This is a genomic window from Pseudomonas sp. 32_A (assembly GCF_017490905.1).
Classification (GTDB): domain Bacteria; phylum Pseudomonadota; class Gammaproteobacteria; order Pseudomonadales; family Pseudomonadaceae; genus Aquipseudomonas; species Aquipseudomonas inefficax.
The window spans coordinates 230,687-286,202 of sequence record NZ_JAFGYI010000001.1 but is presented as its reverse complement, the minus strand read 5'-3'; the positions used below and the strand labels follow the sequence as shown (position 1 = coordinate 286,202).

General features: G+C 63.0%; 57 protein-coding genes and 2 tRNA genes (1 of these 59 only partly in view). 38 read left to right on the top strand and 21 right to left on the bottom strand.

Features of this window, described 5'->3' with window-relative positions; all coding sequences use genetic code 11:
- Positions 1–205: 205 nt before the first annotated feature.
- Both J5M58_RS01240 and J5M58_RS01235 read left to right on the top strand, forming a co-directional pair.
- Positions 206–625 (top strand): HIT domain-containing protein, encoded by a 420-nt coding sequence (locus tag J5M58_RS01240; protein ID WP_112254241.1) that lies wholly within the window; start codon positions 206–208, stop codon positions 623–625.
- Between the two features lies 1 nt (position 626).
- Positions 627–833, top strand: coding sequence for a SlyX family protein (locus J5M58_RS01235; protein WP_112254240.1), 207 nt, complete (start codon positions 627–629; stop codon positions 831–833).
- A 77-nt stretch (positions 834–910) separates the two neighbouring features.
- Here the strand turns inward: J5M58_RS01235 and J5M58_RS28275 are convergent, their stop codons facing one another.
- On the bottom strand, positions 911–1,504 hold the full coding sequence (locus J5M58_RS28275; RefSeq protein ID WP_112254239.1) for a cold-shock protein: 594 nt from the start codon (positions 1,502–1,504) through the stop codon (positions 911–913).
- 279 nt (positions 1,505–1,783) lie between these two features.
- Here J5M58_RS28275 and J5M58_RS01225 point away from each other — a divergent pair, with 279 nt between their 5' ends.
- From J5M58_RS01225 to J5M58_RS01140, 18 genes are all read left to right on the top strand, one after another.
- Complete coding sequence (locus tag J5M58_RS01225; RefSeq protein WP_084854477.1) at positions 1,784–2,257, top strand: Dps family protein; 474 nt, start codon at positions 1,784–1,786, stop codon at positions 2,255–2,257.
- Between the two features lie 256 nt (positions 2,258–2,513).
- Positions 2,514–2,843 (top strand): ribbon-helix-helix domain-containing protein, encoded by a 330-nt coding sequence (locus J5M58_RS01220; protein ID WP_112254238.1) that lies wholly within the window; start codon positions 2,514–2,516, stop codon positions 2,841–2,843.
- Between the two features lie 92 nt (positions 2,844–2,935).
- Positions 2,936–3,157, top strand: coding sequence for an FmdB family zinc ribbon protein (locus J5M58_RS01215; RefSeq protein ID WP_207876964.1), 222 nt, complete (start codon positions 2,936–2,938; stop codon positions 3,155–3,157).
- A gap of 95 nt (positions 3,158–3,252) precedes the next feature.
- A complete protein-coding gene (gene aspS / locus J5M58_RS01210; RefSeq protein ID WP_207876962.1) occupies positions 3,253–5,028 on the top strand; it encodes an aspartate--tRNA ligase in 1,776 nt (591 codons plus the stop codon).
- A 114-nt stretch (positions 5,029–5,142) separates the two neighbouring features.
- Positions 5,143–5,889 carry a YebC/PmpR family DNA-binding transcriptional regulator gene (locus J5M58_RS01205; protein ID WP_112254236.1) on the top strand — a complete coding sequence of 249 codons (747 nt, stop codon included), beginning with the start codon at positions 5,143–5,145 and terminating at the stop codon, positions 5,887–5,889.
- 184 nt (positions 5,890–6,073) lie between these two features.
- Positions 6,074–6,598 (top strand): crossover junction endodeoxyribonuclease RuvC, encoded by a 525-nt coding sequence (ruvC, locus tag J5M58_RS01200; protein ID WP_112254235.1) that lies wholly within the window; start codon positions 6,074–6,076, stop codon positions 6,596–6,598.
- 109 nt (positions 6,599–6,707) lie between these two features.
- On the top strand, positions 6,708–7,325 hold the full coding sequence (ruvA, locus tag J5M58_RS01195) for a Holliday junction branch migration protein RuvA (RefSeq protein WP_112254234.1): 618 nt from the start codon (positions 6,708–6,710) through the stop codon (positions 7,323–7,325).
- Positions 7,322–8,368, top strand: a complete 1,047-nt coding sequence (ruvB, locus tag J5M58_RS01190) for a Holliday junction branch migration DNA helicase RuvB (protein WP_112254233.1) — start codon at positions 7,322–7,324, stop codon at positions 8,366–8,368. Before ruvA ends, ruvB begins: the two co-directional genes overlap by 4 nt.
- A 125-nt stretch (positions 8,369–8,493) precedes the next feature.
- Positions 8,494–8,946, top strand: coding sequence for a tol-pal system-associated acyl-CoA thioesterase (ybgC, locus tag J5M58_RS01185; protein WP_015271472.1), 453 nt, complete (start codon positions 8,494–8,496; stop codon positions 8,944–8,946).
- A gap of 2 nt (positions 8,947–8,948) precedes the next feature.
- Positions 8,949–9,644 (top strand): protein TolQ, encoded by a 696-nt coding sequence (gene tolQ, locus J5M58_RS01180; protein ID WP_015271471.1) that lies wholly within the window; start codon positions 8,949–8,951, stop codon positions 9,642–9,644.
- A gap of 14 nt (positions 9,645–9,658) precedes the next feature.
- Entirely contained in the window at positions 9,659–10,111 is a 453-nt protein-coding gene (gene tolR / locus J5M58_RS01175; protein WP_003254760.1) for a protein TolR, read from the top strand.
- The gene (gene tolA, locus J5M58_RS01170) at positions 10,111–11,208 is read left to right on the top strand and encodes a cell envelope integrity protein TolA (RefSeq protein WP_112254232.1); all 1,098 of its coding nucleotides are present in this window, start codon (positions 10,111–10,113) and stop codon (positions 11,206–11,208) included. Before tolR ends, tolA begins: the two co-directional genes overlap by 1 nt.
- Positions 11,209–11,234: 26 nt before the next feature.
- Positions 11,235–12,506 carry a Tol-Pal system beta propeller repeat protein TolB gene (tolB, locus tag J5M58_RS01165; RefSeq protein WP_046617157.1) on the top strand — a complete coding sequence of 424 codons (1,272 nt, stop codon included), beginning with the start codon at positions 11,235–11,237 and terminating at the stop codon, positions 12,504–12,506.
- Positions 12,507–12,559: 53 nt separating this feature from the next.
- The gene (gene pal / locus J5M58_RS01160) at positions 12,560–13,060 is read left to right on the top strand and encodes a peptidoglycan-associated lipoprotein Pal (RefSeq protein WP_012273762.1); all 501 of its coding nucleotides are present in this window, start codon (positions 12,560–12,562) and stop codon (positions 13,058–13,060) included.
- 6 nt (positions 13,061–13,066) lie between these two features.
- Positions 13,067–13,873, top strand: coding sequence for a tol-pal system protein YbgF (ybgF, locus tag J5M58_RS01155; RefSeq protein ID WP_112254231.1), 807 nt, complete (start codon positions 13,067–13,069; stop codon positions 13,871–13,873).
- 160 nt (positions 13,874–14,033) lie between these two features.
- Complete coding sequence (queE, locus tag J5M58_RS01150; RefSeq protein WP_112254230.1) at positions 14,034–14,681, top strand: 7-carboxy-7-deazaguanine synthase QueE; 648 nt, start codon at positions 14,034–14,036, stop codon at positions 14,679–14,681.
- Positions 14,682–14,698: 17 nt separating this feature from the next.
- A complete protein-coding gene (queC, locus tag J5M58_RS01145; RefSeq protein WP_207876960.1) occupies positions 14,699–15,373 on the top strand; it encodes a 7-cyano-7-deazaguanine synthase QueC in 675 nt (224 codons plus the stop codon).
- A gap of 60 nt (positions 15,374–15,433) precedes the next feature.
- A tRNA-Lys gene (locus J5M58_RS01140) sits at positions 15,434–15,509 on the top strand.
- A 233-nt stretch (positions 15,510–15,742) separates the two neighbouring features.
- On the opposite strand, the gene J5M58_RS01135 is transcribed toward J5M58_RS01140, so the two are convergent.
- The 3 genes from J5M58_RS01135 to J5M58_RS01125 form a co-directional block, all read right to left on the bottom strand.
- Positions 15,743–16,702: a cation diffusion facilitator family transporter gene (locus J5M58_RS01135; protein WP_112254228.1), complete on the bottom strand. Its 960-nt coding sequence runs from the start codon at positions 16,700–16,702 to the stop codon at positions 15,743–15,745.
- A gap of 146 nt (positions 16,703–16,848) precedes the next feature.
- Positions 16,849–18,912 carry a methyl-accepting chemotaxis protein gene (locus J5M58_RS01130; protein WP_207876956.1) on the bottom strand — a complete coding sequence of 688 codons (2,064 nt, stop codon included), beginning with the start codon at positions 18,910–18,912 and terminating at the stop codon, positions 16,849–16,851.
- Positions 18,913–18,992: 80 nt separating this feature from the next.
- Entirely contained in the window at positions 18,993–20,345 is a 1,353-nt protein-coding gene (locus J5M58_RS01125; RefSeq protein WP_112254226.1) for an APC family permease, read from the bottom strand.
- 446 nt (positions 20,346–20,791) lie between these two features.
- On the opposite strand from J5M58_RS01125, the gene J5M58_RS01120 reads away from it, so the two are divergent.
- Positions 20,792–22,300, top strand: a complete 1,509-nt coding sequence (locus tag J5M58_RS01120) for a YdgA family protein (protein WP_207876954.1) — start codon at positions 20,792–20,794, stop codon at positions 22,298–22,300.
- A gap of 278 nt (positions 22,301–22,578) precedes the next feature.
- Positions 22,579–23,637: a quinolinate synthase NadA gene (gene nadA, locus J5M58_RS01115; protein ID WP_003254747.1), complete on the top strand. Its 1,059-nt coding sequence runs from the start codon at positions 22,579–22,581 to the stop codon at positions 23,635–23,637.
- A 109-nt stretch (positions 23,638–23,746) separates the two neighbouring features.
- Here the strand turns inward: nadA and J5M58_RS01110 are convergent, their stop codons facing one another.
- Complete coding sequence (locus J5M58_RS01110; RefSeq protein WP_112254223.1) at positions 23,747–25,183, bottom strand: M48 family metalloprotease; 1,437 nt, start codon at positions 25,181–25,183, stop codon at positions 23,747–23,749.
- A 123-nt stretch (positions 25,184–25,306) separates the two neighbouring features.
- On the opposite strand from J5M58_RS01110, the gene J5M58_RS01105 reads away from it, so the two are divergent.
- Together J5M58_RS01105 and J5M58_RS01100 are read left to right on the top strand one after the other, a co-directional pair.
- Complete coding sequence (locus tag J5M58_RS01105) at positions 25,307–25,546, top strand: sulfurtransferase TusA family protein (protein ID WP_008097503.1); 240 nt, start codon at positions 25,307–25,309, stop codon at positions 25,544–25,546.
- Positions 25,547–25,565: 19 nt separating this feature from the next.
- Positions 25,566–26,636 (top strand): AI-2E family transporter, encoded by a 1,071-nt coding sequence (locus tag J5M58_RS01100; RefSeq protein ID WP_112254222.1) that lies wholly within the window; start codon positions 25,566–25,568, stop codon positions 26,634–26,636.
- Positions 26,637–26,754: 118 nt separating this feature from the next.
- Here the strand turns inward: J5M58_RS01100 and J5M58_RS01095 are convergent, their stop codons facing one another.
- Both J5M58_RS01095 and J5M58_RS01090 read right to left on the bottom strand, forming a co-directional pair.
- The gene (locus J5M58_RS01095; RefSeq protein WP_013973794.1) at positions 26,755–27,228 is read right to left on the bottom strand and encodes a peroxiredoxin; all 474 of its coding nucleotides are present in this window, start codon (positions 27,226–27,228) and stop codon (positions 26,755–26,757) included.
- 11 nt (positions 27,229–27,239) lie between these two features.
- Positions 27,240–27,800 carry a glycine cleavage system protein R gene (locus J5M58_RS01090; protein ID WP_013973793.1) on the bottom strand — a complete coding sequence of 187 codons (561 nt, stop codon included), beginning with the start codon at positions 27,798–27,800 and terminating at the stop codon, positions 27,240–27,242.
- Positions 27,801–28,059: 259 nt separating this feature from the next.
- Here J5M58_RS01090 and dapA point away from each other — a divergent pair, with 259 nt between their 5' ends.
- The 5 genes from dapA to J5M58_RS01065 all read left to right on the top strand — a co-directional run bounded on the left by dapA (position 28,060) and on the right by J5M58_RS01065 (position 31,765).
- Positions 28,060–28,947, top strand: a complete 888-nt coding sequence (gene dapA, locus J5M58_RS01085; protein ID WP_207876952.1) for a 4-hydroxy-tetrahydrodipicolinate synthase — start codon at positions 28,060–28,062, stop codon at positions 28,945–28,947.
- Between the two features lie 15 nt (positions 28,948–28,962).
- Positions 28,963–30,084 (top strand): outer membrane protein assembly factor BamC, encoded by a 1,122-nt coding sequence (gene bamC / locus J5M58_RS01080; protein WP_112254220.1) that lies wholly within the window; start codon positions 28,963–28,965, stop codon positions 30,082–30,084.
- Positions 30,085–30,843: an MBL fold metallo-hydrolase gene (locus J5M58_RS01075; protein ID WP_112254219.1), complete on the top strand. Its 759-nt coding sequence runs from the start codon at positions 30,085–30,087 to the stop codon at positions 30,841–30,843. It begins immediately after the preceding gene.
- A 30-nt stretch (positions 30,844–30,873) separates the two neighbouring features.
- Complete coding sequence (gene purC / locus J5M58_RS01070; RefSeq protein ID WP_011535129.1) at positions 30,874–31,584, top strand: phosphoribosylaminoimidazolesuccinocarboxamide synthase; 711 nt, start codon at positions 30,874–30,876, stop codon at positions 31,582–31,584.
- Between the two features lie 91 nt (positions 31,585–31,675).
- Positions 31,676–31,765, top strand: a tRNA-Ser gene (locus tag J5M58_RS01065).
- 97 nt (positions 31,766–31,862) lie between these two features.
- Here J5M58_RS01065 and J5M58_RS01060 read toward each other — a convergent pair.
- The 3 genes from J5M58_RS01060 to J5M58_RS01050 form a co-directional block, all read right to left on the bottom strand.
- Positions 31,863–32,213: an addiction module antidote protein gene (locus J5M58_RS01060; protein ID WP_112254218.1), complete on the bottom strand. Its 351-nt coding sequence runs from the start codon at positions 32,211–32,213 to the stop codon at positions 31,863–31,865.
- Entirely contained in the window at positions 32,210–32,500 is a 291-nt protein-coding gene (locus J5M58_RS01055) for a type II toxin-antitoxin system RelE/ParE family toxin (RefSeq protein ID WP_112254253.1), read from the bottom strand. The genes J5M58_RS01060 and J5M58_RS01055 overlap by 4 nt, the downstream gene beginning before the upstream one ends.
- Positions 32,501–32,627: 127 nt before the next feature.
- Positions 32,628–32,900, bottom strand: coding sequence for a DUF3077 domain-containing protein (locus J5M58_RS01050; RefSeq protein ID WP_025340252.1), 273 nt, complete (start codon positions 32,898–32,900; stop codon positions 32,628–32,630).
- 705 nt (positions 32,901–33,605) lie between these two features.
- On the opposite strand from J5M58_RS01050, the gene J5M58_RS01045 reads away from it, so the two are divergent.
- From J5M58_RS01045 to J5M58_RS01030, 4 genes are all read left to right on the top strand, one after another.
- Positions 33,606–33,797, top strand: coding sequence for a YhfL family protein (locus tag J5M58_RS01045; RefSeq protein ID WP_046616491.1), 192 nt, complete (start codon positions 33,606–33,608; stop codon positions 33,795–33,797).
- 433 nt (positions 33,798–34,230) lie between these two features.
- Positions 34,231–35,868: a malate dehydrogenase (quinone) gene (mqo, locus tag J5M58_RS01040; protein WP_112254217.1), complete on the top strand. Its 1,638-nt coding sequence runs from the start codon at positions 34,231–34,233 to the stop codon at positions 35,866–35,868.
- A gap of 253 nt (positions 35,869–36,121) precedes the next feature.
- A complete protein-coding gene (locus tag J5M58_RS01035) occupies positions 36,122–36,766 on the top strand; it encodes a hypothetical protein (RefSeq protein ID WP_112254216.1) in 645 nt (214 codons plus the stop codon).
- Entirely contained in the window at positions 36,766–37,383 is a 618-nt protein-coding gene (locus tag J5M58_RS01030; RefSeq protein WP_112254215.1) for a metalloregulator ArsR/SmtB family transcription factor, read from the top strand. The genes J5M58_RS01035 and J5M58_RS01030 overlap by 1 nt, the downstream gene beginning before the upstream one ends.
- Before the next feature lie 120 nt (positions 37,384–37,503).
- On the opposite strand, the gene J5M58_RS01025 is transcribed toward J5M58_RS01030, so the two are convergent.
- The gene (locus tag J5M58_RS01025) at positions 37,504–37,839 is read right to left on the bottom strand and encodes a helix-turn-helix transcriptional regulator (RefSeq protein WP_085590625.1); all 336 of its coding nucleotides are present in this window, start codon (positions 37,837–37,839) and stop codon (positions 37,504–37,506) included.
- 50 nt (positions 37,840–37,889) lie between these two features.
- Here J5M58_RS01025 and xenA point away from each other — a divergent pair, with 50 nt between their 5' ends.
- Positions 37,890–38,981, top strand: coding sequence for a xenobiotic reductase XenA (gene xenA, locus J5M58_RS01020; protein WP_015271369.1), 1,092 nt, complete (start codon positions 37,890–37,892; stop codon positions 38,979–38,981).
- Positions 38,982–39,104: 123 nt separating this feature from the next.
- Here xenA and J5M58_RS01015 read toward each other — a convergent pair whose 3' ends face one another.
- The 5 genes from J5M58_RS01015 to J5M58_RS00995 all read right to left on the bottom strand — a co-directional run bounded on the left by J5M58_RS01015 (position 39,105) and on the right by J5M58_RS00995 (position 45,650).
- Complete coding sequence (locus J5M58_RS01015; protein WP_112254214.1) at positions 39,105–40,352, bottom strand: FAD-binding oxidoreductase; 1,248 nt, start codon at positions 40,350–40,352, stop codon at positions 39,105–39,107.
- A gap of 2 nt (positions 40,353–40,354) precedes the next feature.
- Positions 40,355–41,932: an aldehyde dehydrogenase (NADP(+)) gene (locus tag J5M58_RS01010; RefSeq protein WP_207876950.1), complete on the bottom strand. Its 1,578-nt coding sequence runs from the start codon at positions 41,930–41,932 to the stop codon at positions 40,355–40,357.
- A gap of 157 nt (positions 41,933–42,089) precedes the next feature.
- Positions 42,090–43,037 carry a dihydrodipicolinate synthase family protein gene (locus tag J5M58_RS01005; protein ID WP_207876948.1) on the bottom strand — a complete coding sequence of 316 codons (948 nt, stop codon included), beginning with the start codon at positions 43,035–43,037 and terminating at the stop codon, positions 42,090–42,092.
- 46 nt (positions 43,038–43,083) lie between these two features.
- A complete protein-coding gene (locus tag J5M58_RS01000; RefSeq protein ID WP_207876946.1) occupies positions 43,084–44,010 on the bottom strand; it encodes a 4-hydroxyproline epimerase in 927 nt (308 codons plus the stop codon).
- A gap of 23 nt (positions 44,011–44,033) precedes the next feature.
- Positions 44,034–45,650, bottom strand: coding sequence for an APC family permease (locus J5M58_RS00995; RefSeq protein WP_013973778.1), 1,617 nt, complete (start codon positions 45,648–45,650; stop codon positions 44,034–44,036).
- A gap of 379 nt (positions 45,651–46,029) precedes the next feature.
- Here J5M58_RS00995 and J5M58_RS00990 point away from each other — a divergent pair, with 379 nt between their 5' ends.
- Complete coding sequence (locus J5M58_RS00990) at positions 46,030–46,800, top strand: AraC family transcriptional regulator (RefSeq protein WP_207876944.1); 771 nt, start codon at positions 46,030–46,032, stop codon at positions 46,798–46,800.
- Here J5M58_RS00990 and J5M58_RS00985 read toward each other — a convergent pair.
- Positions 46,790–47,635, bottom strand: coding sequence for a DUF6216 family protein (locus tag J5M58_RS00985; RefSeq protein ID WP_207876942.1), 846 nt, complete (start codon positions 47,633–47,635; stop codon positions 46,790–46,792). The two genes, J5M58_RS00990 and J5M58_RS00985, sit on opposite strands and share 11 nt — an antisense overlap.
- A 151-nt stretch (positions 47,636–47,786) precedes the next feature.
- Entirely contained in the window at positions 47,787–48,674 is an 888-nt protein-coding gene (locus J5M58_RS00980; RefSeq protein ID WP_112254208.1) for a LysR family transcriptional regulator, read from the bottom strand.
- A 140-nt stretch (positions 48,675–48,814) separates the two neighbouring features.
- Between J5M58_RS00980 and moaB the strand changes: the two genes are divergently transcribed.
- Positions 48,815–49,354: a molybdenum cofactor biosynthesis protein B gene (moaB, locus tag J5M58_RS00975; RefSeq protein ID WP_112254207.1), complete on the top strand. Its 540-nt coding sequence runs from the start codon at positions 48,815–48,817 to the stop codon at positions 49,352–49,354.
- 119 nt (positions 49,355–49,473) lie between these two features.
- Here the strand turns inward: moaB and J5M58_RS00970 are convergent, their stop codons facing one another.
- Complete coding sequence (locus tag J5M58_RS00970; protein WP_112254206.1) at positions 49,474–50,373, bottom strand: bestrophin family protein; 900 nt, start codon at positions 50,371–50,373, stop codon at positions 49,474–49,476.
- Positions 50,374–50,393: 20 nt separating this feature from the next.
- Positions 50,394–51,398 carry a GTP 3',8-cyclase MoaA gene (gene moaA, locus J5M58_RS00965; RefSeq protein WP_075046042.1) on the bottom strand — a complete coding sequence of 335 codons (1,005 nt, stop codon included), beginning with the start codon at positions 51,396–51,398 and terminating at the stop codon, positions 50,394–50,396.
- Positions 51,399–51,747: 349 nt separating this feature from the next.
- Between moaA and J5M58_RS00960 the strand changes: the two genes are divergently transcribed.
- Positions 51,748–54,078 carry an FdhF/YdeP family oxidoreductase gene (locus J5M58_RS00960; RefSeq protein ID WP_207876939.1) on the top strand — a complete coding sequence of 777 codons (2,331 nt, stop codon included), beginning with the start codon at positions 51,748–51,750 and terminating at the stop codon, positions 54,076–54,078.
- A gap of 116 nt (positions 54,079–54,194) precedes the next feature.
- Here J5M58_RS00960 and J5M58_RS00955 read toward each other — a convergent pair whose 3' ends face one another.
- Positions 54,195–54,656: an Lrp/AsnC family transcriptional regulator gene (locus J5M58_RS00955; protein WP_039613985.1), complete on the bottom strand. Its 462-nt coding sequence runs from the start codon at positions 54,654–54,656 to the stop codon at positions 54,195–54,197.
- Between the two features lie 92 nt (positions 54,657–54,748).
- Between J5M58_RS00955 and J5M58_RS00950 the strand changes: the two genes are divergently transcribed.
- Positions 54,749–55,516: the 5' portion of a PLP-dependent aspartate aminotransferase family protein gene (locus J5M58_RS00950; RefSeq protein WP_207876976.1), read on the top strand. The gene runs 414 nt beyond the window's last position; the window shows 768 of its 1,182 coding nt (coding positions 1–768); its start codon is at positions 54,749–54,751; the stop codon falls past the right edge of the window.

Below are 55,516 nucleotides of genomic sequence, written 5' to 3'. Positions count from 1 at the left end.
ATTTGAAAAGCTGTCATGAAAGTCAATGTGTTACCGCAACTTGTTCATGCAGTGTCACCTGTGGGGTGGCAAGTGGGGTGCCAGGTGTATCGGCAGCCTCATTTTGGTGCGAAAAGTAGCGCTGTGTTACCGGGAACGTGCAGGGTATCCTTGCAGGCCTGTTTTCCGCGTGAAGCGGGTTGGTTCTGCCTGAAGGAGATTTGCCGTGTTCGTCCTCGATTCGCGTTTGCAGCAGGATTCGCTGGTGCTGGGGGAATTTGCGCTGTGCCAGTTGCTGCTGAGCAAGGATGCCAACTATCCATGGTTCATCCTGGTGCCCAAGCGCGCCGGCATCAGCGAACTGTTCGAGCTCGATGTCGCGGAGCAGCAGCAGTTGTGGCAGGAAACCACCCTGCTGGCCGAAGCGCTGAAGGCCAGCTACGGCGCCGACAAGATGAATGTGGCCACCCTGGGCAATGTGGTCAGCCAGTTGCACATGCATGTGATCGTGCGCCAGCGCGACGACGCCGCCTGGCCGGCACCAGTGTGGGGCAAGTGCCCGGCAGTGGCCTACACCGATGAGCAGGTCGAAGCCATTCGCCAACGCCTGCGTGAACTGAAACTCGATGGTTACACAGAGGCCTGATATGTCGTTGGAAATGCGAATGGTCGAGCTGGAAACCCGTCAGGCGTTCCAGGATGACACCATCCAGGCGCTGAATGACGTGGTGGTCGAGCAGGGGCGGGTGATCGAACGGCTGCAGTTGCAGATGGCCGAGCTGATCAAGCGTTACGAAGAGATGGTTGGCCAGTACGGCAGCGAAGGGGACGAGGCGCCGCCGCCTCATTATTAATACCTGAAACTACTGCACCCACGTTGAGCGCACACGAACCCTGTGGGAGCGGGCAAGCCCGCTCCCACAGGGGGGAGTCAGCGGCGGGTTACCGCAACCACATCCTCGGCCTGCAGGCCCTTGTCACGGTGCATAACGGAAAACTCCACGCGCTGGCCTTCCACAAGGATGCGGTGGCCTTCGCCGCGAATGGCGCGAAAGTGCACGAAGATATCATCGCCCGAGTCGCGGGAGATGAAGCCGAAGCCTTTGGATGTGTTGAACCACTTCACGGTACCGGTATCACGATTGCCGGCATCCTGCGCTGCGTGCTGGCTGGCGCGGACCTTGCGAGGGCTGCGGGCAAAGCCCACGGCCAGGTGCACGGCCACGGCCAGTGCTGCGCAGACCAGTGCGGCCAGGTTGCCCATTTCCGGGCGGGCCAGCAGTGTCAGGGTCTGCAGCACCACGGCCACTACCAGCAGGGCGCACGCCAGGTGCTGCAACTGCTGCCGCGCGCCGCGGTAGTACAGTGGCACGACCGGGGCCAGGACGAGGTTGAGCAGGCCGAGCAGGGCCAGGTAGACCGCGTCGGGTTGTTGCAGGAAGGGTGACGCATCGGTTTTCAGGCTGGGTATGAGCGATAGCAGCAAGGCTGCCACGCCCGTCACCAGATGGACGATCTTGAACATGGGGGTTGGCTCACAGTTATAAGGCCGATCACAGGAAGAGCTGGCTGCACGGTGCGCATGAGGTGTAGGGCGCGAAAACGTGACAGGCCAGCCTATGCACCCGGCAATGACAATCTGCACGGGTGGCACCGTGCCTATTTAACAGTAAAGCCGCAGGGTACTCAAACCGCAGGGCGCGCGGAGCGATGTGTTGCGCCATGTCACATGCGGCGGGCGCCAAGTGTTGCTACAGTGGTCGGCACCCGCTTGGGTCTCAAGCCTTATGGAAAGGGGAACTTCATGGCAATCGATATCGGTATCAGTGAAGAAGATCGCAAGTCCATCGTCGATGGGCTGTCCCGGCTGTTGTCGGATACCTACGTGCTGTATCTGAAAACCCATAACTTCCACTGGAACGTCACCGGTCCGTCGTTCCGCACCCTGCACCTGATGTTCGAAGAGCAGTACAACGAACTGGCGCTTGCGGTCGACTCGATCGCCGAGCGCATTCGTGCCCTGGGCTTCCCGGCACCCGGGTCCTATGCATTTTATGCACGGCACTCATCGATCAAGGAGGAGGAAGGAGTACCGCCTGCCGACGAGATGATCCGCCAGCTGGTGCAGGGCCAGGAAGCCGTGGTGCGGACCGCGCGCAGCATCTTCCCGGTGGTGGACAAGGTCAGTGACGAGCCGACCGCCGACCTGCTGACCCAGCGCATGCAGGTGCACGAGAAAACCGCCTGGATGCTGCGGGTGCTGCTCGACGGTAATTAAGTTCACAAATTCGTCCGGTCTGCACTGATCCTTGTGGGAGCGGCCTTGTGTCGCGATGGGCTGCGCAGCAGCCCCAAGATTGCAGCCTTAGCAAAGAATGCCGGGGCTGCTGCGCAGCCCATCGCGACACAAGGCCGCTCCCACAGGTCCTGTTAAGGCCTTATGTATTTTGTGCGGGAAGATTTTGCCGCTGCTTCAAGCTCGCCGATCAGCGCTTCATAGGCCACCTGGTACCTGTGACGAGGAAGTGTGGCGCATGATGCAAGCAAGCAAGCGTGTGGCTGGCCAGGGGCGTTGGCCGGATAAACAGTGCATCGACCCGTTCAAGGCGGATTTCGACATGCTGCAGACCCAGCCGGTGTCGCGCTCGGTGCGGCTCAACGGTTTTTCCACCTGCCTGCGGCTGGAAGCCGTCTACTGGGGTATCCTGGAGCGCATCGCCGCGGCAAACCGCTGCTCGGTCAGCGCGGTGCTGTCCTACGTGGACCGCGAGGTGCATCTGCGACAGGGTGGGGTGCGCAACTTCAGCGGGCTGATCCGTGTTATCTGCGTCGCCTGGCTGCTGGACCCGCCAAGTGCGCGCTGATCGCCTGGCGGGCTGCGCAGTGCTTGCTAACCATATATAATCCCGCTTTTTGCTGCCCCGGCAGCCAGCGTTGTGGTTGACGAGAGACACCCATGCCCCTTTATGACTATCAATGTGCATCCTGCGAGCACCGCATGGAAGTGCTGCAGAAGGTCAGCGCCGCGCCGCTGACCGATTGCCCGGCCTGCCAGGCGCCGGCGCTGAAGAAACTGCTGTCGGTGCCAGGCTTCCGCCTGAGCGGTAACGGTTGGTACGAAACCGACTTCAAGACCGGGGCAAAAAAGAATCTGGCAGGCGGCGACAAGGCCGACTGAGTTGAATGCTGTGACCGGGTCTTGCAGTATTAGCCCTCTGCGGGCGGCCAAGGCCTCCACCGAATACACGAATCACGAGAAGCGAAACCACCATCATGATGCGCAGCCATTATTGCGGCCAACTGAACGAGAGCCTGGACGGCCAGGAAGTCACCCTTTGCGGCTGGGTCCATCGTCGCCGCGACCACGGCGGGGTGATCTTCCTCGACATCCGTGACCGCGAAGGCATGGCCCAGGTCGTGTTCGACCCGGATCGCGCCGAAACCTTCGCCGCCGCCGACCGCGTGCGCAGCGAATACGTCGTGCAGATCACCGGCAAGGTTCGCAAGCGCCCTGAAGGTGCGGTGAATGCCAACATGGCTTCCGGCGCCATCGAGATCCTCGGCTACCAGCTGAACGTGCTCAACGAAGCGGAAACCCCGCCGTTCCCGCTGAACGAATACTCCGACGTCGGCGAGGAAACTCGCCTGCGCTACCGTTTCATCGACCTGCGTCGCCCGGAAATGGCCGACAAGCTGCGCCTGCGTTCGCGCATCACCAGCAGCATTCGTCGCTTCCTCGACGAAAACGGCTTCCTCGACGTCGAGACGCCGATCCTGACCCGTGCCACCCCGGAAGGCGCGCGTGACTACCTGGTGCCTAGCCGTACCCACGCCGGCAGCTTCTTCGCCCTGCCGCAGTCGCCGCAGCTGTTCAAGCAGCTGCTGATGGTCGCCGGCTTCGACCGCTACTACCAGATCGCCAAGTGCTTCCGTGACGAAGACCTGCGTGCCGACCGCCAGCCGGAATTCACCCAGATCGACATCGAGACCAGCTTCCTCGATGAAAGCGAGATCATGGGCCTGACCGAAAGCATGATCCGCAAGCTGTTCAAGGAAGTGCTGGACCTGGAATTCGGCGACTTCCCGCACATGACCTTCGAAGAGGCCATGCGCCGCTACGGCTCCGACAAGCCGGACCTGCGTATTCCGCTGGAACTGGTCGACGTTGCCGACCAGCTCAAGGACGTCGACTTCAAGGTGTTCGCCGGCCCGGCCAACGATCCGAAGTGCCGCGTTACCGCCCTGCGCCTGCCAGGCGGCGCCAGCATGCCGCGCAGCAAGATCGACGAGTACACCAAGTTCGTCGGCATCTACGGTGCCAAGGGCCTGGCCTACATCAAGGTCAACGAGCGCGCCAAGGGCGTCGAAGGCCTGCAGTCGCCGATCGTCAAGAACATCCCCGAGGCCAACCTCAACACCATCCTCGACCGCGTTGGCGCCGTTGACGGCGACATCGTGTTCTTCGGTGCCGACAAGTTCAAGGTGGTCAGCGAAGCCCTGGGCGCACTGCGTATCCGCCTGGGCCACGACTTCGAGCTGCTGACCTGCGAGTGGGCACCGATGTGGGTGGTCGACTTCCCGATGTTCGAAGAGAACGAGGACGGCAGCTTCACCGCGCTGCACCACCCGTTTACCGCGCCGAAGTGCACCCCGGAAGAGCTCGAGGCCAACCCGGCCACGGCCCTGTCCCGTGCCTACGACATGGTCCTGAACGGTACCGAGCTGGGTGGCGGTTCGATCCGTATTCACCGTAAAGAGATGCAACAGGCCGTGTTCCGCCTGCTGGGCATCGAAGCGGCAGAACAGGAAGAGAAGTTCGGCTTCCTGCTCGACGCCCTGAAGTTCGGTGCACCGCCGCACGGTGGCCTGGCCTTCGGCCTGGACCGCCTGGTCATGCTGATGACCGGCGCCCAGTCGATTCGTGAAGTGATCGCCTTCCCGAAAACCCAGAGCGCTGCGTGCGTCATGACCCAGGCCCCTGGCATGGTCGACGCCAAGGCCCTGCGCGAGCTGCACATTCGACTGCGCGAACAGACCAAGGTCGAGTAAGCAGTCCCCGGGCGCATCCACATGGATGCGCCTTTGCGTTTCGGCGCAGGCAATTTCCCGTCCCGCCCCGTACAGGGGCGGGGCTGTTTGTGATTCAAAGGATTCGGAGTCGTTATGGCTGGTCATTCCAAGTGGGCGAACATCAAGCACCGCAAAGAGCGCCAGGATGCCAAGAGAGGCAAGATCTTCACCAAGTGGATCCGCGAACTGACGGTCGCTGCCAAGCAGGGTGGTGCTGACCCGGCATCCAACCCGCGCCTGCGTCTGGCGCTGGACAAGGCCCTGGGCGCCAACATGAGTCGCGACATCATCGATCGTGCCGTGGCCCGTGGTGCCGGCACCAACGAAAGCGACAACGTCGAAGAGCTCAGTTACGAAGGTTACGGCCCGGGTGGCGTGGCGATCATGGTCGAGGCCATGACCGACAACCGCAACCGTACCGCCGCCGCCGTGCGTCATGCCTTCTCCAAGTGTGGTGGCAACCTGGGCACTGACGGCTCGGTGGCCTACCTGTTCGAGCGCAAGGGGCAGATCAGCTTTGCCCCGGGCGTGGAAGAAGACGCGCTGATGGAAGCGGCGATGGAAGCCGATGCAGACGACGTGGTGGCCAACGACGACGGCTCGTTCGACGTGTTCACCTCGTTCAACAGCTTCTACGCCGTGCGCAATGCCCTGGAAGAGGCTGGCTTCAAGGCTGCTGACGCGGAAATCATCATGCAGCCGACCACCAGCGCCGAACTCGACCAGGACGGTGCCGAGAAGGTGCTCAAGCTGATCGACATGCTCGAAGACCTGGATGACGTGCAGAACGTCTACTCCAATGCCCAGATTTCCGATGAGATCATGGAAAACCTCGGCTAAGGTGCCCTGGCGACCCCGGCAGGGGCTTTGAATATTTCAGTGCCTGTATCGGCCCTTTCGCGGGTAAACCCGCTCCCACAGGTAATGCACCGACCTCGAATGCGGTGCAGTCTCTGTGGGAGCGGGTTTACCCGCGAAAGGGCCGGTACAGTTTGCAAAGAAGCAATAATTTACGACAGGCACTATGACTCTGATTCTTGGTATCGACCCCGGCTCGCGCATCACCGGTTATGGCGTGGTACGCCAGACCGCCCGTGGTTGCGAGTATGTGGCGTCGGGCTGCATTCGTACCGGCAGCGGCGAGCTGCACGAGCGGCTGCAGATCGTTTTTCGTGGCGTGGGTGAAATCATCGCCCTGCACGGCCCGGTAACCATGGGCATCGAGCGGGTATTCATGGCCCGTAACGCCGACTCGGCGCTCAAGCTCGGCCAGGCCCGTGGCGCGGCTATCGTCGCCGCCGCCGAAGCCGGCCTGGAAATCGCCGAATACAGCGCCACCCAGGTCAAGCAGGCAGTAGCTGGTACCGGTGGGGCCAACAAGGAGCAGGTGATGATGATGGTCATGCACTTGCTGAAACTGACGCAGAAGCCGCAGATCGATGCTTCCGACGCCCTGGCCATCGCCCTGTGCCACGCCCATACCCGCTCCAGCCTGGTGCCGCATGGCCTGGCCACGGCGCGGCGACGCGGCGGGCGCTTGCGTCTTTAGGGGCTTCATGCGCTGATACACATTTTGTTCGGGTGATGCATTCACCCGCTGCATTTGCTGATAGGGTTGAGCGGTCTTTGACCGGCTCCCCGAGAGGAAGGATCGGAACGTGATTGGACGTTTGCGCGGCACCCTGGCGGAAAAACAGCCGCCGCACCTGATTATCGACGTCAACGGCGTGGGTTACGAACTGGAAGTTCCCATGACCACGCTGTACCGTCTGCCCAAGGTGGGCGAACCCGTAACCGTGCACACCCACCTGGTGGTGCGCGAGGATGCTCACCTGCTCTACGGTTTTGCCGAAAAGCGCGAGCGCGAGCTGTTTCGCGAGCTCATCCGCCTGAACGGCGTAGGGCCGAAGCTGGCCTTGGCGCTCATGTCCGGGCTGGAGGTGGACGAGCTGGTGCGCTGCGTGCAGGCCCAGGACACCTCGGCCCTGGTGCGCGTGCCCGGTGTCGGCAAGAAGACCGCCGAACGCCTGCTGGTCGAGCTCAAGGACCGCTTCAAGGCCTGGGAAACGTCCCCGGCCATGTTTACCCTGGTCTCCGACGGGCCGCTGCCGGCCGCCAGCGCATCCACAGCCGAAGCCGATGCCGTCAGCGCCCTGGTTTCGCTGGGCTACAAGCCGCAGGAAGCCAGCAAGGCAATCGCCGCGATCAAGGACAAGGCCGGCCTGAGCAGTGAGGAACTGATCCGCCGCAGCCTGAAAGGGATGATTACCAAGTGATCGAAGCCGACCGCCTGATCGCCGCCAGTGGCCGCGACCGTGAAGAAGTCCAGGACCGTGCGATCCGTCCGCTGCGGCTGGACGAGTACATCGGCCAGCCGGTGGTGCGCGAGCAGATGGCGCTGTTCATCCAGGCCGCCCGTGGTCGTAGCGAGTCGCTCGACCATACGCTGATCTTCGGTCCGCCGGGCCTGGGCAAGACCACCCTGGCCAACATCATCGCCCAGGAAATGGGCGTGTCGGTCAAGAGCACCTCGGGGCCCATCCTCGAGCGCCCTGGCGACTTGGCGGCCATGCTGACCAACCTCGAACCGCATGACGTGCTGTTCATCGACGAGATCCACCGCTTGTCCCCAGTTGTCGAAGAGGTGCTGTACCCGGCGATGGAGGACTTCCAGCTCGACATCATGATCGGCGAAGGGCCTGCGGCCCGTTCGATCAAGCTCGACCTGCCGCCGTTCACGCTGGTGGGTGCCACCACCCGTGCCGGCATGCTCACCAACCCGCTGCGGGACCGTTTCGGTATCGTCCAGCGCCTGGAGTTCTACAGCGACAAGGACCTGGCCACCATCGTCAGCCGTTCGGCCGGCATCCTCGGCCTGGCCATCGAGGACCAGGGGGCCTACGAGATCGCCCGCCGGGCACGTGGCACGCCACGTATCGCCAACCGCCTGCTGCGCCGCGTGCGCGACTACGCCGAGGTGCGCGGCAAGGGCCAGATCACCAAGGCCGTGGCCGACCTGGCGCTCAACTTGCTGGACGTCGACGAGCGCGGTTTCGACCACTCCGACCGCCGCCTGCTGCTGACCATGATCGAGAAGTTCGACGGTGGCCCGGTTGGCGTGGACAACCTGGCGGCAGCCATCAGTGAAGAGCGTCACACCATCGAGGATGTGCTCGAGCCGTACCTGATCCAGCAAGGCTACATCATGCGCACGCCGCGCGGCCGCGTGGTCACCCGGCATGCTTACCTGCACTTTGGCCTGAACGTGCCCGGGCGCCTGGGGGAGGGTGGGGATTTTTCCGAAACGGGCGATGAGTGACAGATCGAAAACGGCTTTTCGTGGTCCTACCGCTGGCATGCCGAGGGTGCGCTGGCAATAAGACATTAATGAAGAAAAAACAGTTGCCACAGCGGATTGGCAAGCTGAGGAGTAAGCACTAGAGTATGCGCGCGCAAAATGGCCTGGAACCTTTCGCACACCGTTGTCGCGTCTATTACGAGGATACCGATGCCGGTGGCGTGGTGTATTACGTCAATTACCTGAAATTCATGGAGCGCGCGCGTACCGAGCGGCTGCGGCACCTGGGTTTTTCCCAGGCGCAGCTGGCCGAAGACAACCTGCTGTTCGTGGTCCACTCCAGCGAAGCGCGCTATCACGCGCCGGCGCGGCTGGACGACGAACTGCGGGTCACCGCGCAAGTACTTGAACTCAATCGCGCCAGCCTGCGCTTCGTGCAGCAGGTCTGGCGGGAAAAGGATGAAACGCTGCTCTGCGAAGGGCAGTTCCTGGTGGCCGCCGTGCGCGCCGACACTTTCAAACCCCGAGCCATACCCCCGGAGCTGCGTGACGCCTTTGCGGCGGACGGCTCGGGTACTCAATCGAATGCAGGAGAATAAGCGTGGAAGCTAACGTCGTCGACCATACCTCCATGTGGAGTCTGGTCAGCAATGCCAGCGTGTTGGTACAGCTGGTAATGCTGACCCTGGTGGCCGCCTCGGTCACCTCATGGGTCATGATCTTCCAGCGCAGCACCATGCTGCGCGCCGGTCGTCGTGCGCTGGATGCCTTCGAGGAGCGCTTCTGGTCGGGCATCGACCTGTCCAAGCTGTACCGCCAGGCAGGCAGCAACCCAGACCCGGATTCCGGTGTCGAACAGGTTTTCCGTGCCGGCTTCAAGGAATTCTCGCGCCTGCGTCAGCAGCCGGGTGTTGACCCGGACGCGGTCATGGAGGGTGTTGCCCGTGCCATGCGCGTAGCCATCTCGCGCGAGGAAGAAAAGCTCGAGCAGAGCCTGCCGTTCCTGGCCACCGTCGGTTCGACCAGCCCGTATATCGGCCTGTTCGGTACCGTATGGGGCATCATGAACTCCTTCCGCGGCCTGGCCAGCGCCCAGCAGGCTACCCTGGCCACGGTTGCCCCGGGTATCGCCGAAGCGCTGATCGCCACCGCCATCGGCCTGTTCGCGGCAATCCCGGCGGTTATCGCCTACAACCGCTTCTCGGCCCGCAGCGAAGTGCTGATCGGCCGTTACTACACCTTCGCCGACGAGTTCCAGGCGATCCTGCACCGCAAAGTGCACACCAGCGAAGAGTAATCAGGTAGAAGCCCATGGCCCGAGTTCGCCACAAACGCAAGCCCGTCGCCGAGATGAACGTGGTGCCCTACATCGACGTGATGCTGGTACTGCTGGTCATCTTCATGGTGACGGCGCCCATGCTCAACCAGGGCGTGAAGGTAGACCTGCCCAAGGTTTCCAGTGAAGCCTTGCCGCAGGACAACAACGTCCAGATCCTCACCATCTCCATCAAGGCCGACAAGACCTACTACTGGAACCTCGGCAGCGAAGTCGATACCGACAAGCAGATGGACAAGGCCATGACCTTGCCTGCCATGACCGACGCGGTGACCAAGATCATCGCCGCCGGCCGTGACCAGGGCAAGCAGACCCAGGTGTTCATTCGTGGCGACAAGGCTGTCGACTATGGCGCGGTCATGGGTGCCATGGGCGGGTTGCAGAAGGCCGGTGTCGGTAACGTTGGCCTGATTACCGAGGCGCCCTGATGCAACAGCGAGAGCCATCCGCCTCGGAAAGCTACTTCTGGCCCAGTATCTGGGCCATCGGCCTGCATGTGCTGGTGTTCGCCCTGCTGTTCGTCAGTTTTGCCATGACGCCTGAGCTGCCGCCATCCAAGCCGATCGTCCAGGCTACCCTGTACCAGCTCAAGTCCAAGAGCCAGGCGACTACCCAGACCAATCAGAAGATTGCCGGGGAAGCCAAGAAAACCGCTTCGCGCCAGACCGAGGTCGAGCAGCTGGAACAGAAGAAGGTCGAGCAGGAGGCCGTGAAGGCCGCGGAACAAAAGAAAGCCGACGCCGCTCAAAAGGCCGAAGAGGCTCGCGAGGCCGCCGAAGCCAAAAAAGCCGAGGCAGCTGCCGAAGCCGCCGAGGCCAAGAAAGCCGCCGAAGCCAAGAAGGCCGAAGAGGCGAAGAAAGCTGCCGAGAAGCAACAGGCCGACATCGCCAAGAAGAAGGCTGAGGAAGAAAAGAAAAAAGCCGAAGAAGAGGCCAAGAAAGAAGCCGCTGAAGAGGCGAAGAAACAAGCCGCCGAGGACGCCAAGAAAAAGGCGGCCGAAGAGGCCAAGAAGAAAGCAGCCGAGGACGCCAAGAAGAAAGCGGCGGCCGAGGACGCTAAGAAGAAGGCAGCTGAAGAGGCCAAGAAGAAGGCCGCTGCAGACGCCCAGAAGAAAAAGGCACAGGAAGCGGCCCGCAAGGCGGCGGAAGACAAGAAAGCCCAGGCTTTGGCCGAGCTGTTGTCCGACACCACCGAACGGCAGCAGGCCCTGGCCGACGAGCAGGGTGACCAGGTGGCCGGCGACTTCGATGACCTGATCCGCATGCGCGCGGCCGAGGGCTGGGCACGTCCGCCTTCCGCGCGCAAGGGCATGACGGTGGTCCTGCAGATCAACATGCTGCCGGACGGTACCATCACCAGCGTCAGCGTGGCCCGGTCCAGTGGTGACGGCCCGTACGACAGCTCGGCGGTGGCAGCTGTGAAGAACATCGGTCGCTTGACCGAGATGCAGGGTATGAAGCCGAGCGATTTCAACCAATATCGTTCGTTCAAGATGACATTTACACCTGAGGATCTAGCGTTGTGATTAAACGTCTGAGAGGACTGCTGGTCATGCTGTGCTGCGTGGCAGGCATGGCCGTGGCAGAGGAAAAGAACATCCTGGTCACCAGCGGCAGCGACCGGGCCACGCCCATCGCGGTAGTGCCGTTCGGTCTGCAGGGCGGCAGCGTGTTGCCGGAAGACATGGCCGATATCATCGGCAATGACCTGCGCAACTCCGGCTACTACTCGCCGATTCCGCGACAGAACATGATCAGCCAGCCGTCGCAGGCCAGCGAAGTGATCTTCCGTGACTGGAAAGCGCTGGGCGCGCAGTACGTGATGGTCGGCAGCATCGTGCCGTCGGGCGGTCGCCTGCAGGTGCAGTACGCGCTGTTCAACGTCGCCACCGAGCAGCAGGTGCTGACCGGTAGCGTGGCCGGCAGCGTCGACCAGCTGCGCGACATGGCGCACTACATTGCCGACCAGTCGTTCGAGAAGCTCACCGGCATCAAGGGTGCGTTCTCCACCCGCATGCTGTACGTGACGGCCGAGCGCTTCTCCACCAACAACACCCGCTATACCCTGCAGCGTTCGGATTACGACGGTGCACGTGCGGTGACCCTGTTGCAATCGCGTGAACCGATCCTGTCGCCACGCTTTGCTCCGGATGGCAAGCGCATTGCCTATGTCTCGTTCGAGCAGAAGCGCCCGCGCATCTTCGTCCAGCACATCGATACCGGCCGCCGCGAGCAGGTCACCAACTTCGAAGGCCTGAACGGTGCGCCAGCCTGGTCGCCGGACGGCACGCGCCTGGCGTTCGTGCTGTCGAAGGACGGCAACCCGGACATCTACGTGATGAATGTGGCTTCGCGTCAGATCAGCCGTGTCACCGCCGGCCCGGGCATCAACACCGAGCCGTTCTGGGGCAAGGATGGCAACACCCTGTACTTCACCTCCGACCGTGGCGGCAAGCCGCAGATCTACAAGCAGTCGGTCAGTGGTGGTGGTGCCGAGCGGGTAACTTTCGTGGGTAACTACAACGCCAACCCGAAACTGTCGGCGGACGAAAAGACCCTGGTGATGATCCATCGCCAGCAGGGCTTCACCAACTTCAAAGTTGCGGCCCAGGATTTGCAGCGCGGAAGTGTAAAGATTCTCTCGGAAACGAGTCTTGATGAGTCTCCCACTGTTGCGCCAAACGGCACCATGCTAATCTACGCCACCCGCCAGCAGGGCCGGGGAGTCTTGATGCTCGTGTCGCTTAATGGCCGCGTGAGGCTCCCACTTCCTACCGCTCAAGGCGAAGTCAGAGAACCGTCCTGGTCCCCTTACCTGAACTGATTGCGGCGTAATACTTTTGCTTAACACACTGGGGTTTCATTAGGAGTTTCACGATGGAAATGCTGAAGTTTGGTAAATTTGCTGCGCTGGCTCTGGCCATGGCCGTAGCTGTAGGTTGCTCCTCGAAGGGCGGTGACAACGCAGGCGAAGGCGCTGCTGTAGACCCGAACGCTGGCTACGGTGCCAACACTGGTGCTGTTGACGGCTCCCTGAGCGAAGAAGCTGCCCTGCGCGCAATCACCACCTTCTACTTCGAATACGACAGCTCGGACCTGAAGCCAGAAGCCATGCGCGCTCTGGACGTTCACGCCAAGGACCTGAAGTCCAACGGCAACCGCGTTGTTCTGGAAGGCAACACCGACGAGCGCGGCACCCGCGAGTACAACATGGCTCTGGGTGAGCGTCGTGCGAAAGCCGTTCAGCGCTACCTGGTTCTGCAGGGCGTTTCCCCTGCTCAGCTGGAACTGGTTTCCTACGGCGAAGAGCGTCCAGTTGCCACCGGCAACGACGAGCAGTCCTGGGCTCAGAACCGTCGCGTAGAACTGCGTAAGTAAGTTCTCATGCGTATGTGCCGCCGTGTAGTAACCGTCCTCGCACTCAGCCTGCCGCTCGCGGCCTGGGCTGAGGTCCCTGTAGTAGATGACAACGCAGGCAGCTATCCGCCTGCGGGTTATGGCACGAGCGGCGCCTATGCCGGGTCAGGGGCTTCGGCCCCTGCCTCTGCACAGGGCCAGCTGTTCATGCAGCTGCAACAGATGCAGGATCAGCTTTCCCGCCAGCAAGGCATCATCGAAGAGCTGCAGAACGATGTGTCGCGCATGAAGCAGGAAAACCTGGAGCGTTACCAGGACCTGGACCGTCGCATCAACAGTGGCGCCGCGCCTGCCGCGACCCCTGACAATTCCTCCGGTGGTGGTGCATCCGGTACCGCCCCCGATGCAGCAGCAGGTGCTGCTGCGCAACAACCGGCCGCCAGTAGCGAGCCCGGTGATCCGGCGAAAGAAAAGCTCTACTACGATGCCGCTTTCGACCTGATCAAGCAGAAAGACTTCGACAAGGCCAGCCAGGCGTTCAACGCCTTCCTGCGCAAGTACCCCAACAGCCAGTACGCCGGCAATGCCCAGTACTGGCTGGGTGAAGTGAACCTGGCCAAGGGCGACCTGCCGGCCGCCAGCCAGGCCTTCGCCCAGGTCAGCCAGAAGTATCCGAAGCACAGCAAGGTGCCGGATTCGCTGTACAAGCTGGCCGACGTCGAGCGCCGCATGGGCCACACCGACAAGGTCAAGGGTATCCTGCAGCAGGTCATCACCCAGTATCCCGGCACCTCGGCCGCGCAACTGGCTCAGCGTGACCTGCAGAAGCTCTAAGTAGCACCGTTTGAAAGAAACCCGCGCCTGTCGCGGGTTTTTTCGTTAGAATCACTGCCCTTTTTTCGTAAACACGCTGCTGCGGATAACGCTATGTCGAGTCCGCGGCAGTGCCTGACGGAGGCGGGCAGCCTGTTTAGCTGTCACGCCCGTGGCGAGCATGCAAGACACATTACGCATTACCGAAGTCTTTTACTCCTTGCAGGGTGAAACGCGAACGGCTGGGTTGCCCACGGTATTCGTGCGCCTCACCGGTTGCCCCCTGCGCTGCCAGTACTGTGACAGTGCCTATGCCTTCAGTGGCGGTACCGTTCGCACCCTCGATTCGATCCTCGAGCAGGTCGCCGGCTTCAAGCCGCGCTACGTCTGCGTCACTGGTGGCGAGCCATTGGCCCAGCCCAACGCCTTGGCGCTGCTGCAGCGGCTGTGTGACGCCGGTTACGAGGTTTCGCTGGAGACCAGCGGCGCATTGGATATTGCCGGCACGGACACCCGCGTCAGCCGCGTGGTCGACCTGAAGACCCCAGGCTCCGAGGAATCGCACCGTAACCGCTACGAGAACATCGAGCAGCTGACCCGCAACGATCAGGTCAAGTTCGTCATCTGTTCCCGTGAGGACTACGACTGGGCGGTCTCCAAGCTGATCCAGTACAACCTGGCCGAGCGTGCTGGCGAGGTGTTGTTCTCGCCCAGCCACCACCAGGTGAACGCCAGCGACCTGGCGGACTGGATCGTCGCCGACAACCTGCCCGTGCGCTTCCAGCTGCAGTTGCACAAGCTGCTGTGGAACGACGAACCCGGACGTTGATTGAGGAGCAAGCACACATGACCGACAAACGCGCAGTAATCCTGTTGTCCGGCGGCCTGGACTCGGCCACCGTGGTTGCCATGGCCAAGGCCGAAGGCTACAGCTGCTACACCATGAGTTTCGATTACGGCCAGCGCCACCGCGCCGAACTGAACGCCGCTGCCCGGGTCGCCCGCGACCTGGGCGTGGTCGAGCACAAGGTGATTGGCCTGAACCTGGACGGCATCGGCGGTTCGGCGTTGACCGACAGCAGCATCGATGTGCCGGAAGCCCCAGGTGAAGGCATCCCGGTTACCTACGTGCCGGCGCGCAACACTGTGTTCCTGTCCCTGGCCCTGGGCTGGGCAGAGGTGCTGGAAGCTCGCGACATCTTCATTGGCGTCAATGCCGTTGATTACTCCGGCTACCCCGATTGCCGCCCGGAGTTCGTCGAAGCCTTCGAGCGCATGGCCAACCTGGCGACCAAGGCCGGCGTCGAAGGGCAGGGCTTCCGTATTCAGGCGCCGCTGCAGAACATGAGCAAGGCGCAGATCGTACAGGCTGGCATGGCTCGCGGCGTGGATTACAGCCTGACCGTTTCCTGCTACCAGGCCGACGATGACGGCCGCGCCTGCGGCAAATGCGACAGCTGCCGCCTGCGTGCCGACGGCTTCAAGGCAGCTGGTGTCGAAGACCCGACGCGATACTTTTGAAAAAAGTTTGATGGGGTGTTGATTTCCCGTTAGAAATCAGTATTATACGCGCCATCCAACGGGTCGTTAGCTCAGTTGGTAGAGCAGTTGGCTTTTAACCAATTGGTCGTAGGTTCGAATCCTACACGACCCACCATACTCAGTACGTCAAAGCCCGCTACCGGCAACGGTGGCGGGCTTTTTCGTTTTCCGTTGGCCGAGTTTTATTGCTCGGTTTGCGCGATCGCTTGTAGGAGCGGCCTTGCGTCGCGATCGGGCTGCGCAGCAGCCCCAGGGTTTCAGCAAAAATGCACAAATTGCTGGGGCTGCTGCGCAGCCCGATCGCGACGCAAGGCCGCTCCTACAGGGGCTGCGCAGACTCCAGATGGCTTATTCAGCCCACTCCGGATCCCCGGTAAACACCACCGTCAGCCAGCGGTCCGGCCCTTCACCCCCCACGGCATCACCGATCTCGTTGCGCCACGCATCCCATTCATCGATGGTTTTCGCGGCCATGGCCTTGGGTACGATGAAATACAGTTCGATCTCCCGCGAGCGCCCGACCTTGGCCACATAGGCGCGGTACGACTGCAATCCATGGCGTGCAACGAAGGCCTTGGCGACTTCATCCACGTGCAGCTTGAGGTCGCCGGGGGTCACCAGGAAGATTTCCGAAAGAGCCTGGCGCACCACCGACATCGGCAACGGCACTATCACCAGGCAGACCAGCGCCAGCACCGCTGGGTCGATGTACGGCGACACCCACTCCAGCGACGTGCCCTGCACCGCATATCCAAAGCAGAAGGCGATCAACAGCGCAGCGGTGATGCTGGCCGACATCACCCAGCCCTTGACGTCCATGCGCACGAAATCCGAGCCCAGCTTGCGGTTGGCACGGGCCTCGACAATGGCAATGGTCACGCAGGCGATCACGGTCAGCACCGCGTAGACCATGGCGATACCGAACTCCAGGTGGCGCCCGCCTTGCAGCAGGCTGCTGACGGCGTTAATCAGCGCATAGATGGCCACGCCGCTGAGCAGGATGCCGTTGAGGGCCAGCACCATCGGCTCCAGGTGCCAGAAGCCCATGGTGAAGCGCTCGCGCAGCTTGCGTGACATCTGCACGCTGGTGGTGTGCGCGGTAATCAGCCTGACCACCACCAGTGACAGCCCGCTCATGCTGGCATCGACCAGCGAATAGACGCCGTCGAACACGATGGAGAACGAGCCAGACGCCAGGCCGAAGGCGATGCCGATGACGGCGATGAACAGGGTGACAGCGATCGAGGTGCGTAGCAGGCCCTGTTCGCTGGTGATGTCAAAGAAGGAAGATCTGGTTGGGGTTTGCATGATTGTGCTCGGTAAATAGCCCTGCTGCTGTGTTGTATGTGCTGGCCTCTTCGCGGGTAAACCCGCTCCCACAGCTTTATGCTCTGACCTTGAAGGCGGCGCCGACCTTGTGGGAGCGGGTTTACCCGCGAAGAGGCCCTGACAGGCTAGACGCGGAACTGCTCCATCAACGCCTGCTGCTGGTTGGCCAGCCGGTTCAGGGCCTGGCTGATCCGCGCCGACTCGTCTGCCTGGCCGGCCAGCGATTCGGTCACATCGCGAATGCCGGCCACATTGCGGTTTACCTCCTCTGCCACGGCGCTCTGCTCTTCGGCTGCCGAGGCAATCTGCAGATTCATGTCGCTGATCACCGCCACTGCCTCGCCAATACGTTGCAAGGCTGGCACCGCCTGCTCCATCCGCGCGGCGCTGTCCTGGGCCTGACGCCGGCCTTCGTGCATTGCGCCCACCACATCCTGGGTGCCTTGCTGCAAACCTTCGATGACCTGGCGAATTTCCTCCACCGACACCTGGGTACGCTGGGCCAAGCCGCGCACTTCATCGGCCACTACGGCAAAACCACGCCCGGCTTCGCCTGCGCGGGCAGCTTCGATGGCGGCGTTGAGCGCCAGCAGGTTGGTTTGCTCGGCAATGGTGCGGATCACTTCCAGTACCGAACCGATCTGCCCGCTGCGGCCTTCCAGCGCGTGCGCCTCGTCCATGGCAGCGTTCATGCCGGCATTCAGGCGGTCGATGCCCTGCCGGGTGCTGTCGATCAGTTGCAGGCCCTCGCGGCTGGCCTGGTCGGCAGCGCGTGCGGCCTGGGCCGCCTGCGAGGCGTTGTGGGCGACATCCAGGGCGGTGGCACTCATCTCATTGGCGGCGGTGGCCACCTGTTCGATTTCGCGGTGCTGTTGCTGCATGCCGTTGCTGGTCTGGCTGGCGATGGCTGCCGACTGGTCGGCAGTGCTGCGTGCCTCCCGCAGCGAGCCTTTGACCTGGGCTATGACCGGCTGCAGCTTGTCGAGAAAGCGGTTGAACCAACCGGTAAGCTGGCCCAGTTCGTCCTGGCGGGCGTAGTCCAGGCGGCGGGTGAGGTCGCCTTCGCCGCTGGCGATGTCTTCCAGGCGCGCGGCCACGGCCAGGATTGGCCGGGTCACACCGCGCGCGGTCAGCCACACCAGCAGCAAGCCGACTACCGCAGCGCCCAGACCAACCAGCAGGCTGGTGAGGTTGGCGCTGTGGTTGTGCGTGTCCAGGCGCTGGTTGAGGGCTACGGCAGGCGCCTGCAGCACGCTTTCCGGCAGTTCCAGCAATACCTGCCAAGGGGCGGCGTCAGGGATTGGCGTGAACGGGTGGGCAACCCGCAGCAGGCCGCCGGCTACCGTCTTGTCCATCGGCTCGCCCAGCTTGCTGTCGTCGCGGCTATTGCCGGCCAGCAGGCCGGCCGCGCTGGCGATGCTGACCTGGCCCTGGCCGTCGAACAGCTCCCGGCGGCCGTCCAGGCTCAACTGCTGCAGGTTGGAAAGGCCGATGTCCAGGCCGACCACGCCGACCACCTTGCCGTGCTCCAGCAGCGGCAGCGCGATGCTGGTCATCAGCACCTGTCGGCCATTCACTTCGTCGAGGTATGGCTCGAGCATGCAGGTTCTGGCGGTGTCCTGCGGACAGGTCAGCCAACGGTTCTTCGCCGCGCCGTTGCTGCCGATGCTGGCGTCACCGAGCATCGATTCCGGCATGGCTTCAAGCTCCAGGGTGCCGGGGCTGGGTTGTGACCAGTACAGCGAGAAACGCCCGGCCTCGTTGCTGCCCATGGCATCCTGGCCGAGGTACTGGCTGTCCGGGTCCAGAGCGTTGGGCTGGAATACCAGGTACAGGCCGATCACATCCGGGTTGCCAGCCAGGCTGGCACGGGCCTGGCGCGTCAGCTCGGCGCGCAGGTCGTTGCCGCCACGGGCCTTGAGCACCTGCACCAGGCGGGCAAAGCCATTGCCGTACTGGTAGGCGTCCATGAAATAGCGCTGAATGCGCAGGGCCTGGGTTTTGGCATGGGCCTCCAGGCGCAGGCGTGCGCTGCTGTCGAGCATTTCGGTGTTGGCCTGGTTGACCAACGCCGCGCTGCGCCGCGCCTGGGCCAGCGATGTGGTTACCAGCAGGGCGACGATGGCCAGCAGGCAGAGGCCGGCGAGCAGGGTGATCTTCCATTGGATGGAGAGGCGACGCAGCGGCATGAGGGCTTTCCTTTTCGATCAAATGCAACGCCCGCGATCAGGCGCGGGCGTTGTCGGCAGCATGGGTCATTCAGCGACGGTCATTCAGCGACGTAGTTGGGCGGCGCGTTCCTGAAAGCCTTGGTCAGCCAGGCCAGGTAGAGCAAGCCGAGCACAGCCCAGACGCCACCGAACATCAGCGAGTGGGCATTCAGGTCCAGCCACAGCGAGACGATGATGCAGAAGCCGATGGTCGGCAGCACCAGGTACTTTAGCTGGTTGGCCAGGCCTTGCCGCTTGCCTTCGCGCAGGTAGCAGTGGTTGATGACCGACAGGTTGACGAAGCTGAACGCGACCAGCGCACCGAAGTTGATGATCGAGGTGGCGGTGACCAGGTCGAAGAAGATCGCCGACAGCGAAATCAGCCCCACCACCGCGATATTCAGCACTGGCGTCTTGTAGCGCGAGTGCAGGCGGGCGAACAGGCTGGCCGGCAGCACGTTGTCACGGCCCATCACGTACAGCAGGCGCGACACGCTGGTCTGCGAAGCCAGGCCCGAGGCGATGGTGTTGATCACGGTGCAGGCGATGAAGATCGACTGGAACAGCTTGCCGCCGACGTACAGGGCGATTTCGGGCAGTGCCGCTTCATGGTCATGGAAGCGCGCCATGGTCGGGAAGTAAGCCTGGATGAAATACGACACAGTGATGAACACCACGCCGCCGATCAGTGCGGTGAGGAAGATAGCCCGTGGGATGGTCTTGCTCGGGTTGTGGGTTTCTTCGGACAGGCAGGTGACAGCGTCGAAACCGAGGAACGAGAAGCACAGGATGGTCGCACCGGCGGCCAGGGCGCTGAACTGAGTCTGGTCGTCGGCGAACGGCAGCAGGCTCCAGGCGGTACCCAGCCCTTCACCTTGGTCCAGGCCGCGTACGCACAGGTAGATGAACACGGCGATGATCGCCACCTGCACGGCCACGAAAAGCAGGTTGAAGTGCGCCACCAGGTTCACACTGCGCATGTTGATCAGGCTGATCAAGGTGACGAAGCCGGCCACCCACATCCACTCCGGTACTTCTGGGAACATGGCCGAAAGGTACAGCTTGGCCAGCAGCGCGTTGACCATTGGCAGCAGCAGGTAGTCCAGCAGCGACGACCAGCCGACCAGGAAGCCCACGTGCGGGTTGATCGCCCGTTGGGTGTAGGTGTAGGCCGAGCCCGACTGCGGGAAGCGTCTTACCAGGGTGCCGTAGCTCACGGCGGTGAACAGGATCCCGGCCAGCGCCAGGATGTAGGCGCTGGGTACGTGGCCGGCAGTTATCCCGGAAACGATGCCGAAGGTGTCGAACACGGTCATGGGGGTCAGGTAGGCCAGGCCGATGATGATCACGTGCCACAGACGCAGGGTTTTACGGAGTTGGCCGTTGCCGGAGGCGCTGTGGTCAGGCTGCATGCTGGCATGGCTCCTGCGGCTGGGCGTAAACGGCGGGCACGGTGTACTGCGCATGCGGCAAGGGCGAGCGGGTGGGCTCCATGTTGTTCACCTTTTATTGTTGGAGCAGCGGGGACGCGGGGGAGCGCGCAAAGTGGTGAAAATAAAAAACGATGGGTAGCTTAGTGTCAAGTTAAACATGACAAGATGTTGCTGGATTGAAATATTTATCGATCAAAGTGGGGTTTTGTTCGGTTTTTGCGCGTTTTTTTGCGGTTTTGATCAATTTTGGTGTTCGCAAAAATTAACGAATGCCGGCCTGCCTTGGAAGGCATGTCAGGCGCTTCCCAAAAACGGGATTTCTTGAGCCTGGCCAGCGCCAGGGCTGGGCTGCGGTGGTACTCTTGGCGTCCTGTGTGGCCCTTGGCCGCCTACGAAGCCCTTATGGACAGCAATCGGTTCTATTCATGAAGAAATCAGTTGGCATCCTTTCCGGCCTGGCTATCGCCATCGCCGTCGCAACCACCGCTGGCGCCTGGTACACCGGCAAGCAGCTGCCAGCAGAGCTGGACAACGCCCTGGTCCGCAGCAACGCGGAACTCAAGAAGGCCCTGGTGAGCACCGGTGGCAGCATGAGCATCGAACGGGTGTCGCTGGAGCAGCATTTCTTCAGCAGTACCGCCCAGTACCGGCTCAAGGCCCGCGATATCAACCTGGGCGAAGGCGAAGTGGTGAATTTCGACGTGGGCGTGACCGACCAGATCGAGCACGGCCCGTTTCCCTGGTCACGGGTAAAGGCATTGAAGCTGATGCCGGTGCTGGCAGTCAGCAACAGCACGCTGCAGAAGGACGACACCACCGCACCGTGGTTCGCCGCAGCGGGCGAGCAAGCCCCGGTCAGCGCTCAGACCAGCCTGGGCTACGACGGTAATGTGGTCAGCCAGGTACGGCTGGCACCGGTCAAGCTCGACGAAGCGGATGGCAACAGCCTCGACTTCTCGGGCATGCAACTGCAGGTCAGCGGTGACCAGGAAGGCAAGGCCTCGAACTTCCAGGGCCAGGCCGACCGGTTCGTGATGAAACTGGTACGCGATGACCAGCCGCCTGCCACCTTCGAGCTCAACGGCCTGAAAGTCGGCGGCCAGTTGGCGGCCACCGCGCACGAGGCCATCTATGTGGGTAACGTCGACCTGGCGCTGGCCGAAACCAAGGTCACCCTTGGGCCCAAACAACAGGTGCTGGTAATCAAGGCATTGGAGCAGAACGCCCTGCAAACCCTTGACGGCCCGGATACCGTGGGTGGTCGCGTGGAGTACAAGGTCGGGGATATCACCTGGGATGGCCGTGCCGTGGGCAAGGCGCAGATGGCGGTGAGCATCACTTCGGTCAACGCGCCGGCGCTACAGGCGCTGTCCACCTGGTACCAGGCGCACCTGCCGGAATTCGAGGCCGCCGCTGCCGCTGGCCAGCCGGTGCCGGAAATCCAGATGGACGATGAGGAGAAGGCCAGGTTCCAGGGCGAGCTGCAGAAACTGCTGGCTGCCAAGCCCCGGGTGGCGGTGGAAAACCTTTCGTTCAGGACTGCCAATGGCGAAAGCCGCTTTGACCTGTCGATGGGCTTCGCCGCCCCGGCCAGCTTCGACCTGCCGCCAGACCAGTTGAGCAAGCAATTGATCACCGAGGTGAAGAGCAAGCTGTCGTTGTCCAAGCCGATGATCGGTGACCTGGCAACCTTGCAGGCACTGCTGGATGGCCAGACCGACGCCCAGGCCATTGCCATGCAATCGAGCCAGGCCGGGGAAATGGTCGGCATGATGGCGCTGCAGAGCGGCATGGCCACCGTGCAGGGCAATGATGTGGTGAGCAGCCTGCACTATGCCGATGGCATGGTCGACTTCAATGGCAAGAAGATGACCGTGGAAGAGTTCGCCATGCTCATCGCGGCGCACCTGGCGGCCCTCTCGCCGCAGGGCTGATCGTTTCTCCTGTACCGGCCTCTTCGCGGGTAAACCCGCTCCCACAGGGTCTGCCCAATTCCTGTGGGAGCGGGCGCGCCCGCGAAAGGGCCAGCACAGGCAACACAAAAACCACTTTAGAAATCGCCGGATTGTCTGTAGCCTTCGGCCTCCGATAATAATCCGCGCCCGCAGAGGGCCGTGGCGGCCTGCGAGCCGTCCGGCGCCCTTAGCCGATCTGTCAGGGCCGGGTGATACACTCGATTCGACGCGCGCACGCGCCTGCAGGTCCAGCGATCATGACCCAGATTTCCGAACGCCTGTTGGTTCAGGCCCACCTCGACGCCAAGCAGCCAAACCCGCTGACAGCCGAGCAGGAGGCCGAATACCGTGCGGCCATTGCTGCCGAGCTCAAGGCCCAGAACGCCGTGCTGGTCGCCCACTATTACTGCGACCCGGTCATCCAGGCGCTTGCCGAGGAGACTGGCGGCTGCGTGTCCGACTCGCTGGAAATGGCCCGCTTCGGCAAGAACCACCCGGCCGAAACCGTGATCGTTGCCGGTGTGCGTTTCATGGGCGAGACCGCAAAAATTCTCACCCCGGAAAAGCGCGTGCTGATGCCGACCCTGGAAGCCACCTGCTCGCTCGACCTGGGCTGCCCGGTGGAAGAGTTCTCGGCGTTCTGCGACCAGCATCCCGAGCGTACCGTGGTGGTCTACGCCAACACTTCCGCTGCCGTGAAAGCCCGTGCCGACTGGGTGGTGACCTCGAGCTGCGCGCTGGAAATCGTCGAGAGCCTGATGGACAACGGCGAAACCATCATCTGGGGCCCGGACCAGCATCTGGGCCGTTACATCCAGAAGCAAACCGGTGCCGACATGCTGCTGTGGGACGGTGCCTGCATCGTTCACGAAGAGTTCAAGTCGCGCCAGCTGGCCGACATGAAGGCGCTGTACCCGGATGCGGCGATTCTGGTGCACCCCGAGTCGCCAGAAGCGGTGATCGAGCTGGCCGACGCGGTGGGCTCCACCAGCCAGCTGATCAAGGCTGCCCAGACCCTGCCGAACAAGACCTTCATCGTCGCCACCGACCGCGGCATCTTCTACAAGATGCAGCAGCTGTGCCCGGACAAGGAGTTCGTCGAAGCCCCCACCGCCGGTAACGGCGCGGCATGCCGCAGCTGCGCGCACTGCCCTTGGATGGCGATGAACACCCTGGAACGTGTGCTGGATTGCCTGCGTAACGGCACGAACGAGATTTTTGTCGACCCGGCGCTGGTGCCCAAGGCGATCAAACCGTTGAACCGGATGCTGGACTTTACCCAGGCCGCGCGCCTGAAGTTGTCCGGGAACGCCTGACGATATACCGCGTCGCTTTCTTCGCGGGCACGCCCGCTCCCACAGGTACTGCATCGCCTTTGCAAGCGGTGCGGTCCCTGTGGGAGCGGGTTCACCCGCGAAGAGGTCCTCAACGCCCCATCATTTCCTGAACCATGCGCCGCTGCTCCATGATCTCGCGCTGGCGCTGGTCAATCTGTGCTGCCAGCGGGAAGTTGCCACCCGATCGGCGCTTGGCGTAATCCAGCTGCTGGATCGCCTGGTCGAAATCGCCCACCAGGGTGAAATACTCGGCCCGCGCCCGGTGCAAGCCAATGGTATTTCCCGAAAGGCCACGCACTTCGGCCATGTCGTACCACACGTCCGGGTCATCCGGCCGGCTCTTCACCAGTTCGTTCAGCACCTTTTCCGCCTCGGCGGGCTTGTTCTGCTTCACCAGCAGGTCGGCACGCACCTGCTTCAGCGGGTAATTGCCCGGGTACAACCCCTGCATGCGTTCGGCGCGCTGCTGCGCGTCGGCCAGGCGGTTGTTGGTGATGTCCAGGTCGATCTGCGCCAGGTTGTAGGTAATGTCGTTGGGCGCCTTGGCCAGTAGCGGCTTGAGCAGTTCACGTGCTTCGTTCAGTTGGCCGCCCTTGATCTGCGCCAGTGCCAGGCCGTAGCGTGCTGCGTCCAGCTTGGGGTCTTCGTCCAACTGGGCGCGGAAGCGCTTGGCCGCCAGCCCTGGGGTGCCTTCGTAGGTCAGTGCCACCCGGGCGCGGATCAGCTGGTAGCGCATGCTGTCCTCGACGCCGCCCTTGGGGGCCTGCTCGGCACGGTTGCGGGTGTCGGCGATACGCGACTCGGTCACCGGGTGAGTCAACAGGAACTCCGGCGGCTTGGCGTCGTAGCGGTATTGCCGGGCCAGGCGTTCGAACATGGTCGGCATGTTGCGCGGATCGTAGCCGGCCTTTTCCAGGTTCTGGATGCCGATGCGGTCGGCTTCCTGTTCGTTCTGCCGCGAGAAACGCCGCTGTTCCTGGATCGCCGCCGCCTGGGTACCGGCGATCACACCGATACCGGCATCACCGCCGCCACCGGCGGCCAGCACGATACCGGCCAGCAGCGCCGCCATCATCGGCAGCTGCATGCGCTGCTGGGCCTCGACGCCACGGGCGAAGTGGCGCTGCGACAAGTGCGCCAGTTCGTGGGCCAGTACCGAGGCGTACTCGCCTTCGGTCTGGGCGTTGAGGAACAGCCCGCCGTTGACCCCGACGATGCCGCCCGGGGCGGCAAAGGCGTTGAGCTCACGGCTGTCGATGAGGATGAATTCCAGGCGGCGGTCCTGCAGTTGGCTGGTTTCGGCCAGGCGGTACACGCTGGTTTCGACGTAGTCCTTGAGCTGCGGGTCGTTGAGCTGGTTGACCTGGCCACGCAGCAGGCTCAGCCAGGCACGGCCGAGCTGGTGCTCCTGTTGCGGCGAGACGATCGCGGAACTGGCATCACCCAGTGATGGCAGGTCGTCAGCGTGGCCTGGAAGGGCCAACAGGCAGGCCAGCGTCAGCAGGGTAGGGCGCAGTAGATTCATGCATGAAGCTCGCGTCGGTCAAAGATACCTACTGTAGCGGGCTCACACGTTGGCGACCAGTGGCGCTATCCTAGCCGGCCAAATCCAGATACAGCCTGGCAATGCCTTTTGGAGAGCCCCGCAATGAGTGACACCCTGACCTGTGACGCCGAACTGGACGCCAGCGGGCTGAATTGCCCTTTGCCGCTGCTGAAGGCAAAGATGGAGCTCAACCGCCTGGCCAGCGGCGCGGTGCTCAAGGTAATCGCCACCGACGCCGGTTCCCAGCGCGACTTCCGCACTTTCGCCCAGCTGGCAGGTCATACCCTGCTGCGGGAAACGGCCGAGGCCGGCACCTACACTTACTGGCTGCGCAAGGCCTGAGTCTTTCCAAGGATCGTCAATGTTCAAAGTGCTTCGCGACTGGATGCAGCGCTACTTCTCCGATGAGGAAGCGGTGGTGCTGGCGGTTCTGTTGTTCCTGGCTTTTACTGCGGTACTCACCCTGGGTGGCATGCTTGCGCCGGTGCTGGCGGGCATGGTGCTGGCGTTTCTGATGCAGGGGCTGGTCAACGCCCTGGAGCGTGTACGGGTGCCGACCCGGTTGGCGGTGCTGCTGGTGTTCGCCCTGTTCATGGGCGCGCTGGCGGTGTTCATGCTGGTACTGGTGCCGTTGCTGTGGCACCAGTTGATCACCCTGTTCAACGAACTGCCGGGCATGCTCGGCAAATGGCAGTCGTTGCTGTTGCTGTTGCCTGAGCGCTACCCGCACCTGGTGTCGGACGAGCAGGTGCTGCATGCCATCGAGTCGGTGCGCGGGGAAATCGGCAAGTTCGGCCAGTGGGCACTGACCTTTTCGTTATCGAGCCTGCCGCTGCTGGTCAACGCCATGATCTACCTGGTGCTGGTGCCGATCCTTGTGTTTTTCTTTCTCAAGGACCGCGAACTGATTGGCCGTTGGGTCAGCGGTTACCTGCCACGCCAGCGCACCCTGCTGAACCGGCTGGGCAGCGAGATGAACCGGCAGATCGCCAACTACATTCGCGGCAAGGGCATCGAGATCCTGATCTGCGGCATTGCCACCTACATAGCCTTCATCAGCCTGGGGCTCAACTACGCGGCACTGCTGGCGCTGCTGGTCGGGCTGTCGGTGGTGGTGCCTTACGTGGGCGCGGTTGTGGTCACGGTGCCGGTGACCTTGATAGCGCTGTTCCAGTGGGGCTGGGGCGACCAGTTCATCTACCTGATGACGGTGTACGCGATCATCCAGGCGCTGGACGGCAACGTGCTGGTGCCGCTGCTGTTCTCCGAGGCGGTCAGCTTGCACCCGGTGGCGATCATCTGCGCGGTGCTGCTGTTTGGCGGGTTGTGGGGGTTCTGGGGGATCTTCTTTGCGATCCCGCTGGCGACCTTGATCAAGGCCGTGCTGGATGCCTGGCCGCGGCAGGAGCCTAGCGTTTCACCGATGCTTTGATGTAACTGGGGCCGCTTTGCGGCCCATCGCGACGCAAGACCGTTCCTACAAGGGAACGCGATTCCCTGTAGGAGCGGCCTTGTGTCGCGAAAGGGGCGCAAAGCGCCCCCATACAATCTCAAGCCTTGTTCAGGGCCTGAGCAGCAGCCAATACGGCATCCACATGCCCGGGCACCTTCACCCCACGCCATTCCTGGCGCAGCACACCGTCCTTGTCGATCAGGAAGGTGCTGCGGTCAACGCCCATGTATTCCTTGCCATACAGCTTCTTCAGCTTGATCACGTCGAACAGTTGGCACAGGGCTTCGTCCTTGTCGCTGATCAGCTCGAACGGGAAGCCTTGCTTGGCCTTGAAGTTCTCGTGCGACTTGATGCCATCGCGCGACACGCCGAACACCACGGTGTTGGCCGCGGCAAAGGCGTCATGCTGGTCACGGAAGCCCTGGCCCTCGGTGGTGCAGCCCGGGGTACTGTCCTTCGGGTAGAAGTACACCACCACTTGCCGGCCCTTGAGCTCGGCCAGGCTGACGGTTTGCCCGCTGGTGGCCTGGGCCTGGAAGTCGGCAACGGGTTGGTCGAGTGCTACAGCCATGGTCGGTTTCCTTACATTGGGTTCTGTGGACGCCATGGCTCGATCAGCGCATCGAGGTTCAGGGCATCGGCAAAGTCCAGGAACTGGTCACGCAGCCAGCTGATCTGGGTGCCGGCCGGCAGAATCACGGTGAACTGTGCATTGAGCATGCTGCTGCCGGTCTGCGGCGCCAGGTAGGTATCGCAGGTCATGGCTTCCAGCTCGACGCGGTGGTCGAGGAAGAACTGGCACAGCTCGTTGATGATGTCCGGGCGGTAGGCGGCGCTGACGTAGGCCACGTAGGGCAGGGCCTGCGGGCGCACTTCCTGGTCGGCGCTGCGCACCACGTCCAGGGTCAGGCCGTGCTTCTTGCCCAGGCCCGGCAGCATGGCTTCGAGGCGCGCCAGGGCGTCCCAGCTGCCGCCTACCTGCAGTACCAGGGCGCTGGTCTCGCCGTGGCGGCTCAGGCGCGAGGTGACCACCGCGCAGCGGTTTTCGAAGGCAGCGCGGCTGAGGACGTTGGCCAGCTCCATGGGGTTGGGGCCCAGGGCACTGATGACAAGGAATTGTTCGCGGACGGTGGGGGTGGACATGCAGCATTCCTAAAGCGATGAGCGGTCGGCACAGGACGGGCGAAAGCCTCCTGTCGGCAGGGCCCGGGGCTCGCATGCGAGGTCGTGGACGCTGGCGGGGAGCAAGGTCGACGGCCCGGCGGGCCGCGCTGCACCGATCAAAGCATCAAGGGTAGCGAAATAAGCCGCCGAGGGGAATGCTCCGCCTGCCTGCTTCGCTTGTGCAAGGCCGATGCCCCCAGTACCATTACCGCTCTCTTTTTCCGGCAGGAGCAGTTACATGATTGCGGGCAGTATGGTGGCATTGGTCACACCCATGGATGCACAAGGGCGTGTGGACTGGGGCAGCCTCGACAAACTTGTAGACTTCCATCTGGAAAACGGCACTCATGCGATCGTCGCTGTCGGCACCACCGGTGAGTCGGCCACGCTGGATGTCGAAGAACACATCCTGGTCATCAAGCACGTGGTCGAGCGCGTCAAGCGCAGCAACAAGCCGATCCCGGTCATCGCCGGCACCGGTGCCAACTCCACTGCCGAAGCCGTGCACCTGACCCAGAACGCCAAGAATGCCGGCGCCGACGCCTGCCTGCTGGTGGTGCCGTACTACAACAAGCCGACGCAAGAAGGCCTGTACCAGCACTTCAAGCACATTGCCGAAGCCGTCGACATCCCGCAGATCCTCTATAACGTACCTGGCCGCACCTCCTGCGACATGCAGGCCGATACCGTGATCCGCCTGTCGAAGGTCAACAACATCATCGGTATCAAGGAAGCCACCGGCGACCTGGTACGCGCCAAGGCGATCCTCGATGGCGTCGACAGCGACTTCATCGTCCTGTCCGGCGACGACCCGACTGCCGTCGAACTGATCCTCATGGGCGGCAAGGGCAACATCTCCGTCACTGCCAACGTCGCCCCGCGCGAAATGGCCGACCTGTGCGAGGCCGCCCTTGCGGGCAATGCCGAGAAGGCCCGCGCAATCAACGAAAAACTCATGCCGCTGCACAAAGACCTGTTCTGCGAAGCCAACCCGATCCCGGTGAAATGGGCGCTCGTCGAAATGGGCCTGATGCAAAAGGGCATTCGCCTGCCGCTGACCTGGCTGAGCGAAGGCTGCCACGAAAAAGTCCGTACTGCCTTGCGCCAGTCCGGCGTACTGGTTTAAGAGGAAGTACACCGCATGAAGCGACTGGCTGGTCTTTCTGCCCTTGCCCTGATCATCTCCAGCACCAGTGGGTGTGGCTGGCTGTGGGGCGAGGATGGCTATTTCCGCGACCGCGGCAGCGATTACCTGCAGGCGCGCCCGACTGCGCCGATGCAGCTGCCGCCGGACGCCAGCAACGTCAAGCGCCTTGACCCGCTGCTGCCGATTCCGCGCAACGTCGCCGACGACAGCGCCACCGGTGAGTTCGAGGTGCCGCGCCCGCAACCGTTGACCGGTAGCGGCGCTCAGGTTACCGACTACAGCCTGCAGCGCAGCGGCAGCAGCCGTTGGGTACTGGCCCAGCATTCGCCGGCCGAAGTGTGGCCGGTGGCTCGCCAGTTCTTCGAGGACAACGGCTTCCGCATCGCCGAAGAGCGCCCGCAGACTGGCGAATTCAACACCACCTGGCAGCGTTTCGACGAACTGTCGGCATCGCTCGGCCAGCGCCTGGCCAGCACTGCCAGCAGCGCTGACAGCGAAGTGCGAGTGCGGGTACGCATGGAGCCTGGCGTGCAGCGCAACACCTCCGAGGTGTATGTGGTCAGCGTCGAGCGCCCGGCCGGCAGCACTGCCGAGCCTGATTTCCCGTCCACCTCCAGCAACACCGGCGCCGATGCCCTGCTGGTCGACGAAATGCTTGCCAGCATGAACCGCAGTGCCGAGAAGGGCGGTTCGGTTTCGCTGCTGGCCGCGCGCGATTTCGACGCGCCAAGCCGCGTCAGCCTGAGCGAAGACGGCAGCGGCAACCCGGTGCTGTACCTTGGCGCCGACCTGGACCGCGCCTGGTCCAGCGTGGGCCGTGCCCTGGAGCAGGGCGGCGAGTGGCGTGTCGAGGACATCAACCGCAGCCTGGGCCTGTACTACATCAACCTGTCTGAAAAGCCTGAAGACAAGCAGAACCAGCCTGGTTTCTTTGGCCGCATGTTCGGCAGCGAGCCGACCAAGGAAGAGCGTGAAGCCCGTGCCGAGCGTTATCAGGTTCGCCTGAGCAAGGTTGGCGAGAGCGTGCAGGTCACCGTCGAGAAAAACATCAACACCGTGGCCCCGGCCGATGTCGCCCGCCGCGTGCTGAGCGCCATTCAGGACCACCTGGGCTAAGTGCGCTTCGCGGTACTCGGAAGCGGCAGCCAGGGAAACGGCACGCTGATCGCCCGTGGTGACACGTTCATCCTGGTCGATTGCGGGTTTTCCCTGCGCGAGACCGAGCGGCGCCTGGCGCTGCTCGGCGTGTCGGCGGCCCAGCTCAGTGCGGTACTGGTCACCCACGAACATGCCGACCACGTGCATGGGGTCGGCTTGCTGTCACGGCGCTACAATGTACCGGTCTACCTCAGCCAGGGGACCTTGCGCGGCATGCGCAAGCCGGTGGAGGTGGCCGGTTTTCTCGCTTGTGGCGACAGCCTGCGTATCGGCAGCCTGGAAGTGACGGCGGCGCGGGTCGAGCACGACGCCTACGAGCCGCTGCAGTACGTGGTCAGCGATGGCCAGCGGCGCTTCGGCATGCTGACCGACCTGGGCTCGTACGACGCGCTGCTGCTGGAGCGTTACCAGGGCCTGGATGCACTGCTGATCGAGGCCAACCATTGCCGCGACCTGCTGGCACGCGGTCACTACCCGGCCTTCCTGAAACAGCGGGTGGGCGGCATGCAAGGGCATTTGAACAATCACCAGGCCGCGCGCCTGGTGCACGAGTTGGGCTGGAGCAACCTGCAACACCTGGTGCTGGCCCACCTCAGCAGCAAGAACAACCTGCCACACTTGGCCCGCCAGTGCTTCGTCGACACCCTTGGGTGCGACCCGGACTGGCTCCAGGTGGCGAATCAGGAACACGGGCTCGACTGGCGCGAAATCGCCTAGCCCAACACCTCAAGCAAGCGGAGCCCAATCATGGAAAAACGCGACGAACTCTACCGCGGCAAGGCCAAATCGGTTTACAAGACCGACGACGCCGACCGCTTGATCCTGCTGTTCCGTAACGACACTTCGGCGTTCGACGGCAAGCGCATCGAACAACTCGACCGCAAAGGCATGGTGAACAACAAGTTCAACGCCTTCATCATGCAGAAACTGGAAGAAGCCGGCGTGCCGACCCAGTTCGACAAGCTGCTGGGCGACAACGAGTGCCTGGTGAAGAAGCTGGACATGATCCCGGTCGAGTGCGTGGTGCGCAACTACGCCGCCGGCAGCCTGGTCAAGCGCCTGGGCGTGGAGGAGGGCATCAAGCTGGAGCCGTCCACCTTCGAGCTGTTCCTGAAGAACGACGAGAAGGGCGACCCCTTCATCAACGAATCCCACGTTGTCGCGTTCGGCTGGGGCACCGCCGAACAGCTGGTGGAAATGAAGAAGCTGTCGCTGAAGGTCAACGAAGTGCTGAGCAAGCTGTTCGATGACGCCGGCCTGCTGCTGGTCGACTTCAAGCTGGAATTCGGCGTATTCCACGGCCAGATCGTGCTGGGCGACGAGTTCAGCCCGGACGGCTGCCGCCTGTGGGACAAAGAGACCCGCAAGAAGATGGACAAGGACCGCTTCCGCCAGGGCCTGGGCGACGTGATCGAAGCCTACGAAGAAGTTGCCAAGCGCCTGGGCGTGCCGCTGTAAGCGCCACGTTCACGCAAGCGCCTGATACCACGCGATTTTTTTGAAAAAAAGATTTGCGTTTTAAAAGAACGCTGGTATGATGCGCGGCATTGGAGAGATGCCGGAGTGGTCGAACGGGACGGATTCGAAATCCGTTGTACTGGCAACAGTACCTAGGGTTCAAATCCCTATCTCTCCGCCATACAAGATGAAGCCCCTAGAAGCGAAAGTTTCCGGGGGCTTTTTCGTTGTTGGACCGGCAATCGATTTGGCGTTCTGCTTGCCTGTTGGGTGGCGTCCTATGAAGAAGCTGGTAGCTTCTGGAGTGGCCTCACTGTCAGCTCAACTCCCAAAGCCAGCATCAGCTTCTGAATAGTTGAGAAGCGTGTCTTATCGCCACCCCTCAAAGTCTTGTAAAGCGATTCACGATTTAAGCCCGCCTCTTGTGCAAATTGGTTCACGCCCTTGGCTTTCGCCACTTCGCCCAACGCATGCATCAGGATTTGAGCGTCGTTAGCTTTCATTGCTTCTGCCAGGAAAGCTGCGATGGTTTCGGGGCTGTCTAGAAACCGGGAAGCCTCGAACCGTTTGCTATTGCTCAAGTCCAGCTCAAGGATTGGCATGTCCTCGGAAGTGAATTTGTCGCTCATCGTTGTTTACCTCGTACAGCATCAAGAATTTCCTTGGCTCGCTTGATGCCTCTGGGTTGATCCGTTTTATCGCTGCCATACAGCATCAGGTAGCGGGTCGAGCCCGTTCGTACGAAGTAGATTCGATATCCGGGCCCGACAGACACGCGCATTTCACTGACACCGTCGCCTACCGATTCGATATCGCCGAAGCTGCCATTTTCTGCTCGGGCGATTCTTGAGGTTGTAGCACTTCTGCCGATCGGGTCTTTGATTGTCGATGAGTGAGCGACCGCGTGCTGCGCGATGAGGCTAAGGGGACGAGTGGAGCACAGCAATAGCCTGAGCAGGGTTTGGCTTAGGTTTGGGAAATGGACTACATGGCGTCGAATGGTGCCCCTGGATGGTTATGTCTCCAGAGGCTATCTCGTTGCCTTATTTTTTCATCATCCCCAATTCGGCATCATCCAGCAGCGCCTTGGCCATCGCGCTCAGGTAGTGCGATGCCCAGATCAGTTTCTGGTCGCCGTCCATCAGGCCGGTGATGATCAGGTCGCGGACGTAGCCCATCAGTTCGGAGGCCTGTTCGCGGGCGTCCTGGCAGGGGATGCCAGGTTCGATGCGGAACAGTGGGTGGGTGTTGTTTTCGCCTTGGTAGAAGCAGGTCTTGCCGACTGTGGTGGGTTGTTTTGTGTCGTCGGTGGGCATGGTGAATCTCCCTAGGATTTTGTATGTCTGTACCGGCCTCTTCGCGGGTGAACCCGCTCCCACAGGTACAGCGCAGTACTTGAGGGCAATGATTACCCCCTGTGGGTGGGTTTGAGTTGCACGGATTGGCGGGCCACGAACAGGGCGCAGAGTACGTACTCTGAGGACTGGACCAGGGTGTCTTGCAGAGCCTGGGTGGAATCGAGGGAGAGGGGTGGATCGGGGACCATCTTGCGCATAGTTAGCTCCAGAGTCAGTCGAGCTGCTACGGACTTGCTGTCAAACAAGAGGGTGGCAGCGGTACGCGGGTTGACAGACCGAGGACTCCGGAGACTCGGCGCACACGAGGTGCCCCACGTACTGCCGCCATAACGGGTGTACGTGCACGGAGAAGTTGTCGGCCTGTCAAAGCCGGTCGTTGATTTGCAACGACAAGCCGAGACTAGAGCGCGACCCAATCCGTCGCAACAGTTTGAGCGGTTTGGCAGTATGTTTGGGAAATTGCCTACATGGAAGGGGATTATTCTGAGCTTCAGGTGTAGGACAGGGGCCGCTTTGCGGCCCATCGCGACACAAGGCCGCTCCTACAACTGCATCCCTGCAACTAGCCAATGCACGTTGCTGCTTGGATCCAATGCTCATGTTCTGTATCATCCTGCCGCCATCAGAATGATGGCCGAAGATGATTCATTTAAAGGACTTAGTATGAAAAAGCTGTTCAAGGCTACCGTAGCCGTTGCTGTCGTTTCGGGTGTTGCCCTGCTGTCGGGCTGCACTGGCCAGGTTTACAACCAGCCGAAAAACTGCAGCTACGACTACCTGTTCCACCCTTCGGTTTCCATCTCCAAGATCATCGGTGGCTGCGGCCCGATCGATAAACTGCCTCAGCAGCAGTAATCTTGGCGGTACCCTGATCGCGACGCTTGCGGCGTGATCCAAGGCCCCCGGTCATGTACATGGCCGGGGGTTTTTGTTTGTGGGGCACTTCAGCCTGTGCCGGCCCTTTCGCGGGTGAACCCGCTCCCACAGGAATTTCACCGGACTTGAGTGCGGCATGGCACCTGTGGGAGCGGGTTCACCCGCGAAGAGGCCAATACAGGCGTGAGACAACCCGTCACCTTGACTCCCAGGCCGGCAATTTGTTTGTGCTGGCATTTAAGCTACAATCGGAAAAACGATTCAGCCTTGTCGGTCAATTCGACAAAAGGCCGAGTCGTTTTCTGGTTCTCTGGCTGCTGAACAATGATCAACAACAAGCCTGCGCTGCAGAACACGCTTTACCGGGGCCAGCCACAGGCCCACCCTCTGTTCTCCTGACTGGAATCGATCAATGTTCAAGAAAGCTGGCAAGACCTTGCTGGGTCTGGCTGTCGCTGCAAGCGTCATGCAAGCGCACGCCGCAGAAACCAAGAAAGTAGATGTGCTGCTCGTCGGTGGCGGCATCATGAGCTCCACCCTGGCCGTGTGGCTGCACGAGCTGGAGCCAAGCTGGTCGATGGAAATGGTCGAGCGCCTGGATGGCGTGGCCGAAGAAAGCTCCAACGGCTGGAACAACGCCGGTACCGGCCACTCCGCGCTGGCCGAGCTGAACTACACCCCGGAAGACAAGGACGGCAACGTCAACATCGCCAAGGCCATCGAAATCAACGAGGCCTTCCAGATCTCCCGCCAGTTCTGGTCGTGGCAGGTACGCCAGGGCGTGCTGAAGAACCCGCACTCGTTCATCAACACCACTCCGCACATGAGCTTCGTGTGGGGCGATGACAACATCAAGTTCCTTAAGAAGCGTTACGAGGCGCTGCAGGCCAGCCCGCTGTTCCGCCCGATGCAGTACTCCGAAGACCACGCGCAGATCGCCAAGTGGGTCCCGCTGATGATGGAAGGCCGCGACCCGAACCAGAAGCTGGCCGTGACCTGGACGCCAATCGGCACCGACGTCAACTTCGGCGAGATCACCCGCCAGTTCGTCGGCCACCTGAAAACCCAGGAAAACTTCGACCTGAAGCTGTCCAGCGAAGTGCAGGACATCACCCGCAACAAGGACGGCTCGTGGCACGTCGAGTACAAGAACCTGAAGGACGGTACCGAGTCGGCCACCGACGCCAAGTTCCTGTTCATCGGTGCCGGCGGCGGCGCACTGAAGCTGCTGCAGAAGTCGGGCATTCCTGAAGCCAAGGAATACGCAGGCTTCCCGGTGGGCGGCTCGTTCCTGGTGACCGAGAACCCGACCGTGGCCATGCAGCACATGGCCAAGGCCTACGGCATCGCCTCGACCGGCGCGCCACCCATGTCGGTTCCGCACCTGGACACCCGCGTGCTGGACGGCAAGCGCGTGATCCTGTTTGGCCCATTCGCCACCTTCTCGACCAAGTTCCTGAAGAACGGCTCGTACCTGGACCTGCTGAGCAGCACCACCACCCACAACGTGTGGCCGATGACCAAGGTCGGCATCGATCAGTACCCGCTGGTGGAGTACCTCGCTGGCCAGCTGATGCTGTCTGACGATGACCGCTTCGAAGCCCTGCGTACCTACTTCCCGAACGCCAAGAAGGAAGACTGGCGCCTGTGGCAGGCGGGCCAGCGCGTGCAGATCATCAAGCGTGATGCCGATAAGGGTGGCGTGCTGAAGCTGGGCACCGAAGTGGTCGCTTCCGAAGACCGCACCATTGCCGGCCTGCTGGGTGCATCGCCAGGTGCGTCGACTGCTGCACCGATCATGCTGAACGTGCTGGAAACCGTGTTCAAGGAGAAGGTCGCTACCCCTGAGTGGCAGGCCAAGATCAAGCAGATCGTGCCGAGCTACGGCACCAAGCTGAACGACTCGGCGGCGGCCACCCAGAAGGAGTGGAACTACACCGCTGAAGTGCTGCAGCTCGAGAAGCCACCGGTGATCGACGAGAGCGTCGGCACCACGGTTGCACCGAGCCAGCCGGTCGAGAGCAAGCCTGAGAATGACATGGCGCTGTAACTGGCGTGACAGAAGCCACGGGGGAGACCTCGTGGCTTTTTTGTTGCCTGTTCGGTCCCTTTCGCGGGTAAACCCGCTCCCACAGGGATAACAAAAAGCCTGAGGCAGCGCGTGTACTTGTGGGAGCGGGTTCACCCGCGAAGAGGCCAGAACAGCAAACCACTGATCTGAAAGCTCACGCAGTAGTCAATAAAAACATATTTTGATGCTTAAATTAATCTTGTCAGTCGATCCCCTCCAGGAGGGTGCTGTCATGAACATCAAGATCGCCGCCTTACTGCTGCTCGCCCTGTGCGCCCAGCCGGCATGGAGCCAAAGCTACTCCTACTCCAGCGAAACCCCCGCCGCCAAACCCGCCGAAGCTGCTGCAATGACCACGCGCATGGCCCTGCGTGACCTTTGGGTCGAGCACATCTTCTGGGTGCGCAACTATGCCGTCGCCAACCAGGCCGGCAATGCCAAGGAAGCCGAAGTCGCCGCCAAGGAAGTGGTCACCGATGCCACCAGGATCGCCAACAGCATTGCCCCGCTGTACGGCCAGCCCGCCGCCGATCAGTTGCTGAAACTGCTGGCCGGCCACTGGGGCGCCATCAAGCACTACAGCGACGCCACCGTGGCCAAGGACAAAAAGGGCCAGCAAGCCGCGGTCAATGAGCTGACCAGCAATGCCAAGGCCATCGCCGCGTTCCTGGCCAAGGCCAACCCGAACCTGCCCGAGGCGACCCTGCTGACGCTGCTCAGCGCCCACGGCGGGCACCACGTGGCCCAGATCGACCAGCTGGCGGCTGCTGACTACGTGGGCGAGGCGCGCACCTGGGCGATGATGCGCGAGCATATCCTGACCTTGTCCGATGCGCTGGCTGCGGCATTGGTCAAACAGTTCCCGGACAAATTCTGATGCTCGAAGGCCTGGGCCGTACCCAACAGGACCTGCTCCACGCGTTGTTGCGTCAGCCATCCGGCATGAGCATCGACGACCTGGCGCAGGCCCTGGCCATCACCCGCACTGCCGTGCGCCAGCACCTGGCAGCGCTGGAGCGCGACGGCCTGGTCAGGCGTGGCGCTACCCGGCCCACAGGGCGCCGCCCGGAGCAGCTGCACGAGCTGACCGAACATGCCCGCGAACTGTTCCCACGGCAGTACCCATTGCTGGCCAACTTGCTGATTGCGCAAGTGGCCGGCTTGCTGGGGCAGGAGGCGTTGCTGGCGCTGATGCGCCAGCTGGGGCGCAAGCTGGCGGCGGACCTTGAGCACCAGGTGGTGGATGAGTCGCGCATCGTCGAGCACATGAACTATGCCGGGTACGAGGCGCAGGTGTTCTTCCGCTCGGGGGGCGAGCCGCAGATCGTTGCGCACAATTGCGTGTTTCATCACCTGGCCAAGGCGCATCCGGTGGTGTGCGAGCTGGACCTGGCGCTGATCGGGGCCTTGGGTGGAGGCGAGGTCAGCCATGAGGAGTGCATGCTCAGGGGAGGGCAGGTGTGCCGGTTTGCCCTGGGCAAGAACGAAGATTGATGTTGCCTGTGCTGGCCTCTTCGCGGGTAAACCCGCTCCCACAGGAAAATCACTGCCTTCGAGACCTGTGCGCCCCCTGTGGGAGCGGGTTTACCCGCGAAGAGGCCGGGGCAGGAAAAATCAACTCTGTCGCAGAATGCAGTCCAGCAACCCGGGAAACCGCTCCCCCAGCATCTCGCTACGCAACGAGTTCATATGGGTCGTCCCCACATTGCGGGTATGCACCAACCCCGCATCACGCAACACGCGGAAATGGTGTGACATGCTCGACTTCGGCCGGCCGCCGTCCAGCTCGCCACAGCTGGCTTCGGCCACGCCCGCCAGGTGACGCACGATACCCAGGCGCACCGGGTCGCTCAGGGCATAGAGCAGGCGTTCCAGGGTGAGGTCTTCAGAATTGGGATGTTGATAGGCTCGCATGGTCGTCATGATAACGGGGCTATCATTAATTGCCATAGTTCGATTATGATCGAACTATCGTAATCAAACAGCCCGGGAGCTTGCCCATGTCCGCCTTGTTCGAACCCTATACCCTCAAGGATGTCACCCTGCGCAACCGCATTGCCATTCCGCCGATGTGCCAGTACATGGCCGAGGACGGCATGATCAACGACTGGCACCACGTGCACCTGGCCGGCCTGGCCCGTGGCGGTGCCGGCCTGCTGGTGGTCGAGGCCACGGCAGTGGCACCGGAAGGGCGCATCACCCCCGGTTGCGCCGGTATCTGGAGCGATGCCCACGCCCAGGCTTTCGTGCCGGTGGTGCAGGCAATCAAGGCCGCCGGTTCCGTACCGGGTATCCAGATTGCCCACGCCGGGCGCAAGGCCAGCGCCAACCGCCCTTGGGAAGGTGATGACCACATTGCCGCCGACGATGCCCGCGGCTGGGAAACCATCGCCCCGTCCGCCATCGCCTTCGGCGCGCACCTGCCACAAGTGCCGCGCGAGATGACCCTGGACGACATCGCCCGGGTCAAGCAGGACTTCGTCGATGCTGCCCGCCGTGCGCGCGATGCCGGTTTCGAGTGGATCGAGCTGCACTTTGCCCATGGTTACCTGGGCCAGAGCTTCTTCTCCGAGCACTCCAACAAGCGTACCGACGCCTACGGTGGCAGCTTCGACAACCGCAGCCGCTTCCTGCTGGAAACCCTGGCAGCGGTGCGTGAGGTATGGCCAGAGAACCTGCCACTGACCGCGCGGTTTGGTGTGCTGGAATACGATGGCCGTGATGAGCAGACCCTGGAGGAGTCGATCGAGCTGGCGCGCCGTTTCAAGGCTGGCGGCCTCGACCTGCTGAGCGTGAGTGTGGGCTTTACCATTCCCGACACCAATATTCCGTGGGGCCCGGCGTTCATGGGGCCGATTGCCGAGCGAGTGCGTCGTGAGGCGAAGCTGCCGGTGACTTCGGCGTGGGGTTTTGGTACGCCGCAACTGGCGGAAGCGGCGCTGCAGGCCAACCAGCTGGACCTGGTATCGGTAGGGCGTGCGCACCTGGCAGACCCGCACTGGGCTTACTTTGCGGCTAAAGAGTTGGGGGTGGAGAAAGCCTCATGGACCTTGCCCGCGCCTTATGCGCACTGGCTTGAGCGTTATCGCTGAGGTATGGAGGGGCTGCATTGCAGCCCATTCGCGGGTAAACCCGCTCCCACAGGATCACCGCAGGGTTCAGGCCCTGTGCAATAGCTGTGGGAGCGGGTTCACCCGCGAAGAGGCCAGCACTGGCTAAAACCGGTCCAACCGGTAAGCCCCCATCTCCGCGCCACCGGCCCGTTCAGCCAACCGCCCCACCCATTCCGCCGTCACCGCCGCCTGGGTCAACCCCAGGTGCTGATGCCCGAACGCCAACAGCACCCGCCCGTCACACACCCGGTCGATCACCGGCAACGAATCTGGCAACGAAGGCCGGAAGCCCATCCACGGCGTCGCTCCTTCAACACTCAGGTCCCGCCGGAACAACCCCTTGCTCAACCGGTGCAACTGCCACGCCCGCTGCATGCTCGGCGGCGCGTCCAGCCCGGCGAATTCCACCGTGCCGGCCAGGCGCAAGCCCTCGGCCATGGGCGTCATGATGAACTTGCGCTCCAGCGATGTGACTGCAAACGGCAAACGCTGATGCTCGCCAGGCAACATCAGGTGGTAGCCGCGCTCGGTGTCCAGTGGCACCTGCTTGCCGGTCAGCGCGCCGGTCAACCGCGCAGAATGCGCACCACAACTGATCAGCACCTGGCGGGCCTCCAGCGTGCCCTGGTCGCTGGCCAGGCTGATCCCGCCGCTGTGCAGCCGCCCGCCGTCGACCTGCGCCTGAACAAAACGCACGCCAGTGGCCTTGGCCGCTTCGAACAGTTCGCACACCACCCGGTACGGATCGATGAAATGCCCGGTACGCGGGAAGAACAGCCCTCCCAGCAATGACGGGCTCAGTTGCGGGGCCGCTTCGCGCACGGTGTCGGCCGACCAGACGTCCACCGCCACCGCCTGTTGCTGCATGCGCGCGCGCAAGGCCTCCAGGGCCTGGCGCGACTCCGGCCGCTCGAATACCAGCAGCGAGCCATCTTCCTGGAACAGCTCGCTGCGCCCGATCGAACCCAGCAGCCGCTGCCAGGCACCCAGGCTGCCTTCGTTCAACGTGCGGATGCCGGCCACGCTGCGCTGAAACGGGCCTGGGCGCAGGTTGAGCAGCAGGCGGGTGAACCACGGCATGGCCTTGGGCAGGTACTTCCAGTCCAGGCGCAGCGGGCCCATCGGGTCCAGCAGCATGCGCGGCAGGCGTTTGAGAATCGACAGGTCGGCAATCGGGAATACCTGCTCGGTGGCCAGGTGCCCGGCGTTGCCGTAGGACGCGCCATGGCCGGGTGCCTGGCGGTCGACCAGGGTCACCCGGCGACCCTGACGGGCCAGTTGCAGGGCACAGGCGACGCCGACAATGCCGGCGCCGATCACGGCGATATCGGTTTCAGCGGTTTCGACCATGCTCAGCCTTCCCGTTTACCGTCGAGCAGACGCCGCAGTTGCAGCGGGTTGCCGTGCTGCAGCGCCTGCGGCAGCAGGGCATCGGGGAAGTCCTGGTAGCACACCGGGCGCAGGAAGCGCAGGATCGCCGCCGTGCCCACCGAGGTGGTGCGGGCGTCGGAGGTGGCCGGGAACGGCCCGCCGTGCACCATCGCGTCGCATACTTCTACACCGGTCGGCCAGCCATTGACCAGGATGCGGCCAGCCTTGCGCTCGAGGGTCGGCAGCAGTGCGCGGGCGCTGGCGATGTCAGCGTCGTCCAGTTGCAGGGTGGCGGTCAGTTGGCCCTCCAGATGCTCGGCCACCTGACGGACTTGCTCATCGTTGGCGCAGGCCACCACCAGCGACGCCGCGCCAAAGACTTCGGCCTGCAGCGCCGGGTCGGCGAGGAACGCTTCGGCCTGGGTCACGAACAGCTGCGCCTGGCACTGGTTGGGGCCTTGCCCGACCAGGCCACTGGCGGCGGCCTGGGCATTGGCGTTTGCGGCCAGGGCGCCGACACCAGCCTGGTAGGCACTGAAAATGCCCGGGGTAAGCATGGTCTGCGCCGCAGCCTGGCGCACATGTTCGCTGGCGGCCTCGATGAAACGCTGCAACGCCGGCCCTTGGCGGGCAATCACCAGGCCGGGGTTGGTGCAGAACTGGCCGGCACCCTGGGTCAGCGAGGCGACGAAGCCTTGTGCCAGTGCCTCGGCGCGGGTCTGCAGGGCGGTGTCGAACAGGAACACAGGGTTGATCGAGCTCATTTCGGCGTACACCGGGATCGGTTCCGGGCGGGCCTGGGCCGCCTGGCACAGCGCAATGCCGCCGCTGCGCGAGCCGGTAAAGCCAACGGCCTTGATGCGCGGGTCGCTGACCAGCGCAATGCCCACTTCACGACCGGAGCCGTACAACAGCGAAAACACACCGGCCGGCAAGCCGCACTGCTTCACGGCCTTTGCCACTGCCTGGCCGACCAGCTCGCTGGTGCCCGGGTGGGCGCCATGGGCCTTGACCACCACCGGGCAACCGGCGGCCAGGGCCGAGGCGGTGTCGCCACCGGCCACCGAGAAGGCCAAAGGGAAATTGCTGGCGCCGAATACCGCCACCGGCCCCAGGGCCACCTGGCGTTGGCGCAGGTCGGCACGCGGCAGGGGCTGGCGCTCGGGCTGCGCGTTGTCGACCCGCACGTCCAGCCATTCGCCGGCCCGCACCACACGGGCAAAAGTGCGCAGCTGGGTGCAGGTGCGGCCACGCTCGCCCTGGATGCGCGCCTTGGGCAGGCCGGTTTCGGCCACGGCGCGGTCGATCAGGGCATCACCGAGGGCTTCGATTTGCGTGGCGATGCTTTCGAGAAATTGTGCCCGTTGTTCGAGCGAAGTTTCGCGGTAGGCATCGAACGCCGCCCAGGCCAGGGCGCAGGCCTGGGCAACGTGTTCGCCGGTGCCGCCGTGGTAGGCCGGCTCCAGCGCATGGCCGGTGGTCGGGTCGATGGCACGGATGGCTTCGCGGCTGCCGGTTACCGGCGTCTGGCCGATCAGCAGGTTGCCTGTGAGGGTCATGGAGCCTCCTTTGGAATCAATATCAAGGGAGAGCGCAGCCCTTGTGGGAGCGGGTTTACCCGCGAAGCAGGCAACTCGGTGCCTGGCACCGGCTTCGCCGGTGTTCGCGGGTGAACCCGCTCCCACAGGGGCTGCGGCTCGGCCTGGAATCAGACGATCAGGCCAGGTTCTGCTCAGCCGACCAGCTGGCATACCAGGTGCGGAACAGCGCGTACTGCTGCTCGGCATAGTTGCGCTGGGCGTCGGTCAGTGCATCGGTCTCGTTGAAGTGCAGGCTGTATTCGCTGTCGCCGTTCAGCACCATCAAGTGCTTGTAGTACAGCACCAGGTCGCAGCCTTCATCGAACGACGACAGCACCGCCAGCGCCGCTTCCAGTTCGCGCGCCAGGCGGCGGGCCTTGGCGTCACCCTTGGCCGCCTGCTTGCTCAGGCTCACCAGGTGCAGCACCTCACGCGGCAGGGCGTTGCCGATGCCGGTGATGGCGCCAGTGGCGTTGCAGTTGACGAAGCCATGCACCACCTGGGTGTCGACGCCGACCATCAAGGTCACGTCATTATCCTTGGAGGTGATGTGCTCGGCGGCGTAGCGCAGGTCGGCGCCACCGCCGAACTCCTTGAAACCGATCAGGTTGGGGAACTCGCGGCGCAGTTCGAAGAACAGGTCGGCGCGGGTGGCGAAGCCATAGTACGGGCTGTTGTAGATCACCGCCGGCAGCTTCGGTGCGGCTGCCAGGATGGCCGAGAAGTGGTGCTTCTGGGCAATCAGCGAGGCACCGCGGCTGAGCACGCGGGGGATGACCATCAGGCCGGCGGCGCCAACCTTGGCCGCGTGGGCAGCGTGGGCTACCGCCTCACGGGTGTTCACCGCGCCGGTACCGACGATGGTCGGAATACCGGCGGCCACCAGGCGCGCCACGCCTTCCTGGCGCTCGGCCTCGGTCAGCAGTGGCCAGTCACCCATCGAACCGCAGTACACCACGGCGCTCATGCCAGCCTCGATCAGCTCGCGGCCCTTGCGCACCAAGGCGTCGAAGTCCGGCTTGCGCTCGGCGGTGCAGGGGGTCATCAGGGCGGGCATGGTGCCGGTGAAGATGTTGTTGGTCATTGTTGTCACTCCTCGCGATATTCGATTTTTTTGGAAAAAGCCGGGGTCAGATGCCCCAGGCGAACGGGTCCTGTTCGTCGATCAGCAGGGTGCTGTCGGCGGTCATGTAGGCGCGGCCGGTGATGAACGGGCGAATGCGATCGCCGTCATGCTCGTAGCGGCCCTGGAACTGGCTGCCGGTAATGCTGGCCTGTACCCAGGTCTGGCCTTGGTCGAGCTTGCCGTCGGCGGCCAGGCAGGCCAGCTTGGCGCTGGTGCCCGTGCCGCAGGGCGAGCGGTCGTAGGCCTTGCCGGGGCACATCACGAAGTTGCGGCTGTCGGCGTTGGCGTCGTCGGCGAACAGTTCGACGTGGTCGATGGGCGCACCGTTTTCACCGGTGATGCCCTGGGCTTCGAGGGCCTTGAGCATCGCCCAGGTGTACTCGGTCAGCGCCTCGCGGTTGCCCAGCTCGATGCACTGGCCGTGTTCGGAAACAAGGAAAAACCAGTTGCCGCCCCAGGCGATGTCGCCGCGCACCGGGCCATGGCCGGGCACGTCCACCAGCACCTGCTGGCGGTAGCGGTAGGACGGCACGTTGCCGACGGTGACGGCGCCGTCTTCATGCAGGGTGGCGCTGACCTGGCCCACCGGGGTGTCGATCTTGTGCACGCCCGGTGCGATCAAGCCCAGGTGCTGCAGCGAGGCGACCAGGCCGATGGTGCCGTGGCCGCACATGTTCAGGTAGCCAGCGTTGTTGAAGAAGATCACCCCGCAAGTGGCGTCGGCCGATACCGGTGGGCAGTACAGCGCACCGACCAGCACATCGTTGCCACGAGGCTCCAGCAGGCAGGCGCGGCGCCACTGGTCGTGCAGCTCGCGCAGCTCGTCACGCTGCTCGGCCATGCTGCGGCCATGCAGTTGCGGGAAGCCTTTCATCACCAGGCGGGTCGGTTCCCCGCCGGTGTGCGAGTCGATGACATGAACGTGTTTCATGGGCATATCCATTCGAGAGTGGGTCAGGAGGCGACGGCGGCAGGGCGCTGGCCTGGGTAGCTTTCGGAGGAGGCTTCGCTTTCATCCTCGCCCTCCAGACGCACCAGGTGCGCAGGTACGCCGGTGGCAGCGCCCCAGTAGTAGATGCCCAGCGCACAGGCGGCCACGACCACGGTGTCGAACGGGTGGCCGAGCACGCCCAGGCCACCGAAGCTGCCCAGCCACGACAGCAGGATGGTCACGGCGTAGAAGCCGATCAGCCACGCCGACGAGCGCACTTGCTGGGCCAGCGACAGGTGCTGGGTCGGCACGAAGCGGCCGCACAGCAGGTACAGCACGAACATCACGATCTGCAGGGCCAGCAGCCAGGACACGGTCTTCCAGCCCGACCAGTACACGATCAGCGCGGCGATGATGAACGACAGCGGGCCTAGCACACCCATGCCCTTGACCCGGAACGGGCGCGGCATGTCGGGGGCGTTCCGGCGCAGGGCGGCGACGGTGACTGGGGCCACGGCGTAGCTCAGTACCAGGGCGGCGGAAACCACGTTGATCAGCGCTTCCCAGGACGGGAACGGCAGGGTCCAGAACACCGACAGGCCAAAGGTCAGCCACAGTGCCGGGCGCGGGATGCCGGACTCGGCGTCGATGCGGGTGAAGTACTTGAAGAAGGTGCCGGTTTGCGCCCAGCCATAGACCACGCGCGGGGTGGCGTTCATGTAGATGTTGCCGCAGCCGCTGGGCGAGATCACCGCGTCGGCCACCACCAGGTAGGCTAGCCAGCCCACACCCAGGGCCAGGGCGATGTCGCGGTAGGGCAGGGCCAGTTCCTTGGTCACTGCGGCCCAGCCGTTGCTCAGCATCTCGGTCGGCACGCTGCCGAGGAAGGCCAGTTGCAGCAGGGCGTAGATCGCGGTGGACAGCAGTACCGAGAGGATCAGCGCAATAGGGATGGTGCGTTGCGGGTTCTTCACCTCGCTGGCCACCGAAATGATCGGCGTCAGGCCCAGGTAGGCGAAGATGATGCCACCGGCCGATACCGCCATTTCAACGCCGGACAGACCGAACGGGGCAAAGCCCTGGACCTCGAAGTTTTCTGGCTTGAAGAAGGTGAACAGAACGCCGATCACCAGCAGCGGCACGATGAACTTGAACACGCTGACCAGGTTGTTGGCCTTGGCGAAGGTTTTCACGCTGCGGTAGTTGAGGAAGAAGAACAGCCCCAGCAGGGCGAACTGTACCAGCCAGCCGAGCACGGTCGGGTCGCTGGAGCCGGCCTTGGTCAGCCCGGGGAACCAGGCGGCGGCGTATTGGCGCGATGCGACCACTTCGATGGCGATCAGGCTGGAAAAGGCGATCAGGGTGATGAAACCCATCAGGTAGCCCAGCAGCGGGCCGTGAGAGTAAACCGGGTAGCGCACCACGCCCCCGGCACGCGGCAGGGCAGCGCCCAGTTCGCAATAGACGATGCCCAGCAACAGAACGGCGAAGCCGCCAAGGAACCAGGACAGAATGCCGGCCGGGCCGGCGATGGCCGAGACGTGGCTGGCGGCGAACAACCAGCCTGAGCCGAAGATGGCGCCTAAGCCGATGAAGGTGAGGTCCAGCAATGACAACTGTTTTTTGAATTTGCCTGACATGGGTTCGCCTTTTTGTTGGTTATTGGATAGGCAGGTCTGATGTCACGAGATGCGGCTTTTTGGGCCGCGCTCTTGTAGGACTTGGGGCGGCTTGCGTGGGGCATAGAGTGGACCGATCGGGGCGACGGTTCTTGATGGTTTTCTGCAGGGGGGATGACGAAATCGGCACAGTTGCAAAAAAACAGTGGTGGGAGGGAAGGGCGGTGGATAGGCTGTAAGCCATACCGCATAAGGGTTGTAGACATTTACTCGCTGTGCCGGCCTCTTCGCGGGTAAACCCGCTCCCACAGGTATCTCCGCAGCTTTCGAGGGCTGCGTAGTACCTGTGGGAGCGGGTTTACCCGCGAAGAGGCCGACACAGCAAACCGAGCTAGAGCAGATGACCGACACCCCCCTGGCAACCCTCTACCAGTCCCTCGACCAGCACCGCCCCGCCAGCCTCGAGGCCCTGCTCGCCGGCGTATCCCTGCTGTTGCCGATCCTCGACGCCATCCCCAGCGCCGCGATCTTCATCAAGGACCCGGCCGCCCGCTATGTGCTGGCCAACAACACCCTGGTCCAGCGCTGTGGCCTCAAGCGCCTGCAACCGCTGCTGGGCAAGACCAGCGCCGAAGTGTTCCCGGCACAGCTGGGTCCCGGCTACACCGAGCAGGACCGTCGCGTTCTCAAGGAAGGCCTGGTGCTGGAAGACCAGCTGGAGCTGCACCTGTACGGTAGCCGCGAGCCTGGCTGGTGCCTGACCCACAAGCGCCCGCTGTACAACCAGACCGGCGAGATCATCGGCCTGGTGGGCATTTCGGTCGACCTGCAGTCAGCCGCCGACAGCCACCCCGCCTACCAGCGCCTGGCGGCGGTGGACGAGCATATCCGCCGGCATTTCCACCAGCCGATCAGCATGGGCGAGCTGACCCGTATCGCCGGCATTTCCGTGGCCCAGCTGGAGCGCTACTGCAAGCGGGTGTTCCACCTGACGCCACGGCAGATGATCCACAAGGCGCGCCTGGAGCACGCCCACCGTTTGCTGCACTCGGACCTGCCGATCACCGAAGTGGCGATGTGCTGCGGCTATACCGACCACAGCGCCTTCAGCCGCCAGTTCAAGCAACTGACCGGCTTCACGCCGAGGCAATACCGCCAGGCTACGGCGTAGTAGACGCGATGAAGCGGCTATAAACGGTTTGCGCGCGCTGCATTCGTGACAGCTTCAGTACCACCAGCACCAGGCCAAGAAACAGTATCGCGGACACAACCGCCAGAAACCGACGCTGGCCCTTCAGGCCCTTTTCAACTTCCACTGCGTAGTCGGTGGCCATGAAGAACGAGCAGATGGTGTCCAGATTTTCTTCCGGCATGTAGCGGGTAAAGGGCGCCAGTCTTTCCGAAGACCGGCACTGGTCCAGCGTCAGCTTGTCATCCGGAAACCACATTTCAAACTTGATGTCCTGTTGCGACAGATAGAATGCAGGTGCGTCCGGCTCGTTTTTCAGCCATACCATCATGTACGGCGATTGGCTTGCCATGGGCAGGGGAGCCAGCAGCACGCCCAGTATGGCCAGCAGTGCAATGAAACACCTGAAGCGTTTCGGTGAGAATTTGCCGGTAGCGAACCTGGGGGCGTTGAAGTCGCTCCAGTCGATGTAGGCGCGGTTGCGGCTCAGGTCGCCGGGTGCCAAGCCGTTGTCGACGATCCAGCGATGGGCAAGGTTGGCCTCGTGCAGGTTTTTCGCGGGGATGTTGAACTCATAGCGAAAGTACTCGATTTCCCGTAGCTCCTTGCGCAGGGTGTCGAACTGCGAGTGGTTGTCGAATTCGGTGGTACCACCGAAGATGCGCCAGATGAGGTCTCGAAGAAAGTACAGCGAACCGGCTCGTCTGTAGATAAACCACAACAGGATCCCCAGTAGTATGGGCGCGCCGATCCCGGCCAAGGGCGCCAGGTTTTCTATGCTCCAGAAGGATGAGGCCAGGTTTGTGGAAGTGTTCATGTCAGCTCCTTTAACGAAGTAAGCTGGCCTTGTGCATGCGCTGCCGGCCGGCGGGTCCGATGAAGCGACGATGATAAAGGCGCTTAATCTGACCTGTCGTTAGCGAAGCTTCTGAGTTGCCTGTAGGAAAGTTCTGCTTGCCGAGCCAAGCTCAGGCATTGGCGAACAATAGCCGCGCTTCATCGAAGCACTGCTCGGCAATTGCCGAACGCGGCTCGCTGCGCCGTAGCAGCAGGCCGACCGGGCTGTGGATGGCAGCGTCGGCCACCGGCAGGATACGCAGGTGTTCGCTCAGGTCTTCCAGGCCACAGTCCAGCGGCATGACCGCGCAGCACATGCCGGTGTTGATGGCCTGGATCAGCTGGAAGCTCGAGTCGCTTTCCAGTACCGCGTTCGGCTCAAGGCCACGGCTGCGGAAACTCAGGTCCAGCGACTGGCGGTAGTGCATGCCTTTGCTCAGCAGGCCCAGCGGAATGTCGCCCAGCTCGTCCCAGCGCAGGGTGTCGCTGGCAAACTGGAAGTGCCGGGTATCGTGCAGCAGGCCCATGGTGGTGGTGCCCAGTTCGATCACTTCGAAGAAGCTGGTGTTGACCTGGTCGAGGTAGCAGATACCCAGGTCGAGCTGGTTGCGGCTGAGCCCGTCGATGATCTGTTCCGAACTCAGCGAGCTGAGCTGGAAGTGCAGTTCGGGGTATTTGTCGCGCAGTGGCAGCAGCAGGTGCATGGGGTTGAAGCTGGCCAGCGGCACCGTGCCCAGGCGCAGGCTGCCGACTACCTGGCCACGACAGCTGGCGGCTTCGGCCTGCAGGCCGTCGTGAGCGGCGAGCAAGGTGCGGGCCCAGGCCAGGATGCGCTCGCCGGCCTCGGTGAAGCCTTCGAAGCGCTGGCCACGCTTGACCAGCACCAGGTCCAGCTCGTCCTCCAGGTTGCGCAGGCGCATGGACAGCGTCGGCTGGGTGATATGGCACAGCGCCGCCGCCTGGCCGAAGTGGCGGGTCTGGTCGAGGGCGATGAGGAACTTGAGCTGCTTGATGTCCATGGAAGTGCCTGGTAGCGGGTTGTGCAGACCTTAACCCACGTCTGCGATAGATGTCATTGATCAGTCGGTACGCCATATCGATTGGACGCCTCGGGGCCATGCCTCTAGCGTGGCGGCAATGCCACTCGAGGAGCCCCACCGTGCGCGTCCAACCCGACGCGGTCTTCGTACCGCTCAACATCGCCGTGCTGACTGTCAGCGATACCCGTACCTATGACAACGACACCTCCGGTGAACTGCTGGCCAGCCGTTCGGTGGAGGTCGGCCACCGCCTGGTGGCGCGGGCGTTGCTCAAGGACGACCTTTACAAGATCCGCGCCCAGGTCGCCACCTGGATTGCCGACGAGCAGGTGCAGGTGGTACTGATCACCGGCGGTACCGGTTTTACCGGCCGTGACAGCACGCCGGAAGCGGTCGAGTGCCTGCTGGACAAGCGCATCGATGGCTTTGGCGAACTGTTCCGTGCGTTGTCGATTCTCGATGTCGGCACCTCGACCGTGCAAAGCCGGGCGCTGGCCGGGCTGTCCAACCGGACGTTGGTGTGCTGCCTGCCGGGTTCCACCGGGGCCTGCCGTACGGCGTGGGAGGGCATCCTGGCGGAGCAACTGGATGCGCGGCACCGGCCGTGCAACTTCGTCAAGCACTTGAAACCGATCGAGGCGTGTGCCAGCCGGGGCTGAGTGCTCTCCTGTGCTGGCCCTTTCGCGGGTAAACCCGCTCCCACAGGGACCCCACAGGTTTCGAACCCTGTGGGAGCGGGTTTACCCGCGAAGGGGCCGGCACAGTAAACCCCAACCATTCAGTTCAATACATACCCCACCGGCAGCAACGCCGGCGGTAGCTGTTGTTCCCCCAACCCCGCCAGCACATCGCGCTCCACGGTCCGCACCATGGCATCGGTCGGCAGGTCGTTCTCGTCGCGCCCGAACGGGTCTTCCAGTTCGTTGCCAATCGCATCCAGCCCGAAGAACGTGTACCCCACGATGGTGGTGAACAGCGGCGCCAGCCAGCCCAGCGGTTCGGCCAGGGCAAACGGCAGCAGCAGGCAGAAGATGTAGATGGTGCGGTGCAGCAACAGCGTGTAGGGGAACGGCAACGGTGTGCCCTTGATCCGCTCGCAGGTGGCCTGCACTTCGGTCAGGCCCACCAGCCGCTGTTCCAGCAGGCTGTAGCGCCAGTCGCTGATCTGCTGCTGTGCGGCCAGCCGCGAGCAGTGCCCGCCGATTTCGCGCAGGATGGCGTCGCACACGTTGTGCGGGCTGATCGCTTCGGGCCGGGCCAGCCAGGGCCGGGCGGCGGCCAGTTCGTCCTCATTGCGCAGCCGTGCATTCAGTGCATGGGCAAAGCCGCACAGGCTGCGCAACAGTTCGGCCCGCAGAGGTTCGTCGGTAATCACCAGGCTTTCGCGTACGAACGAACGGGTTTCGATGATCAGCTTGCCCCAGGCCTTGCGCCCCTCCCACCAGCGGTCATAGCAGGCGTTGTTGCGAAAGCTCATGAAAATCGACAGCGACAGGCCCAGCAAGGTGAACGGCGTGGCGCTGACCGGGTAGAAAAACGCCGGGAAATGCCGCTCGACCAACACGATCAGCGCGGCCAGCAGGGTGATTGTCAGGCAACGCAGGGCAATGCGCTTGACGATCGAACCCTTGAGGGTGAACAGCACACGCAGCACATCGGGGGTGGGGTGGACGATCATGGCAATCCAGAGACGGCTGTCTAGCCGCCGGTCATGTTCATGAAGCGCAGGATCTGCACATCGCCACCGACTTCGAAATGATGGCGGTAGGGCTTGAGGTGCAGCGAGTCACGAATGGCCTTTTCCAGGCGTTCGGGGTTGCCGGGGTGGGCGCGCAGCACCTGCTTCAGGTCCACCGAGTGTTCATTGCCCAGGCACAGCAGCAGGCGGCCTTCGACGGTGAGGCGCACGCGGTTGCAGGTGGCACAGAAGTTGTGGCTGTGTGGCGAAATGAAGCCGACCCGAGTGTTGGCGGCTTCGGCCAGGCGCCAGTAGCGGGCCGGGCCCTGGGACGACTCGGTCGATTCGACCAGGGTGAATTGCTCGGCCAGCAGTGCGCGTACTTCATCGCTGGAGCAGAACGACTCGCCGCGTTCATGTTCGCTGATCACGCCCAAGGGCATTTCTTCGATGAAGGTGATGTCCAGCTCGCGGTCGATGGCAAAGCGCACCAGGTCGACCAGTTCGTGGTCGTTGCGGCCCTTGAGGACCACGCAGTTGAGCTTGGTGCGCTTGAAGCCGGCCTGGCGAGCGGCGTCGATGCCGGCGATCACCTGGTGCAGGTCGCCGGTGCGGGTCAGTTGCTTGAAGCGCTCGGCGTCCAGGCTGTCGAGGCTGATGTTCAGGCGCGTGACGCCAGCGTCGAACAGCGGCTGGGCCAGGCGCCCGAGTTGCGAGCCGTTGCTGGTCAGGCACAATTCGCGCAGGCCGGGCAGGGCGGCGATGCGCCCGCACAGGTCGACGATGCCCTGGCGCACCAGCGGCTCGCCGCCAGTCAGGCGGATCTTGCGGGTGCCGAGGGCGACGAAGCGCTCGGCCACCTGGAACAGTTCCTCGAGGCTGAGGATTTGCTGGCGCGGCAGGAACTGCATGTCTTCGGCCATGCAGTACACGCAACGGAAGTCGCAGCGGTCGGTGACCGACATCCGCAGGTAGTCGATTTTCCGGTTGAAGCCGTCGATCAGGGCCCGGCTGTTCTGTTCCACGTTCGCGCTCGAATGGGTTGGGACTTGAGTCCAAGCTATAACCTGGCCGCAGGGCCGTCAAATTGCTTTGTCCGACCGATTGATCGATGGCCTCTATCATGGCTGCAGGCCAGGTATTTCAAAGTGTTGACCGCGTCGCCCAATTCGCGGGTAAACCCGCTCCCACAGGTAAAGCGCAGGACTCGAAACTTGTGGGATCCCTGTGGGAGCGGGTTCACCCGCGAAGGCCACGCCGCGGTTTCAGCCCATGATCGAAACCGCCTATCACCCCGTAAGATCTTTCGATTGGACGGCTCTACCTCACGCTCCATAGGCTGAAAAAAAGCATCGAAGCGTGAGGATTCATCGCATGAGCCAGGACCAACACATCAGGGAGTACAAGGGCGCCGCCGCCGGCTGGGGGGCGCTCAAGAGCGTGACCAAGAGCTGGCTGGGCAGCGACAATGCCTTCAAGAACCTGCGGGCCATGCTCAAGACCAACCAGAACGGCGGCTTTGACTGCCCCGGCTGCGCCTGGGGCGAGTCGCCGGAAAACGACATGGTCAAGTTCTGCGAAAACGGCGCCAAGGCGGTCAACTGGGAAGCCACCGGCCGCTCGGTGGACCCGGCGTTCTTCGCCAGGTACAGCGTCAGTGCGCTGGCCGAGCAGACCGACTACTGGCTGGAATACCAGGGCCGCCTGACCCACCCGATGCGCTACGACGCGGCCACCGACCACTATGTAGAAACCAGCTGGGAAGAAGCCTTTGCGCTGGTTGCCCAACACTTGCGCGCACTCGAATCGCCCGACCAGGCCGAGTTCTACACCTCGGGCCGGGCCAGCAACGAGGCGGCGTTCCTCTATCAGCTGTTCGTTCGCGCCTACGGCACCAACAACTTCCCCGACTGCTCGAACATGTGCCACGAGGCCAGCGGCGTGGGCATGTCGGAAACCCTCGGCGTGGGCAAGGGCACCGTGGTGTTCCACGACCTGGAGCTGGCCGACGCCATCTTCGTCATCGGCCAGAACCCCGGCACCAACCATCCGCGCATGCTCGAACCGCTGCGTGAAGCGGTGAAGCGTGGTGCCCAGGTGGTCTGCTTCAACCCGCTCAAGGAGCGCGGCCTGGAGCGCTTCCAGCACCCGCAGCACCCGTTCGAAATGCTCAGCAATGGCTCTGAACCAACCAATACGGCCTACTTCCGCCCGGCCCTGGGCGGCGACATGGCAGTGATGCGCGGCATTGCCAAGTACCTGCTGCAGTGGGAGCGCGAAGCCCAGGCCAATGGCGAACCGGCGGTGTTCGACCATGCCTTCATCGCCGAGCATACCAGTGGCATCGACGCGTACCTGGAAGCCGTGGATGCCACACCCTGGCAGCATATCGTCGAGCAATCGGGCCTGACCCAGGCCGAGATCGAACTGGCCGCGCGCATGTACCGCAAGGCCGAACGGGTAATCATGTGCTGGGCCATGGGCGTCACCCAGCATCGCCACTCGGTGCCGACCGTTCAGGAAATCGTCAACTTGCAGCTGTTGCGCGGCAACGTCGGCAAGCCCGGCGCCGGCCTGTCACCGGTGCGTGGCCACAGCAACGTGCAGGGCGACCGCACCATGGGCATCGACGAGAAGCCCGGGTCGGCACTGCTCGATGCCATCGAGAAACGCTTCCGGTTCCGTGTGCCACGTGCCCACGGGCACAACGCCGTGCTGGCGATCAAGGCCATGGAAGAAGGGCGGGCCAAGGTGTTCATCGGCCTGGGCGGCAACTTTGCCCAGGCCACGCCGGATACGCCGCGCACCCATGCGGCCATGCGCAATTGCGCGCTGACCGTGCAGATATCCACCAAGCTCAACCGCTCGCACCTGGTCACCGGCCGCGATGCGTTGATCCTGCCGTGCCTGGGCCGTACCGAAATCGACATGCAGGCCAACGGGCCGCAAGGCGTGACCGTGGAGGACACCTTCAGCATGGTGCATATTTCCCATGGCCAGCTGCGCCCACGCTCGCCGCATCTGCGCTCGGAGCCGTGGATCATCGCCGGCATGGCCCAGGCGACCTTGGGCAAGCAGCCGATCGACTGGGAATACGCAGTTGCCGACTACGGCCGCATCCGCAGCATGATTGCCGATGTGATCCCCGGCTTTACTGATTTCAACGAGCGCCTGCAGCACCCGGGCGGCTTCCACCTGGGCAACAATGCCGCCGACCGTACCTGGCGCACGGCCACAGGCAAGGCGCGCTTCAGCCCGCACCAGTTGCCGGAGCAACTGGTGAATGCCAAGGTGCTGGCGCGCGGTGACAAGCCTGACCTGATCCTGCAGACCTTGCGCTCGCACGACCAGTACAACACCACCCTGTATGGCCTGGACGACCGTTATCGCGGGGTGTTCGGCCTGCGTGAAGTGCTGTTCGTCAACGAGGTGGACATCCGTCGGATGGGCTTCGAGCCGGGCGAGCATGTGGACCTGGTGTCGCTGTGGGAGGATGGCGTGGAGCGACGGGTGTCGGGCTTCCGCCTGGTGGCGTATGACGTACCCGAGGGGCAGGCGGCGGCCTATTACCCAGAGACCAACCCGCTGGTGCCGCTGGAAAGCTATGGCGAGGGGACCTATACGCCGACCTCGAAGTTTGTGGCGATCAAGGTCGAGAAAGCCAAGGCGGGTAACCGGATTGCGGCGGTGCTTGCTTCGGAATGATGGGTTGCCTGTACCGGCCTCTTCGCGGGTAAACCCGCTCCCACAGGGACCTCACAGGCCTGAGGGCAAGGTGATCCTTGTGGGAGCGGGCAAGCCCGCGAAGAATCCAGCACCGATCAGGAACGATGCACCGGGTAAGCCGTGGTGTATTTCATCTGCTCCATGGCAAAACTGGATGTGATGTTCGACAGCCCGTCAGTACTGGTGATCAGCTTTTTGTAAAACCGGTCATATGCCGCAATATCCCCCACCACCACCCGCAGCATGTAATCCCAGTCCCCCGACATGCGGTAGAACTCCATCACTTCCTCGAACCCGGTCACGGTGGCGGCAAACTGCTCCAGCCAGGCGCTGTCGTGGCGCTGGGTCTTGAGCTGGACGAACACCGTCAGCCCCAACCCCAGCCGTTCCGGGTCGAGCAGCGCAACACGGCCGACAATGTAGCCGTCTTCCTCCAGGCGCTTGACCCGTTTCCAGCACGGAGTGGTAGACAGGTTGACGGCCTCGGCCAGGTCCTTGAGCGAGATCGAGGCATCGCGCTGAAGCAGGGTGAGAATGTGCTGGTCGAAGCTGTCCATATCGCGCGTGGGCCGTGGCGAAAAATATTTCACAGATTACCCCAAGGCCAGAAGATTTGGGTTGTGCGATAGTGGCAACTTTCACTCTGCCAATGGGCCTGACCATGTCCGACAAGCCGCGCAATTTCGCCACCCGTACCATTCACGCCGGTGAGCAGTTCAGCGTTGCCGATAACGCTATTTTCCCGGCGATCGTTACCGCCAGCTCGTTCACCAAGCGCAGCCTGGACGACAAGCCGGAATACTCCTACAGCCGCGTCGGCAACCCCACCCGGCATGCCTATGAAACCTGTGTCGCCGCCCTGGAAGAGGGCGTTGGCGCCGTCGCCTGCGCCTCGGGTGTGAATGCTACCGCCACCGTGCTGGAGCTGCTGCCCAAGGACGCCCACGTGGTGGTGATGAACGGCGTGTACGGCGGCACCTTCCGCATCATGGAAGACTACCGCAGCCGCACATCGGGCCTGACCACCACCTACGTCGACCTCAACGACCTCGAGGCGGTAGCCGCCGCCATCAAGCCGGAAACCCAGCTGATCTGGATCGAATCGCCGACCAACCCGTTGCTGCACCTGGTCGACATCAAGGCGGTGTGCGACCTGGCCAGGGCGCGGGGTATCCTTACCTGCATCGACAACACCTTCTGCTCGCCGTGGAACCAGCGCCCCATCACCTTGGGCGTGGACCTGGTGATGCACTCGGCCAGCAAGTACATCGGTGGCCACTCCGACCTTACCGGTGGCGTGGTGGTAGCTGCCAATGATGCGCTGTTGGCGCGCCTGCGTCGCATCAGCATGGCGATTGGCGCGGTGCAGGGGCCGTTCGACTGCTACCTGGCCCTGCGTGGCCTGAAGACCCTGGAT

Coding starts and splice junctions, on each gene's coding strand:
- J5M58_RS01120 (WP_207876954.1), top strand. CDS start 20,792: ATGAAGAAATCAGTTGGCATCCTTTCCGGCCTGGCTATCGCCATCGCC.
- J5M58_RS01215 (WP_207876964.1), top strand. CDS start 2,936: ATGCCCCTTTATGACTATCAATGTGCATCCTGCGAGCACCGCATGGAA.
- bamC (WP_112254220.1), top strand. CDS start 28,963: ATGAAGCGACTGGCTGGTCTTTCTGCCCTTGCCCTGATCATCTCCAGC.
- J5M58_RS01015 (WP_112254214.1), bottom strand. CDS start 40,352: ATGGTCGAAACCGCTGAAACCGATATCGCCGTGATCGGCGCCGGCATT.
- J5M58_RS01035 (WP_112254216.1), top strand. CDS start 36,122: ATGAACATCAAGATCGCCGCCTTACTGCTGCTCGCCCTGTGCGCCCAG.
- J5M58_RS01110 (WP_112254223.1), bottom strand. CDS start 25,183: ATGAATCTACTGCGCCCTACCCTGCTGACGCTGGCCTGCCTGTTGGCC.
- J5M58_RS00955 (WP_039613985.1), bottom strand. CDS start 54,656: ATGGACAGCTTCGACCAGCACATTCTCACCCTGCTTCAGCGCGATGCC.
- J5M58_RS01000 (WP_207876946.1), bottom strand. CDS start 44,010: ATGAAACACGTTCATGTCATCGACTCGCACACCGGCGGGGAACCGACC.
- J5M58_RS01130 (WP_207876956.1), bottom strand. CDS start 18,912: ATGCCGCTGCGTCGCCTCTCCATCCAATGGAAGATCACCCTGCTCGCC.
- J5M58_RS01225 (WP_084854477.1), top strand. CDS start 1,784: ATGGCAATCGATATCGGTATCAGTGAAGAAGATCGCAAGTCCATCGTC.
- J5M58_RS01220 (WP_112254238.1), top strand. CDS start 2,514: ATGATGCAAGCAAGCAAGCGTGTGGCTGGCCAGGGGCGTTGGCCGGAT.
- dapA (WP_207876952.1), top strand. CDS start 28,060: ATGATTGCGGGCAGTATGGTGGCATTGGTCACACCCATGGATGCACAA.
- J5M58_RS01050 (WP_025340252.1), bottom strand. CDS start 32,900: ATGCCCACCGACGACACAAAACAACCCACCACAGTCGGCAAGACCTGC.
- J5M58_RS01095 (WP_013973794.1), bottom strand. CDS start 27,228: ATGGCTGTAGCACTCGACCAACCCGTTGCCGACTTCCAGGCCCAGGCC.
- J5M58_RS01090 (WP_013973793.1), bottom strand. CDS start 27,800: ATGTCCACCCCCACCGTCCGCGAACAATTCCTTGTCATCAGTGCCCTG.
- J5M58_RS01100 (WP_112254222.1), top strand. CDS start 25,566: ATGTTCAAAGTGCTTCGCGACTGGATGCAGCGCTACTTCTCCGATGAG.
- queE (WP_112254230.1), top strand. CDS start 14,034: ATGCAAGACACATTACGCATTACCGAAGTCTTTTACTCCTTGCAGGGT.
- ruvC (WP_112254235.1), top strand. CDS start 6,074: ATGACTCTGATTCTTGGTATCGACCCCGGCTCGCGCATCACCGGTTAT.
- tolR (WP_003254760.1), top strand. CDS start 9,659: ATGGCCCGAGTTCGCCACAAACGCAAGCCCGTCGCCGAGATGAACGTG.
- J5M58_RS00970 (WP_112254206.1), bottom strand. CDS start 50,373: ATGATCGTCCACCCCACCCCCGATGTGCTGCGTGTGCTGTTCACCCTC.
- J5M58_RS01005 (WP_207876948.1), bottom strand. CDS start 43,037: ATGACCAACAACATCTTCACCGGCACCATGCCCGCCCTGATGACCCCC.
- ybgF (WP_112254231.1), top strand. CDS start 13,067: ATGCGTATGTGCCGCCGTGTAGTAACCGTCCTCGCACTCAGCCTGCCG.
- J5M58_RS01025 (WP_085590625.1), bottom strand. CDS start 37,839: ATGGCAATTAATGATAGCCCCGTTATCATGACGACCATGCGAGCCTAT.
- mqo (WP_112254217.1), top strand. CDS start 34,231: ATGTTCAAGAAAGCTGGCAAGACCTTGCTGGGTCTGGCTGTCGCTGCA.
- J5M58_RS01010 (WP_207876950.1), bottom strand. CDS start 41,932: ATGACCCTCACAGGCAACCTGCTGATCGGCCAGACGCCGGTAACCGGC.
- J5M58_RS01060 (WP_112254218.1), bottom strand. CDS start 32,213: ATGAGCGACAAATTCACTTCCGAGGACATGCCAATCCTTGAGCTGGAC.
- purC (WP_011535129.1), top strand. CDS start 30,874: ATGGAAAAACGCGACGAACTCTACCGCGGCAAGGCCAAATCGGTTTAC.
- tolA (WP_112254232.1), top strand. CDS start 10,111: ATGCAACAGCGAGAGCCATCCGCCTCGGAAAGCTACTTCTGGCCCAGT.
- nadA (WP_003254747.1), top strand. CDS start 22,579: ATGACCCAGATTTCCGAACGCCTGTTGGTTCAGGCCCACCTCGACGCC.
- J5M58_RS00980 (WP_112254208.1), bottom strand. CDS start 48,674: ATGGACATCAAGCAGCTCAAGTTCCTCATCGCCCTCGACCAGACCCGC.
- J5M58_RS00960 (WP_207876939.1), top strand. CDS start 51,748: ATGAGCCAGGACCAACACATCAGGGAGTACAAGGGCGCCGCCGCCGGC.
- ybgC (WP_015271472.1), top strand. CDS start 8,494: ATGCGCGCGCAAAATGGCCTGGAACCTTTCGCACACCGTTGTCGCGTC.
- xenA (WP_015271369.1), top strand. CDS start 37,890: ATGTCCGCCTTGTTCGAACCCTATACCCTCAAGGATGTCACCCTGCGC.
- pal (WP_012273762.1), top strand. CDS start 12,560: ATGGAAATGCTGAAGTTTGGTAAATTTGCTGCGCTGGCTCTGGCCATG.
- J5M58_RS00985 (WP_207876942.1), bottom strand. CDS start 47,635: ATGAACACTTCCACAAACCTGGCCTCATCCTTCTGGAGCATAGAAAAC.
- J5M58_RS01205 (WP_112254236.1), top strand. CDS start 5,143: ATGGCTGGTCATTCCAAGTGGGCGAACATCAAGCACCGCAAAGAGCGC.
- J5M58_RS00990 (WP_207876944.1), top strand. CDS start 46,030: ATGACCGACACCCCCCTGGCAACCCTCTACCAGTCCCTCGACCAGCAC.
- J5M58_RS01105 (WP_008097503.1), top strand. CDS start 25,307: ATGAGTGACACCCTGACCTGTGACGCCGAACTGGACGCCAGCGGGCTG.
- J5M58_RS00995 (WP_013973778.1), bottom strand. CDS start 45,650: ATGTCAGGCAAATTCAAAAAACAGTTGTCATTGCTGGACCTCACCTTC.
- J5M58_RS28275 (WP_112254239.1), bottom strand. CDS start 1,504: ATGTTCAAGATCGTCCATCTGGTGACGGGCGTGGCAGCCTTGCTGCTA.
- J5M58_RS01045 (WP_046616491.1), top strand. CDS start 33,606: ATGAAAAAGCTGTTCAAGGCTACCGTAGCCGTTGCTGTCGTTTCGGGT.
- tolB (WP_046617157.1), top strand. CDS start 11,235: ATGCTGTGCTGCGTGGCAGGCATGGCCGTGGCAGAGGAAAAGAACATC.
- queC (WP_207876960.1), top strand. CDS start 14,699: ATGACCGACAAACGCGCAGTAATCCTGTTGTCCGGCGGCCTGGACTCG.
- J5M58_RS01125 (WP_112254226.1), bottom strand. CDS start 20,345: ATGCAGCCTGACCACAGCGCCTCCGGCAACGGCCAACTCCGTAAAACC.
- J5M58_RS01030 (WP_112254215.1), top strand. CDS start 36,766: ATGCTCGAAGGCCTGGGCCGTACCCAACAGGACCTGCTCCACGCGTTG.
- J5M58_RS01235 (WP_112254240.1), top strand. CDS start 627: ATGTCGTTGGAAATGCGAATGGTCGAGCTGGAAACCCGTCAGGCGTTC.
- J5M58_RS01135 (WP_112254228.1), bottom strand. CDS start 16,702: ATGCAAACCCCAACCAGATCTTCCTTCTTTGACATCACCAGCGAACAG.
- aspS (WP_207876962.1), top strand. CDS start 3,253: ATGATGCGCAGCCATTATTGCGGCCAACTGAACGAGAGCCTGGACGGC.